This window comes from Bartonella callosciuri (assembly GCF_014203215.1).
Taxonomy (GTDB): Bacteria; Pseudomonadota; Alphaproteobacteria; order Rhizobiales; family Rhizobiaceae; genus Bartonella; species Bartonella callosciuri.
Genome location: NZ_JACHIM010000002.1, coordinates 57,672 through 115,342 on the forward strand (window position 1 = coordinate 57,672; position 57,671 = coordinate 115,342).

45 protein-coding genes, 1 other RNA gene and 4 pseudogenes (1 of these 50 only partly in view) are annotated in these 57,671 nt (G+C 38.2%); 18 read left to right on the top strand and 32 right to left on the bottom strand.

What is annotated here, in order from left to right; all coding sequences use genetic code 11:
• On the top strand, positions 1–12 hold the 3' end of the coding sequence (gene mutT, locus HNQ69_RS02200) for an 8-oxo-dGTP diphosphatase MutT (RefSeq protein WP_183228464.1). The gene continues 402 nt to the left of window position 1, outside the view; only the last 12 of its 414 coding nucleotides appear in the window; its start codon lies beyond the left edge, outside the window; it ends in the stop codon at positions 10–12.
• 1,158 nt (positions 13–1,170) lie between these two features.
• Here mutT and HNQ69_RS02205 read toward each other — a convergent pair.
• The 4 genes from HNQ69_RS02205 to HNQ69_RS02220 all read right to left on the bottom strand — a co-directional run bounded on the left by HNQ69_RS02205 (position 1,171) and on the right by HNQ69_RS02220 (position 5,914).
• Positions 1,171–2,037: a C40 family peptidase gene (locus HNQ69_RS02205; protein WP_183228685.1), complete on the bottom strand. Its 867-nt coding sequence runs from the start codon at positions 2,035–2,037 to the stop codon at positions 1,171–1,173.
• Between the two features lie 378 nt (positions 2,038–2,415).
• Positions 2,416–3,792 carry a leucyl aminopeptidase family protein gene (locus HNQ69_RS02210; RefSeq protein ID WP_183228465.1) on the bottom strand — a complete coding sequence of 459 codons (1,377 nt, stop codon included), beginning with the start codon at positions 3,790–3,792 and terminating at the stop codon, positions 2,416–2,418.
• A 13-nt stretch (positions 3,793–3,805) separates the two neighbouring features.
• Positions 3,806–4,750, bottom strand: coding sequence for a type I pantothenate kinase (coaA, locus tag HNQ69_RS02215; RefSeq protein WP_343056827.1), 945 nt, complete (start codon positions 4,748–4,750; stop codon positions 3,806–3,808).
• Between the two features lie 174 nt (positions 4,751–4,924).
• Positions 4,925–5,914: an asparaginase gene (locus tag HNQ69_RS02220; protein ID WP_183228467.1), complete on the bottom strand. Its 990-nt coding sequence runs from the start codon at positions 5,912–5,914 to the stop codon at positions 4,925–4,927.
• A gap of 219 nt (positions 5,915–6,133) precedes the next feature.
• Between HNQ69_RS02220 and hslV the strand changes: the two genes are divergently transcribed.
• Positions 6,134–6,715 carry an ATP-dependent protease subunit HslV gene (gene hslV / locus HNQ69_RS02225; protein ID WP_183228468.1) on the top strand — a complete coding sequence of 194 codons (582 nt, stop codon included), beginning with the start codon at positions 6,134–6,136 and terminating at the stop codon, positions 6,713–6,715.
• On the top strand, positions 6,716–8,026 hold the full coding sequence (gene hslU / locus HNQ69_RS02230) for an ATP-dependent protease ATPase subunit HslU (protein ID WP_183228469.1): 1,311 nt from the start codon (positions 6,716–6,718) through the stop codon (positions 8,024–8,026).
• A 9-nt stretch (positions 8,027–8,035) separates the two neighbouring features.
• On the opposite strand, the gene HNQ69_RS02235 is transcribed toward hslU, so the two are convergent.
• From HNQ69_RS02235 to rpsO, 3 genes are all read right to left on the bottom strand, one after another.
• The gene (locus HNQ69_RS02235) at positions 8,036–9,034 is read right to left on the bottom strand and encodes a methyltransferase (protein WP_183228686.1); all 999 of its coding nucleotides are present in this window, start codon (positions 9,032–9,034) and stop codon (positions 8,036–8,038) included.
• Between the two features lie 70 nt (positions 9,035–9,104).
• Positions 9,105–11,306 carry a polyribonucleotide nucleotidyltransferase gene (pnp, locus tag HNQ69_RS02240; protein ID WP_183228470.1) on the bottom strand — a complete coding sequence of 734 codons (2,202 nt, stop codon included), beginning with the start codon at positions 11,304–11,306 and terminating at the stop codon, positions 9,105–9,107.
• Positions 11,307–11,553: 247 nt separating this feature from the next.
• Entirely contained in the window at positions 11,554–11,823 is a 270-nt protein-coding gene (gene rpsO, locus HNQ69_RS02245; RefSeq protein WP_183228471.1) for a 30S ribosomal protein S15, read from the bottom strand.
• A 316-nt stretch (positions 11,824–12,139) separates the two neighbouring features.
• Between rpsO and HNQ69_RS02250 the strand changes: the two genes are divergently transcribed.
• Positions 12,140–13,768, top strand: a complete 1,629-nt coding sequence (locus HNQ69_RS02250; protein WP_183228472.1) for an MFS transporter — start codon at positions 12,140–12,142, stop codon at positions 13,766–13,768.
• A 460-nt stretch (positions 13,769–14,228) separates the two neighbouring features.
• Here the strand turns inward: HNQ69_RS02250 and truB are convergent, their stop codons facing one another.
• From truB to HNQ69_RS02370, 24 genes and pseudogenes are all read right to left on the bottom strand, one after another.
• Positions 14,229–15,188 (bottom strand): tRNA pseudouridine(55) synthase TruB, encoded by a 960-nt coding sequence (truB, locus tag HNQ69_RS02255; RefSeq protein ID WP_183228473.1) that lies wholly within the window; start codon positions 15,186–15,188, stop codon positions 14,229–14,231.
• Positions 15,189–15,192: 4 nt separating this feature from the next.
• Positions 15,193–15,603 (bottom strand): annotated as a pseudogene (gene rbfA, locus HNQ69_RS02260) (30S ribosome-binding factor RbfA); the annotation flags it as partial.
• Positions 15,604–15,728: 125 nt separating this feature from the next.
• Positions 15,729–18,254 (bottom strand): translation initiation factor IF-2, encoded by a 2,526-nt coding sequence (infB, locus tag HNQ69_RS02265; RefSeq protein WP_183228475.1) that lies wholly within the window; start codon positions 18,252–18,254, stop codon positions 15,729–15,731.
• On the bottom strand, positions 18,251–18,886 hold the full coding sequence (locus HNQ69_RS02270; RefSeq protein WP_183228476.1) for an RNA-binding protein: 636 nt from the start codon (positions 18,884–18,886) through the stop codon (positions 18,251–18,253). Before HNQ69_RS02270 ends, infB begins: the two co-directional genes overlap by 4 nt.
• Complete coding sequence (gene nusA / locus HNQ69_RS02275; protein WP_183228477.1) at positions 18,887–20,518, bottom strand: transcription termination factor NusA; 1,632 nt, start codon at positions 20,516–20,518, stop codon at positions 18,887–18,889. It lies immediately after the preceding gene.
• A 48-nt stretch (positions 20,519–20,566) separates the two neighbouring features.
• Positions 20,567–21,193, bottom strand: coding sequence for a ribosome maturation factor RimP (rimP, locus tag HNQ69_RS02280; protein WP_183228478.1), 627 nt, complete (start codon positions 21,191–21,193; stop codon positions 20,567–20,569).
• Positions 21,194–21,344: 151 nt separating this feature from the next.
• Complete coding sequence (locus tag HNQ69_RS02285; RefSeq protein WP_183228479.1) at positions 21,345–22,046, bottom strand: tRNA (guanine(46)-N(7))-methyltransferase TrmB; 702 nt, start codon at positions 22,044–22,046, stop codon at positions 21,345–21,347.
• Positions 22,043–23,311 (bottom strand): methionine adenosyltransferase, encoded by a 1,269-nt coding sequence (gene metK, locus HNQ69_RS02290; protein WP_183228480.1) that lies wholly within the window; start codon positions 23,309–23,311, stop codon positions 22,043–22,045. Before metK ends, HNQ69_RS02285 begins: the two co-directional genes overlap by 4 nt.
• 127 nt (positions 23,312–23,438) lie before the next feature.
• Positions 23,439–23,852, bottom strand: a complete 414-nt coding sequence (locus HNQ69_RS02295) for a helix-turn-helix domain-containing protein (RefSeq protein ID WP_183228481.1) — start codon at positions 23,850–23,852, stop codon at positions 23,439–23,441.
• Positions 23,853–23,998: 146 nt separating this feature from the next.
• Positions 23,999–25,615, bottom strand: a complete 1,617-nt coding sequence (lnt, locus tag HNQ69_RS02300; RefSeq protein WP_183228687.1) for an apolipoprotein N-acyltransferase — start codon at positions 25,613–25,615, stop codon at positions 23,999–24,001.
• Positions 25,596–26,615, bottom strand: a complete 1,020-nt coding sequence (locus tag HNQ69_RS02305) for a hemolysin family protein (RefSeq protein WP_183228482.1) — start codon at positions 26,613–26,615, stop codon at positions 25,596–25,598. Before HNQ69_RS02305 ends, lnt begins: the two co-directional genes overlap by 20 nt.
• A gap of 96 nt (positions 26,616–26,711) precedes the next feature.
• Positions 26,712–27,188, bottom strand: coding sequence for an rRNA maturation RNase YbeY (gene ybeY / locus HNQ69_RS02310; RefSeq protein WP_183228483.1), 477 nt, complete (start codon positions 27,186–27,188; stop codon positions 26,712–26,714).
• A gap of 12 nt (positions 27,189–27,200) precedes the next feature.
• On the bottom strand, positions 27,201–28,307 hold the full coding sequence (locus HNQ69_RS02315) for a PhoH family protein (RefSeq protein ID WP_183228484.1): 1,107 nt from the start codon (positions 28,305–28,307) through the stop codon (positions 27,201–27,203).
• Positions 28,308–28,450: 143 nt separating this feature from the next.
• Complete coding sequence (miaB, locus tag HNQ69_RS02320) at positions 28,451–29,827, bottom strand: tRNA (N6-isopentenyl adenosine(37)-C2)-methylthiotransferase MiaB (protein WP_183228485.1); 1,377 nt, start codon at positions 29,825–29,827, stop codon at positions 28,451–28,453.
• A 31-nt stretch (positions 29,828–29,858) separates the two neighbouring features.
• Complete coding sequence (rimI, locus tag HNQ69_RS02325) at positions 29,859–30,350, bottom strand: ribosomal protein S18-alanine N-acetyltransferase (protein ID WP_183228486.1); 492 nt, start codon at positions 30,348–30,350, stop codon at positions 29,859–29,861.
• Entirely contained in the window at positions 30,343–31,035 is a 693-nt protein-coding gene (gene tsaB, locus HNQ69_RS02330; protein WP_183228487.1) for a tRNA (adenosine(37)-N6)-threonylcarbamoyltransferase complex dimerization subunit type 1 TsaB, read from the bottom strand. The genes rimI and tsaB overlap by 8 nt, the downstream gene beginning before the upstream one ends.
• A 547-nt stretch (positions 31,036–31,582) precedes the next feature.
• Positions 31,583–32,611, bottom strand: a complete 1,029-nt coding sequence (locus HNQ69_RS02335) for a YeiH family protein (RefSeq protein WP_183228488.1) — start codon at positions 32,609–32,611, stop codon at positions 31,583–31,585.
• 67 nt (positions 32,612–32,678) lie between these two features.
• Positions 32,679–33,284: a recombination mediator RecR gene (gene recR / locus HNQ69_RS02340; RefSeq protein WP_183228489.1), complete on the bottom strand. Its 606-nt coding sequence runs from the start codon at positions 33,282–33,284 to the stop codon at positions 32,679–32,681.
• A 36-nt stretch (positions 33,285–33,320) separates the two neighbouring features.
• Positions 33,321–33,644, bottom strand: a complete 324-nt coding sequence (locus HNQ69_RS02345; RefSeq protein ID WP_183228490.1) for a YbaB/EbfC family nucleoid-associated protein — start codon at positions 33,642–33,644, stop codon at positions 33,321–33,323.
• A gap of 14 nt (positions 33,645–33,658) precedes the next feature.
• Positions 33,659–35,599 carry a DNA polymerase III subunit gamma/tau gene (locus HNQ69_RS02350; protein WP_246348459.1) on the bottom strand — a complete coding sequence of 647 codons (1,941 nt, stop codon included), beginning with the start codon at positions 35,597–35,599 and terminating at the stop codon, positions 33,659–33,661.
• A gap of 232 nt (positions 35,600–35,831) precedes the next feature.
• An RNA gene (gene ffs, locus HNQ69_RS02355) (signal recognition particle sRNA small type) lies at positions 35,832–35,929 on the bottom strand.
• Between the two features lie 955 nt (positions 35,930–36,884).
• Positions 36,885–37,290 (bottom strand): annotated as a pseudogene (locus HNQ69_RS02360) (hypothetical protein).
• A 590-nt stretch (positions 37,291–37,880) separates the two neighbouring features.
• Positions 37,881–38,744 (bottom strand): annotated as a pseudogene (locus HNQ69_RS02365) (prephenate dehydratase).
• The gene (locus tag HNQ69_RS02370) at positions 38,741–39,472 is read right to left on the bottom strand and encodes a 3-deoxy-manno-octulosonate cytidylyltransferase (RefSeq protein ID WP_183228492.1); all 732 of its coding nucleotides are present in this window, start codon (positions 39,470–39,472) and stop codon (positions 38,741–38,743) included. The pseudogene HNQ69_RS02365 and the gene HNQ69_RS02370 overlap by 4 nt, the downstream one beginning before the upstream one ends.
• 104 nt (positions 39,473–39,576) lie before the next feature.
• Between HNQ69_RS02370 and HNQ69_RS02375 the strand changes: the two genes are divergently transcribed.
• The 3 genes and pseudogenes from HNQ69_RS02375 to HNQ69_RS07655 all read left to right on the top strand — a co-directional run bounded on the left by HNQ69_RS02375 (position 39,577) and on the right by HNQ69_RS07655 (position 43,360).
• Positions 39,577–40,164 (top strand): c-type cytochrome, encoded by a 588-nt coding sequence (locus tag HNQ69_RS02375; RefSeq protein ID WP_183228493.1) that lies wholly within the window; start codon positions 39,577–39,579, stop codon positions 40,162–40,164.
• Positions 40,165–41,574: 1,410 nt separating this feature from the next.
• Positions 41,575–41,736 carry a ThiF family adenylyltransferase gene (locus HNQ69_RS07775; protein ID WP_343056828.1) on the top strand — a complete coding sequence of 54 codons (162 nt, stop codon included), beginning with the start codon at positions 41,575–41,577 and terminating at the stop codon, positions 41,734–41,736.
• Between the two features lie 488 nt (positions 41,737–42,224).
• A pseudogene (locus HNQ69_RS07655) lies at positions 42,225–43,360 on the top strand (MFS transporter).
• Positions 43,361–44,050: 690 nt separating this feature from the next.
• Here the strand turns inward: HNQ69_RS07655 and HNQ69_RS02390 are convergent.
• Entirely contained in the window at positions 44,051–44,839 is a 789-nt protein-coding gene (locus HNQ69_RS02390) for a molybdopterin-synthase adenylyltransferase MoeB (RefSeq protein ID WP_183228495.1), read from the bottom strand.
• Positions 44,840–44,926: 87 nt separating this feature from the next.
• Between HNQ69_RS02390 and gshB the strand changes: the two genes are divergently transcribed.
• From gshB to HNQ69_RS02445, 11 genes are all read left to right on the top strand, one after another.
• Positions 44,927–45,859 carry a glutathione synthase gene (gene gshB / locus HNQ69_RS02395; RefSeq protein ID WP_183228496.1) on the top strand — a complete coding sequence of 311 codons (933 nt, stop codon included), beginning with the start codon at positions 44,927–44,929 and terminating at the stop codon, positions 45,857–45,859.
• Between the two features lie 156 nt (positions 45,860–46,015).
• Positions 46,016–47,062 carry a PstS family phosphate ABC transporter substrate-binding protein gene (locus HNQ69_RS02400; protein ID WP_183228497.1) on the top strand — a complete coding sequence of 349 codons (1,047 nt, stop codon included), beginning with the start codon at positions 46,016–46,018 and terminating at the stop codon, positions 47,060–47,062.
• Between the two features lie 54 nt (positions 47,063–47,116).
• Positions 47,117–48,577, top strand: a complete 1,461-nt coding sequence (gene pstC, locus HNQ69_RS02405; protein ID WP_183228498.1) for a phosphate ABC transporter permease subunit PstC — start codon at positions 47,117–47,119, stop codon at positions 48,575–48,577.
• Entirely contained in the window at positions 48,574–49,866 is a 1,293-nt protein-coding gene (pstA, locus tag HNQ69_RS02410) for a phosphate ABC transporter permease PstA (RefSeq protein WP_183228499.1), read from the top strand. Before pstC ends, pstA begins: the two co-directional genes overlap by 4 nt.
• A gap of 59 nt (positions 49,867–49,925) precedes the next feature.
• Positions 49,926–50,684, top strand: coding sequence for a phosphate ABC transporter ATP-binding protein PstB (gene pstB / locus HNQ69_RS02415; RefSeq protein ID WP_183228500.1), 759 nt, complete (start codon positions 49,926–49,928; stop codon positions 50,682–50,684).
• Positions 50,685–50,704: 20 nt separating this feature from the next.
• Positions 50,705–51,427 carry a phosphate signaling complex protein PhoU gene (gene phoU, locus HNQ69_RS02420; protein ID WP_183228501.1) on the top strand — a complete coding sequence of 241 codons (723 nt, stop codon included), beginning with the start codon at positions 50,705–50,707 and terminating at the stop codon, positions 51,425–51,427.
• Between the two features lie 554 nt (positions 51,428–51,981).
• The gene (locus tag HNQ69_RS02425; protein WP_183228502.1) at positions 51,982–52,827 is read left to right on the top strand and encodes a cell wall hydrolase; all 846 of its coding nucleotides are present in this window, start codon (positions 51,982–51,984) and stop codon (positions 52,825–52,827) included.
• Positions 52,828–52,855: 28 nt separating this feature from the next.
• Positions 52,856–54,103, top strand: a complete 1,248-nt coding sequence (locus HNQ69_RS02430) for an aminopeptidase (RefSeq protein ID WP_183228503.1) — start codon at positions 52,856–52,858, stop codon at positions 54,101–54,103.
• 58 nt (positions 54,104–54,161) lie between these two features.
• A complete protein-coding gene (gene mutM, locus HNQ69_RS02435; RefSeq protein WP_183228504.1) occupies positions 54,162–55,037 on the top strand; it encodes a bifunctional DNA-formamidopyrimidine glycosylase/DNA-(apurinic or apyrimidinic site) lyase in 876 nt (291 codons plus the stop codon).
• A gap of 74 nt (positions 55,038–55,111) precedes the next feature.
• Positions 55,112–56,506, top strand: a complete 1,395-nt coding sequence (locus HNQ69_RS02440; protein ID WP_183228505.1) for a M20/M25/M40 family metallo-hydrolase — start codon at positions 55,112–55,114, stop codon at positions 56,504–56,506.
• The gene (locus HNQ69_RS02445) at positions 56,499–57,119 is read left to right on the top strand and encodes a ribonuclease D (RefSeq protein ID WP_183228506.1); all 621 of its coding nucleotides are present in this window, start codon (positions 56,499–56,501) and stop codon (positions 57,117–57,119) included. Before HNQ69_RS02440 ends, HNQ69_RS02445 begins: the two co-directional genes overlap by 8 nt.
• Positions 57,120–57,671: the final 552 nt, after the last annotated feature.

Consider the following 57,671-nt stretch of genomic DNA (forward strand, 5'->3'; position numbering starts at 1 on the left):
CTTCTTCTTTAATGTGTTTGGGAGAAGAGAATATCGCTTCCAGATAAGGTGCATTTGTTTCATGAGATATTGATGATGAAGAAAATTTTTTCCAAGAAAAAGCTTTGTGGTTTCGTTAAAGATTTTCTTTTTACGTGATAAAACGATTTAATCATCATTATGATACATTAACTATAATAAATTGATTTATAAAAAAATTATCATTTCGATAGTTAATTCTTCTTCTTAAGGTTACACTTTTCCATTTTTTAAATACTCTTACTCTAAATCAAGAGAAAATTGTTCAATTACAAGCCTGTAAAGGAGAAAGTAATTTGAAAAACAGTTGTGGAATAGATGAAATATACGATGAATAGACTGTTTAAATTTAATATCATTCATAACAGTAAGTGGAGATTAAATATGATAAAGTTGGATTATGTCTCCACAAATGTAAATATGACGGTGTTCAGGAGATTTTGTTTTATGCATTCATAGGTAAGTGCTGAGAGATGAAGAGAAAGTAAAGCTATCCAATGAAGGACGCAAACGGGCAATACAGTGGTATGAGACTACTCATGAAGATCCTGAATTTTATTCCAAAATGCAAGAAACAAAAACATAAAACACCAAACAATCTTTATAATTTTAAATATGTTGCTTTGAATGTGTTTGAAAGCCATGAAGTTGAACAAAAAGGAGTAATAAAGCCGAGCAATAATTTTTACTGTTATAATTTTATCTACTTCCGAAACGAATATGCAAATCTTTTTTTCGGCTGTTACTGAACAGTTTTGGATACTCAGTAGAAATGTTTAAAGCAATGAAGCAGTATAATATCAAGAGACCTTTGGATATGCACAATGGTAATTATGATTTAAAATAAATCTCTTACTTGTAATAGATGGTATTTTAATGCAAGCTATTTAGTAAACTGGTTGACGAATTTTCATAATATCTAAAAAATGCATGAATATTGATAAAGGTTTTTTGGGTGAATGCTGAATATGCGCTTTAAGAAAAGACAAAGTGATTAACTCCATTCTACATAAATAAGCTTGTAAATATGTTTTTCGTTGATAGGAGATCAACAAGTTACTCCAATCCGCCTTATTTTTTAAGGATTTAAAATGGATCATCAAAAAACATAACAATGAAAATTTTTAGTTGTGCTTCTATTAAGAGCACATATTACGTTTCCAATATTGGACGGCGTTTTGCTACAGGATATTTTTGATGTTTTTTAGCGATCCGGGTAATTGCTTCTTTTAATGGCTCGATCATAACGTTCATGGAGAAGCCATTTGCATGAATGATATTTTCATGATCAATCATAATGGCGACGTGGCCTTTCCAAAAAATCAAATCACCTCGTTGAAGTTTATCACTGTCTGTGAGCTGTTTTCCTATAGTTTTCTGCTGCATGTCAGTATCGCGTAAAACCATTTGTCCAGTCATCATCATGGAGAGCTGGACTAGCCCTGAGCAATCAATTCCGAACCCACTAACACCACCCCAAAGGTAAGGTGTGTGGATAAAAGTTTCAGCAACTGTAACATAATCTTCATACACGTGCCCAATGGGACTGAGATGATGGCTAATGATTGCTTTACCATTTTCAAGTCTAGAATAGATTGTGTCACGGATTTCGATTTCATCGACAACACTGACTTTGCTTCCCATAGATAAGGAACAGTCCATTGGACCACGTAATTCAGCTTGTAAATATTGAAAAGTGCGTGGTACTGAAACAACATGTGTTTGTTTTACAGTTGATGTACAAAGAGCTGTTGTATCAATATAACCGACATAACCATCTTTGAGTGATTGCCCCCACGACATTGTTTCTCTTTGTTCAAAGATGAGAAGCTCTTCTCCTAATAAACACTCTGTTTGTCTTTCACTTTTTTTGTTATTTTCTTTAAACAACCCAGCAACAGCAGTATTAACGCGCTTTTTTTCACCTTGAACAAAACATTGAGCAGTAACCTCTGTTTCAAGACGCTTATCTGCTAGATCATCTCTGAATGCATATAACCTTGGATCTTTAGCTACCATCTGTTTACCTTTCATTTTTTATCTTTAAATAGGCGTATGAAAACAATATTTGTAGAATTTTGCACCCATTGTACAATATCATTTTTACGTTGATGAGGTAACAAACCAGTTTCCAATATTGCTACCACTCTTGCATTAAAATGTTTCATCATAAGAGATATCTTGCTCTTTTTTAAAACACTGTTTGATTCATCATAAAAAGACTTCAAATGAAAGAATCTCACTCTCTCTGGAGTTCTTACCTTAATACGCAAAACAATAAATTATCTTTATAAATAAAATAGTTATATTGAAAAATAAAGCACAGAATCGCATTCTAAAACGGTAAGAAGTCACTCTTCGAGTTTTAGAATTATACATTTTTGTGAAGATTTTGTGTCAAACTTGATTCTTAAAGAGATTATAAAGAGCACGAATAACTTGTGCGGAACCACCGACAGGGTATCCTGGTTTTTCTTTTGAAATCCATCCATAAAGATCAAAATGTGCGAAATGTTCCGCTTTTTCAACAAAAGAGTTAAGAAATAAAGCAGCGACTATAGAGCCAGCAAAATTATTTCCAGTTACATTGTTTAGATCAGCGATTGGTGATGATAACATTTCTTGGTAGGGTTTCCAAAGTGGCATTTGCCAAAGAGGATCTGAAACAGAAAGAGCAGATTGAGAAATTTGTTGCGCCCATGTTGAGTCATTACAATAAAATGCGGGAAGATCTGGTCCTAATGCTATATGTGCTGCTCCTGTTAAAGTAGCCATACAAACCAAGAATTGTGGACTTTCTTCATCACCATAAGTGAGCGCATCGGCAAGGACAAGTCGTCCCTCAGCATCTGTATTGCCAACTTCAATATTTAAACCTTTACGACTTTGGAGAATATCACTTGGTCGGTAGGCATTGGCAGAAATTGCATTTTCAACGGCTGGAATCAAAACACGAAGACGAAAGGGCAATTTCGCATCCATGATAAGTTTAGCTAACCCCAAAACATGCGCACCACCTCCCATGTCTTTTTTCATGCGTAACATGTTATTAGCTGATTTAATATCCAGCCCTCCAGTATCAAAAGTTACGCCTTTGCCAACTAACGTTATTTTAGGGTGGTTTTCTTGGCCCCAACGTAACTCAATCAGTCGTGGTGCCGTGCTGCCGGCTCGTCCAACGGCGTGAATCATTGGAAAATTATGTGTTAAAAGCGCATCTCCACGAATGCTTTCGACATAAGCATTGTAGGTTTTTCCTAGTTGACGTGCCTCTTCCTCAAGGGTATCAGGATTCATATCATTGGCTGGAGTATTGATGAGATCACGGATAAAAAAGACAGTTTTATAAAGGCGTTGAAGTTCATTCAAATTCACCGTGTCTTTAACATGAATAGAGAGTGTTTTGTGGGAGGAATTTTGACGATAGCGGTTGAATTGATAGCTTCCAAAAGCTAATCCAAGATAAGTATTCATTTCATGGGAGGCTGCTCCTTCTAAATGCCACTTACCAGCGGGAAGTTTTTTGGCAAGAAGTCCTGTGATAAAAGGTTCATCACCATTGCCTAGTCCAAATAAAACTTTTTTAAAAGATCCCGTTTCGTGAGGTATAAAGAGTATTTGTCCTGCTTTTCCAGTAAAATCATTCACTTTCATCCATGTTGTTGTGGTTGTATCAAACGATAAATCAGCAAGACTTTTAGGACTTACCAAGAAGATGGGACAACTATTATCGATACGTGTTGAAGTGAAAGTAATGTGGTGTAGATGCTTCATATTTAAGAACTCCTTATAATCGTCGAAGTGCAACATATTCGACCAAATGGTCTTTTCCCTTTCGTAGAATGAGGTTAGACCGTGGGCGTGTTGGCAGTATATTTTCTTGTAAATTTTTCAAATTAATTGTTTGCCAGATATTTTCAGCGATTTTTAAGGATTCTTCCTCATGCATTAGTGCATAACGATGAAAATAGGACTTAGGATTCTGAAAAGCTGTTTTACGCAAATGTTTAAAACGTTCCAAGTACCAATGTCGAATGACTTCTGTTTCAGCATCTACGTAGATTGAAAAATCAAAAAAGTCTGAAACAAAAGGAATGACTTTTCCATCTTTAGGAAGATCTCTGACTTGTAGGACATTAATACCTTCAATAATTAAAATATCGGGATGGTTTATGGTAATGGTCTGATTTTCCAGAACATCATAGGTCATATGCGAATAAAGGGGGGCTCTAATATTACCAATACCGGCCTTTATAGAAGAAAGGAAGTTTAGCAATTTTTCAATATCATAGGAATCAGGAAATCCTTTACGATTCATACGGTTTTTTTTCTGTAAAACAGCGTTAGGGTAGAGAAAACCATCGGTTGTGATCAAATCAACTTTAAGGCTGGATGTCCAACGTTTCAAAAGTTCTTGGAGGATACGAGCCGTTGTTGATTTCCCTACTGCAACAGAGCCAGCAATCCCAATGATGAAAGGAGTTTTCTTGGCTCCTTTTTGCTGTAAAAATTTTTGACGTTTGTAAAAGAGTTCTTGTACTGCTTCAACATGGCACGATAACAGACGCGATAAGGAAAGATAAATACGTTGTACTTCTTCAAGATCAATTGGATCATCAATTGAGCGTAAACGTTTAATTTCATCAAAGGTCAGAGTAAGGGGTGTATCCGCACGAAACCGAGACCATTCTTGTGCGGTAAAGACACGGTAGGGTGAATATCGATCAGAAATAGATTTAACCAGGTTATCTTTAGGATCAATTTTTGGCAGAGTCTTATTAATCATCTTATTGGTCGAGAATCTTTTTGCAGCAGGAATTAATTAAAAATAGATAGGCAGACTGTTTAGTGTTCAAATGAATTTTATTTTGCATGTTCTCTTCTTTAAAATAGGAGTAATCTTTTATTAGCTTATAGTCCAGTCATTCCAATGTGCACTAATTTGTTCCAATGTTAGTCCTTGTGCCAAACAAGCCCATAAGAGTAAACGTGCTTTTACTGCTGATAAATAACCAGACATGAGGGCGCCAGAAGCAATCATATCAACTTCTGAGCCTTTATAGCCATAAGTTGTACGTGTTGTAGAGCCAGTACAGGTACGGCTAGCGATAATGATTGGCATTTTTTGTGTATATTGTCGCACGAGATCTGCTTCTTCAAAACTACAATGTCCTGATCCGAAACCAGCAATGACAAGTCCAGCATAATGCCCACTTTCAAGGCAGAATTTCATTAATTGGGTGTCAGAGGACAAAGAAGAATATAGAAGTGCAACTTGGTGATCATAGTTTTTGGGAAGATCAAATGTTTTCGAGAAAAAATTTCTATCATTAAAATAAATCACTTTTCCTTCCAAAATAGTGCCTAAAACACCTGCCAAACCTGATTGAAATGTTTCAATTTTAACAGTATGGTTTTTCTGGACCCAATAAGGGGAGTGAATGGTATCATTAATTACAACGAGAACGCCTCTATTTCGACTTTGTGTATGAGTAGCAACACGGATTGCTGCTAAAACATTAGCTGGTCCATCAGCACCTGCTTCACAGGGTACACGCATAGCACCAGTTATAATGAGGGGTTCTGCTTTATTCCAATAAAGGGAAAGAAAGAAAGCTGTCTCTTCCAGAGTATCAGTCCCTTGGGTTAAAACAATACCTTCTGCTCCGGCCTTTATTTGTTGTGTTGCCCACTCTATAATTTTAAAAAGGATCTTAAACGATAAAGATCCACTTGGTAATTGTGTTAACGTTTGCGCATGAATATTAACGACTTTATTTAAACCAGGAATACTTTTAATGAGGATATCTGAGGTTAATGTCGGTTGCATTTGGCCAGAACTATCAGTGGCCATTGCAATGGTTCCTCCCAATGTTCCTATGGCTATTTTTTTCATAATTTTTCCCTTACAAAACGCAAACTATTTGTAAAAACTATGTAGCAACAATTTGCATTGATAACAATGATATCATTTTTTATTTTAATAAATTGAATTGTACTGAATTATTGTGTTTTGCAGTATATGTTCTTAAATAAAGGTAATAGTAATTGCATTTTACATTGAATGAAAAGAAATGAATATTAAGAATAGAAGTTAATATTAAGGAGTTTCCTTATGGCGGAACATAAGCCAGACATAATGTATGGTACAACTATTATTACTGTACGAAAGGATGGAAAAGTCGTGATGGCCGGTGATGGTCAGGTTTCACTTGGACAAACAATTATGAAAGGCAACGCGCGTAAAGTTCGTCGCCTTGGGAAGGGTGGTGCAGTTATTGCTGGTTTTGCAGGTGCTACAGCAGATGCTTTCACTTTACTCGAAAGATTGGAAACGAAGCTTGAACAATATCCTGATCAGCTCATGCGTGCATGTGTAGAACTTGCAAAAGACTGGAGAACAGACCGCTATTTGCGTCGTCTTGAAGCAATGATGCTCGTGGCTGATAAGAAAATAACTTTAGCTTTAACGGGGCTTGGTGATGTTTTAGAACCAGAAGATGGGGTTATGGCAATTGGCTCTGGAGGCAATTTTGCTCTTTCGGCTGCGCGGGCACTCATGGATATGGATTTGGATGCTGAAACTATTGCTCATAAAGCTATGGCTATTGCCGCTAAAATTTGTGTTTACACCAATGATCATTTTACGATTGAAACATTGGATGCAGAATTATCTTCTTTAGAGAAAGCTATTTGAATGTGTGTTATATTTTCCCCTCGTGAGACTGTTTCTGAACTTGATCGTTTTATTATTGGCCAAAATGATGCTAAACGTTCTGTTGCTATTGCACTGCGCAATCGGTGGCGTAGACAACAGCTTGATGGTCCAATGCGTGAAGAGGTTATGCCAAAAAATATTTTGATGATAGGGCCAACAGGTGTTGGTAAAACAGGTATAGCGCGTCGATTAGCAAAACTTGCTGGAGCACCTTTTGTTAAAGTAGAAGCGACTAAATTTACTGAAGTTGGTTATGTCGGACGTGATGTTGAGCAAATTATTCGTGACCTTGTTGAGATTTCTATTTCTCTTGTGCGTGAAAAAAAGCGAGATGAAGTTAAAGTAAAGGCGCATATGAATGCTGAAGAGCGTGTTTTGGACGCTCTTGTTGGTAAAACAGCAAGTCCCGCTACCCGTGATAGTTTTCGTAAAAAATTGCGTGAAGGTGAATTGGATGACAAAGAGATTGAAATTGAAGTAGCCGATAATAATAGCAATAGTGCTTCGACTTTTGATATTCCTGGAATGCCTGGTGCCCAAATGGGAATTATGAATTTGTCAGATATTTTTGGCAAAATAGGAAGCCGTACAAAGATCCGCAAAACGACCGTCAAAGATGCTTTTAAGCCACTCATTGATGATGAATCTGAAAAACTGCTTGATCAAGACCAAATTATTCAAGAAGCGCTTCGTGTTGCTGAAAATGACGGAATTGTTTTCATCGATGAGATTGATAAAATTGCGACCAGAGATGGTGGGGCAAGTGCTGCGGTTTCGCGTGAGGGTGTTCAACGAGATCTTTTGCCTTTGGTCGAAGGAACAACAATTGCTACAAAATATGGGCAAATTAAAACAGATCACATCCTTTTTATTGCTTCAGGTGCTTTTCATGTCTCCAAGCCATCTGATTTATTGCCGGAGCTTCAAGGACGTTTGCCCATCCGCGTGGAGCTAAATGCTTTAACAAGAGAAGATTTACGGCGTATTCTAACCGAACCTGAAGCCAGTCTGATTAAGCAATATATTGCTTTAATGGCAACAGAAAAAGTTCATTTAGAAATTACCGATGATGCGATTGATGCATTAGCGGATATTGCTGTGGATCTAAACGCAAGGATTGAAAATATAGGGGCACGACGTTTGCAAACGGTGATGGAACGCGTTTTGGATGAGATTTCTTTTACGGCCCCTGATAAAGCCGGAACCTCATTTAAAATTGATGCTGCTTATGTGAGACAATCGATAGGTGAGCTTGCTGCTGATGTCGACCTTTCACGTTTCATTCTTTAGAGTTATCCTTTAACGGTGGGCTTCAATAACTTTGAAGCTATGGTTTTTTTCATGTATCAATACTGTGCGAAAAATATTCTTTAACACTGTTTCATAAGGCAGGTGGCGGTTAGCAACAAGAAGCAGCTTGCCGCCTGGTCTTAGATATTTTGCAGCATTTATAATAAAATGCTGTCCTAATGAAATATCTGTAGTTTGTTGCGTGTGAAATGGTGGGTTTGAAACGATTGTATCATACAGATTTGTGATCGGTTCGTACACAACATCATGCCAATAAAAGTGAATTGGGCAAGGAGCTGCTATGTGTTTGAGATTCTGTTTAGCTGCTCTCAAAGCGTTGTAATCGGCTTCATAGAGATCGAGAGTTGTTAATTTCTCACTTTTTTCAAGTGCAGCGTAAGAAAGAAAACCCCAGCCAGCACCGAAATCAGCAGTTTTTCCAGAAATAACTTTACGCATATGCAGAGCAAGCACGGCAGATCCTGGATCAATACGACCATGCGAAAACATGCCAGAAGTGGTTTGAAATTTATTTTCAAAAGTGAGCGGTAGTGAGCGCAACTGCGCAATACTCTGTTTCTCTATTTGTTGTGGAACTTGAAGCCAGAAGACCAGTCCATGGTTTTTAGACAATTTATCAGTGATGGGAACAAGAGTTTTCACCCATTTCATCATTGAAGCAGCACCGACAGTTTTATTCCCACCGATAACAATCCATCCACCAGGTTTAACACATTCTAATAAATCAAGAAAACAATTCTGGTTGAAACCACGATACTTGCTTAAGTGCAAAAATGCACCATCATAGGTAAAAGTTTTATCTACTTGAGGAAAGCAGTGAAATTGAGCATTGGAAAATTTTAAAAAATCTTGTCGCCATGGTGTTATAACTTTTAAGTTTTTTGTCCATTCTTGAGCGGGGATTTCCGTTAAACCAAAACTTAACCAAGATTGGCTTGAATCGGGAAGAGGAAGTGCATGCTTTTCAAAAGGTAAAAACAGGAACACATGTGTCTCTTTCAAAGAAAAATGCCATTCTGTTATGAGGATGGCATTTTGTTTTGTGACAAAAGGAAGATTATTCTTCTGTTTTTTTACGACGGCGCTTGTTTTCGGATTTGTTTTTTTCATCCATGCATTTTTCTTGTTCTTCTTTTCCCGGCTTTTCACTTATAATTTCTTCACCGGTCTTTTGGTCGACGCTTTTCATTGATAATCGAACTTTACCACGCTCGTCAAAGCCCATTAATTTGACCCAAACTTTATCGCCTTCTTTGACAACATTTGTTGTTTTTGTAACGCGTTCTGATGTGAGTTGAGAAATATGAACAAGCCCATCACGTGGGCCAAAGAAATTTACAAATGCGCCAAATTCTGCTGTTTTGACAACAGTTCCTTGGTAGATAGCACCAACTTCAGGTTCGTCAACAATGGAATGGATCCAGCGCTTTGCCGCATCAATAGTTTTAGCATCGGCAGAAGCAATTTTAATTGTTCCGTCATCTTCAATATTGATTTTAGCTCCAGTTTGTTCAACGATTTCTCGGATAACTTTACCGCCTGAACCGATAACCTCACGAATTTTATCAACAGCAATGTTCATAACTTCGATGCGTGGAGAAAATTCGCTAAGTTCGGCACGTGCACTCGTTAAGGCTTTGGCCATTTCATTAAGAATATGGATTCGACCACCTTTGGCTTGTTCAAGTGCGATTTTCATAATTTCTTCGGTAATACCATCAATTTTTATATCCATTTGTAAGGCGGTAATACCATTTTCTGTTCCAGCTACTTTAAAATCCATGTCACCGAGATGATCTTCATCTCCTAAAATATCGGACAATACAGCAAAGCGTTCACCTTCTTTAATCAAGCCCATGGCTATACCTGCTACTGGGCGCGCCAACGGAACACCAGCATCCATGAGAGCAAGTGAAGTTCCACAAACAGTCGCCATGGAAGATGATCCGTTCGATTCAGTAATTTCTGAAACAGCACGAATAGTATAAGGGAAGGCTTCCTTCGTTGGCAACATGGGATGAAGTGCACGCCATGCCAATTTTCCGTGCCCAATTTCGCGGCGGCCAGGAGAACCAAGACGTCCTGTCTCCCCCACTGAAAATGGTGGGAAATTATAATGGAGGAGAAACGTTTCTTTGTACATACCTGTTAAGGAGTCAACATATTGTTCATCTTCACCGGTTCCCAGTGTTGCAACGACCATTGCTTGTGTTTCTCCACGGGTAAAGAGTGCGGATCCATGTGTTCGGGGTAAAAGACCAACTTCTGATTGGATAGGACGTACTGTTGAAAGGTCACGTCCGTCAATACGTTTTTCCGTATCAAGAATGTTCCAACGAACAATTTTTGCTTGCAACTGTTTGAAAACGGTTGCAATTTGATCTACACTAAATTTACAGTCTTCTTCTGTTTTCGGCATAAATTTATTGATGACTTCTGTTTTAAGTGCATCAATTGCAGCATACCTCTCCTGTTTATCAGTAATTGTATAAGCCTTTCTTATATCCTGTTCGGCCATTTCCAGCATAGCTTTTTCGAGATCAGAGAGATCTTCGGGAACGAAATCACGTGGATCTTTTGCGGCAACTTCGGCAAGTTTGATGATGGCATCAATAACAGGTTGCAAGCCTTTGTGCCCAAACATAACGGCACCCAACATGATATCTTCCGATAATTCTTGTGCTTCTGATTCAACCATCAACACAGCACTTTCCGTTCCGGCAACAACAAGATCAAGTTTTGATTCAGGCATTTCATCAATATGAGGATTGAGAACATATTGTCCGTTACAATAACCGACACGGGCACCTGCAATAGGACCTATGAAAGGAACACCTGACAGAGTTAGTGCAGCGGAAGATGCAATCATCGCAAGGATATCGGGGTTATTTTCAAGATCATGCTGTATAACGGAAACAATCACTTGTGTATCATTTTTATAGCCCTCGGCGAAGAGAGGACGAATTGGACGGTCAATCAAACGTGAAATCAATGTTTCATTTTCAGTTGGTCGGCTTTCACGTTTTAAATAACCACCTGGTATTCGACCAACAGCATAGGATTTTTCTTGATAGTTAACGGTGAGTGGAAAAAAATCTTGGTCTGGTTTCGGGTTTTTTGTCGATACAACGGTTGCTAAGACAATAGTTTCTCCGTAGGTAGCAATTACCGCACCATCGGCTTGCCGGGCTATTTTTCCTGTTTCGATGATAAGTGGTCGACCGGCCCACTCAATTTCTATCTTGTGCGTTTTGAACATTTTTTATCCTTCATGACCAAGTGTTTGCATCTTTAAATGCTTACATTCTGGTTTTGCGTAGCATATTTTAAAGCTATGGGCAGGACAACAAGACACTTCTGTATTTCCGCGAAGAGAGAGAAGTAAATCGCCATTCGAACACGAAGTAACTAGCAATCCTGCCCTATAATGATTAGTCATCAGTTTTTAACTAAAAGCAACAAGCTGGAAAAATGGGTGGGCTTTTTTAGAAATGCCACCCATTTTTTTAGCGACGCAAACCTAACTTTCTGATAAGTGTCTGATAACGATTTGGATCAACTCCTTTAAGGTAATCAAGAAGGCGACGGCGTTGAGATACCATTTTCAAAAGACCACGACGAGAATGGTTATCTTTTTTGTGAGACTTAAAATGGTTAGTCAAATTAGAAATACGTTCAGATAGCACAGCAACCTGTACCTCTGGTGATCCTGTATCACCGGCTTTATTTGCGTATTCCGCGACAAGAGCTTGTTTACGTTCAGCTGTAATCGACATCGTATTATCCTTTCAAAAAACGAAAAAAAGTCACCCACAGCCGAGATGTCGTTCAGCAAGGGTCTGTGATGAAACAAGAAGAGCTAAAGACTCTCACTTGTTTTGGCATTTATATAGGAAAGGAGGTTAAAATGCTAGTCCTTAAAAGTATCTCAAAAACCTTCTTTAAATAAAGGATTTTGTTTTGAAATATTAATTTTAATATGGTTTTATGAGAAATTTTTAAAGAATTATGCATCCTTTTGATACAAAGATTACTGCTTTGCAGAGTGTGTGCATGATAAAAAAGCAATAAATACTGATTTGGAGGCAAAAGATGCAGAATATCTCGACATTAGAACTTTTTCGCAATTCGGTATTTCGGAATTTGTGGTCATCCACTCTTATTTCTAATCTAGGAGCGCTTGTCCAGTCGGTAGGAGCAGGGTGGCTAATGGCGTTGATCAGTTCTTCGCATTCCATGGTTGGTTTTGTTCAAAGTGCTACAACATTGCCACTTGTTATGTTTTCACTGATGGCAGGGGCTTTGGCTGACAATTTTAATCGGCGTCAGATTATGTTGTGTGCGCAGATCATGATGATGGTTATATCAATAAGCTTGGCTGTTTTATCCTATATGGGGGTTCTAACACCTTGGTTTCTATTATGTTTTACGTTTTTGATTGGGTGTGGAACGGCCTTTTATAATCCTTCTTGGCAAGCAACAATCGGAGACATTGTGAGCAGGGAAAATATTCCTGCTGCTGTTAGTTTGAACAGTGTCGGTTTTAATTTGATGCGTAGTGTAGGCCCTGCTATTGGTGGTGCCATCATTGCTATTCTTGGTGCTGCTGCCGCTTTTTTGTTCAATGCGATAAGTTACATTCCTTTAATTAGTGCTTTGTTTTTTTGGAAACCAAGCACTAAAAACAACCCATTGCCACGGGAAAGATTTTTAGGAGCTGTCTCAGATGGTTTGCGTTATGTTATGATGTCGCCTAATCTTCTGAGTATTATGGTCAGGGCATTCCTTTTTGGTATTGGAGCGATTTCGATTTTAGCACTTTTGCCAATTGTTGTGCATAAAATTCTTGGGGGGAGTGCACTCCTTTATGGTACATTGCTCGGTTGTTTTGGTTTAGGAGCCATGACAGCTGGTATTACTAATTCATTTATACGGAATTATTTTCGTTCAGAAACGGTTATTGCAAGTGCATTTATTGGTTTTGCCTTTTCCTGCTTTTTTTTAGCAATGAGCCGTTCGTTGATTATAAGCCACCTTGCGTTATTTCCTGCAGGTTTATGCTGGGTTTTGGCATTATCGCTGTTTAATACATCTGTACAGCTTTCCACACCACGCTGGGTTGTTGCACGGGCTTTAGCACTTTATCAGACGGCATCTTATGGGGGGATGGCTGTGGGAAGTGTAATTTGGGGCGTTTTGGCTGATGCTTATTCTCCAACAGTTGCTTTGAGTATTTGCTCTCTATTCTTGGTTTTGGGAGCTCTTGCAGGAGTAAAGTTTAGGATTCAAGAAATCCCTCAGATAGATCTTGATCCGCTTGATCATTTCAGAGAACCTGAGCTTTTACTCGACTTAAAAGCACGAAGCGGTCCGATCATGATTATGATCGATTATCAAATTCATGAAAATGATCTTGAAGAATTTCTTAACGTGATGACACGTCGCCGCCATATTCGTTTACGTGATGGCGCTCGTCAATGGGTTCTTTTACGTGATCTTGAAAGGCCTGAATATTGGACGGAAGCGTATCATATGCCAACATGGGTAGATTATCTGCGTCATAATCACCGTCGTACAAAATCAGATGCAGAAGTAAATAAGCTCTTGCGTCACTTAAATCGTATGCCAGATGGTATAAAAGTACATCGTATGATTGAGCGACAGACAATACCGCATGCCAGTGAGATGCATTTAAAGCCCTCTACTGAACAGTTACCTTGAGGGGAAGAAGGTTAGAATAGTTTTTTTGTGAATTATTCGATATGTGCAATACTATTTTTACGGATAAATTTATTGATACAAACAGGATAGGGTTCTTCAATGAGTTTTTTATATTTGATAAGTTGAGGATAGATGTTCTACTGAACAAACAGTTTGAGGTTATGAGCAGTAAGGTTTGTTTAGGCTAAAGCCTTAATTTTCTATTTAAAAAAATTTTTCTTAACACGGTAGTATATGCACATGTATGTCGTAATAATCAAAGAAACGATTTAAAACGATAAAGATAGTTTCTTGTACTTTATTGTGCGAACTAAGGTTGGACGTATGAATGCATCACTGATGTAAGTTATGATATGAAATATCTTTAAAAGACGAAGATAGCGCAATGAAAAGAGTTCACTTCTTTTCATTAATTTGAGAAGATATCTTTTTGGAAGAGATTGTTGTGAGAAAAAACGAATTACGTTGTGAAAATCCGCTTTGGCTTGAATAAGCTCTTGTCAAGGGTGCCTATAGCAAGAAGTTGGCCTTTGTAGACGACACAAACCTCATCTTCATCAATAGGTCCATTGTGATTACAAAGAAGCACGGGATTACCCATCATGACTCGCTGTGCTTGGGATCCGCTAAGGGTATAATGAGAGAGGCAATTCAGTGCAGCACCTGTTTCGGTTAAAAGTGCATCAAGTGTTGAGAAATTTCTTTGGAAAGACGTATCATTTTCATCTGTTACACTTTTATCGAATGCTACCGCTTTTAATTCATCCCATGTGATAAAATCATCTTCACAAAAAGGCGCTACTGCAATACGTCTTAAATCAGCAATATACCCATAACAACCAAGATCACGTCCCATATCGCGTGCTAAGGAGCGCACATAGGTTCCTTTTCCACAGGTTATCTCAAAGATAGAACGCTCTTTAGTCGCAGTTTCTATTAATTTGAAAGTTTCTATTTCTACTTGGCGTGGTGGAATTTCAACAATCTCACCTTCACGTGCGAGATCATAGGCTCGATTACCAGCAATTTTAATTGCCGAAAACTGTGGAGGCGTTTGCAAAATAACGCCTGTATATTGAGGGAGAAGGGCGAGTATTTCTTCTTGTGTTGGACGTTTAAGAGATTTCTTCGTTATTTCACCCTCTAAATCGTCTGTTGAGCGCTCTTCCCCCCAAACGATGTGAAAACGATAAGTTTTTGTGCCTTGCATAACGTAGGGAACGGTTTTGGTTGCTTCCCCCAGGGCAATTGGTAGGAGACCAGAAGCAAGAGGATCAAGCGTACCAGCATGTCCTGCTTTTTGCGCATGAAAAAGCCATTTAATTTGTGCAACAGCTTCTGTTGATCTCATTCCTTTTGGTTTATCAAATATTATCCAGCCAGAAACAGGACGACCTCTTTTTTTGCGTTGCCGTGCCATATTTTTAACTCTCAAATTCATCATTCTGGTGGAGATCGCGTGCTACTTCAGGTGAACGAAGCAGAGCATCAATTTTTGAAAAATTATCAAAACTTTTATCAAGTCGAAAGCGAAGTTCAGGCATATATCTCATTTGTCGCAACGCATGGTTGATTTCCCTACGGATGAAACGACTATGTTTATTGAGGACGGCAACGACATCAACATGAGGCGTATTTTTAAGAGTGCTGAGAGGAGAAACAAAGCAGGTAGCAATTTTTAAATCTGGTGACATGCGTACTTCAGAGATAGAAATCACCATATTTTTCAAGGCATCATCGACTAAAATACCACGCTGTAGTATATGCGCTACTGCGTAGCGCACCTGTTCTCCCACTCTTAGTTGCCGTTGTGATGGTCCTGCATTTTTCATCGAAGTTTTATCCCTATTACCATTACTCCCTCTTCTAACTCTCTTAAAAGATTAAGAAAGAAGGGAAGCATAGCGTATAAATCCAATAGCTTTTCTTATTTCACTATAGAATAAAGCTATTGGATTATTTATAATGTGCGATTAATATGTTCGATGTGAAAGGTTTCAATGATGTCTCCTGCGCGTATGTCTTCATAGTTTTCGAATGCTATTCCACATTCTTGACCACTTTGTACTTCACTGACTTCATCCTTGAAGCGTTTGAGTGTTTTAAGCTTTCCTTCATGTATGACAATATTATCACGGATAAGGCGAACACCCGCTCCTCGTTCTATTTTACCTTCTGTAACACGACACCCAGCAACTTTTCCGATTTTTGTAATGTTAAAGACTTCTAAAATTTCAGCGTTACCAAGGAAAGTCTCACGCTGCTCTGGTGAAAGTAATCCTGACATGGCAGCTTTGATATCGTCAACAAGATCGTAGATGATGTTATAATAACGAATTTCAATTCCTTGTGTTTTTGCAAAATCACGCGCTTGTTTATTAGCGCGCACATTAAAGCCAATTACTGCTGAGTTAGAAGCTTCAGCAAGAGAAATATCACTTTCAGTGATACCTCCAGCCCCAGCATGTACAATGCGTGCACGAACTTCTTCATTCCCTAATTTTTCCAAAGCCGAAACGATTGCTTCAATTGATCCTTGCACATCTCCCTTAATAATAAGAGGAAATTCTTTAACGCCAGTAGTTTGTAATTTGGTCATCATCTGTTCAAGAGAGCCACGTGAACCAGTTTGCCGCGCTACAGCTTTATCATGCGCTAATCGTTGGCGATATTCGGCAATTTCCCGAGCTTTTGCTTCATGTGTGACAACAGCAAAACGGTCACCAGCTTGCGGTGTTCCTTGCATACCTAAAATTTCAATGGGTGTAGAGGGAATTGCTTCTTTGACATGACGACCATGGTCATCAATTAAAGCGCGCACTCGTCCCCATTCATTGCCCGCAACAATAATATCAGAAGGATGTAATGTACCTTTTTGAACAAGAACTGTCGCAACAGACCCACGTCCTCGATCCAGTTTTGCTTCAATAACAACGCCTTCTGCTGTTCGTTCAGGATCTGCTTTCAGATCAAGAATTTCAGCTTGAAGGAGAATAGCTTCGAGAAGTTTATCAAGGTTTTGTCCAGTTTTAGCAGAAACTTCGACTTCCAAAGTTTCTCCACCCATAGTTTCAACAAATACTTCATGTTGTAAAAGCTCTGTACGCACTTTTTGTGCATCAGCAGCCGGTTTATCAATTTTATTGATAGCAACAATAATGGGCACGCCAGCATCTTTGGCATGATTAATTGATTCAATCGTTTGTGGCATGACACTATCATCAGCGGCTACGACAAGAACGGCAATATCCGTAACACGAGCTCCCCGAGCACGCATAGCTGTGAAGGCAGCATGTCCAGGTGTATCAATAAAGGTAATCTTTTGACCGTTTTGCTCGACTTGATAAGCACCAATATGCTGTGTAATACCTCCAGCTTCACCAGAAACAACATTTGCTTTTCGAATAGCATCGAGAAGAGAAGTTTTTCCATGGTCGACATGGCCCATAATTGTTACAACGGGTGGACGCTGCTGCATTTTTTGAGGGTTATCAGCTATATTAAAGATGCCTTCTTCGATGTCAGATTCTAAGACGCGTTTAACAGTATGACCAAATTCAAAGGCAATGAGTTCAGCAACATCTGCATCAATAATATCGCCGGGTTTCATCATTTGTCCCTGTTTCATCAGAAATTTAATCACATCAACAGAGCGTTCAGTCATCCGTTGTGCGAGTTCTTGAATAGTAATAGTTTCAGGAAGCACAACTTCGCGAGAAATTTTTTCCCTTGGCTCTTGGTTTTGTGCACGTTTAAATTTTTCTTGCCTGCGGCGCATTGCAGCCATTGAGCGCCCACGTGCACTCCCTTCTTCGTCTAGAGCGCTGCTGAGGGTTAATTTTCCACGGCGCCGTTCGTCAGCACCTTTTACAACTTTTGGTGCACGCACTTCTGATTTAGCAGGGTTAGCGCGTCGGCTAGGCCGATCGTCTTCTTCTTTATTTTCGTCTACTTTGCGTTTTTCAATTACAATTGTATTTTTAGGCGTGATAGGGATATCTATCGGTTCTATTGGGGAGTGGGCAGGGGGAAGTGGTGGAGTCTGTACTGGTTGCTTTTCTTCTTCTTGGTGTTTTTCTGTTTCTTGAATTGACTGCCGCAAGCTTTCTTCAAGTTCTTTTGCGCGTCTTGCTTTTTCTTCGGTTTGTTCACGCGTTATTTTTTCTTGGATATGTGCTTCTTCTAACGCACGGATTCTCGCTTCCATTTCAGCGGAAGAAAGGTTGCTTTTAGCGATAGGTTTGCTTGGCTTTGTTTCTTCGAATTGTGGTTTAGAGCGCTGGGAAGCCACATGTGGTCTCGTAATTGACTGTTGTATTTCAGCTTTTTCATCGGGTCGCGTAATTTTTCGCCGTTTAGTTTCGACAACCACAGCCTTTGTACGGCCATGGCTAAAGTTTTGTTTGACCGTGCTTGTTTCCAGGACTGACCGCTTTAAGGTTAGTGTCCTCTTGACTGTTGTTTTGTCGTTATTATTTTCACTCATTGTACTTCCTTCACGGCTTGAGCCGTCATCTCATCAGGCTTGCTCTGTTTGTCACCACGATAGACGACTAGTTTGTATATCGTTTTGAAAAATCCTTCAGCAGCTTTGATGTCCAATAAGGCCGCATGCATTACAGGATTAGCGCCAAAAGCCACCTGCATTTCATTACTTGTAAATAAAGACAGGATTTTTATATCTCTATTTGTTTGCTGTTGTATTGTGTGGATAGCTTGTGCAATTTTCCGTTTCCCATCTTCTGTAGCTTCTTTGGCATGAAGTACAAGAATGACTTGATCAGAGCGTATAGCTGCATCAACTTTTGTTGCCCCCATAACAATGGCACCTGCTTTTCGTGCCATAGAAAGGCTTGAAAGCGCAGCTTTTAGCAACAATTTATCAACAATGTGTGCAAGATTTGGCGCCACTTCAACATCTGTTTTAAAACTTTTGTTAAAAGCTTTCTGTTTGATTGCTGTTTCAATGGCAGAGCAACGAGCAGAGATCCAAACACCACGTCCAGGTAAATTAGATTTAAGATCAGGAACAATTTGATTATTGGGACCAATAACAAAACGGATCAGCGTTTCTGCTGAAGCATTTTTTCTTGTCACAATGCATGTCCGTTCATTCATTTAAAGTGTATCCACATTCACATTATCTGTTTTTTCATCTTCTACAGAATTTTCACTTTCTACAGGATTTTCTGTAACAAGATCAGCTTGGTCTATCCAGCCTGCTTGCACACGTGCGGCTAAAACCATAGCTTCTGCATCAGCACGTGTAATATCAAATGGGGTCAGGATACCAGAAAAGTTTTGTATTTGATCTTCTTTACGTTCTCTCCAGCCAGCCAAATCGTCGACTGCATAGCCCGCAAAGTCTTCCATTGTTTTTACACCATCTTCACCAATAGCAACCAACATAGCACTTGTCATTCCAGGAAGTGTTCGCAGTTCGTCGCAAACACCAAGTTTTTTGCGCTTTTCATCAAGTTCTTTTTCTTTATGTTCGAGATATTCACGCGCACGGTTTTGGATCTCGGCAGCAGTCTCATGATCAAAACCATCAATAGAAGCGATTTCTTCGAGATCAATATAGGCGATTTCCTCAATAGAAGAAAATCCTTCTGATGCCATAACCTGTCCGATCATTTCATCAACATCTAAGGATTCCATAAACAATTTAGTGCGTTCAGCAAATTCTTTCTGACGGTTTTCAGATTCTTCCTGTTCTGTTAAGATATCAATATTCCATCCTGTTAATTGTGAGGCTAAACGAACATTTTGTCCACGCCGACCAATGGCAAGACTGAGTTGGTCATCAGGCACAATGACTTCAATGCGTTCTGCATCTTCATCGAGAACAACTTTGGAAACTTCGGCGGGTTGCAGTGCATTGACGATAAATGTTGCAGCATCAGGGGACCAAGGAATAATATCAATTTTTTCGCCTTGTAGTTCTGCAACGACAGCTTGAACACGGCTTCCCCGCATCCCAACACATGCTCCAACAGGATCAATGGAACCATCACGTGAGACAACAGCAATTTTAGCACGTGAACCTGGATCACGGGCAACAGATTTAATTTCTATAATACCATCATAGATTTCTGGAACTTCCATGGTAAAAAGTTTTACCATAAATTGAGGATGTGTGCGTGAAAGGAAAATTTGTGGACCGCGCGTTTCACGATGCACATTATTAACAAAAGCACGAATACGATCTCCATAGCGGAAGGATTCACGTGGAATTAATTCATCACGACGCACGATAGCTTCGCCACGTCCTAGATCAACGATAACATTGCCATATTCCACCCGTTTTACTGTACCAGAAATAATTTCACCAATTTTATTTTTAAATTCTTCATATTGCTGGTCACGTTCTGCATCGCGGACCTTTTGTACAATGACCTGTTTAGCAGATTGTGCCGCGATACGTCCAAAGTCCATAGGAGGTAAAAGATCAGCAAAAAAATCACCAATTTTTGCATCTGCTTGGCGTTTAAGTGCATCGGATAAAGTGATCTCACTTGTATAATCTTCAACAACATCAACAATTTTAAGCAGGCGTTGTAATTTAATTTCACCCGTTTTAGAATTAATTTCAGCACGGATATTGGTTTCCTGACCATAACGAGAACGCGCCGCTTTTTGAATAGCATCGGCCATAGCAGAAATGACAATTTCACGATCAATTGATTTTTCACGTGCAACAGCATCTGCAATTTGCAGAATTTCAAGCCTGTTAGCGCTTGTAGCCATCAATTTTCTCCTTCTTTGTGCCACACGATAGGCATTTTCCCAGTAATATTAATTCTTGTAATCTGACGTCTGTTTTGAAACGTTAGGATTATCTTCTGGAATGAATTGTTGACTTAATTTTTTATTTTTTTTCAATGCGTCACAAATAAGTTCATCGGTAAGTACCAAATGCGCATTTGTGATATCACAAAAGGGGATAGAGGTATACATAGCTTCTCCATAAGCGGCTTTATCAGTGTTTAAAGTAAATCCATCCTGTGTGATATCTTTAAGTATTCCACGAAATTTTTTGCGTCCATCAATTGTTGTTTTAGTTTCAATTTTTGCAATATGCCCTTGCCAGTGAAAAAAGTCAGACTTTCTTACCAGTGGGCGATCAATTCCAGGAGATGAAATTTCTAAATGATATTTGCGTTCAATAACATTTTGCACATCAAGAAGGGGGGAAACAGTCCGACTAACAGTTTCACAATCTTCTACGGTCATAGAGCCATCAGCGCGTTCAGCCATAATCTGCAGTGTTAAACCATTTAAACCAAGAAGTTTTACGCGAACCAAACGAAACCCTAAAGGTCTAAGCAATGGTATGACAAGAGCAGCAACACGTGCTTCGATGCCATCTTCTTCAAACAGACGCGGTTCGTTAAGATCATTTATTTTTCCAGCTTCATTCATACACTTTACCTAAATCATTTTCATCAGCTTTATGACATTAAAAAAGAGCGGGTCCAGAAGCCCACTCTCCATCATAAGACCAAGAATTACGTTATTGATACTCTTAAATTCAAAATTTTTCAAGTTGTTTATCAGAAGAACATTTCATCATTTATCTCTTGATAAAGGTAAGATAAGCCGGTGTTCGTCCTTCACGTAGAGCTTTTGCTTCATAGCGGGTTCCTATCCATATCGGATAAGGTTTTTTCCAGTCCTCAGGATTTTCGGCTTCCCACTCAAAGCTACCATGCTGTGCACAATGATAAAGAGTCCAGTTTACGTAACTACCTATATCGCTAGCAAAGCGGAGCTTTTTCCCTGTTTTAAGAATGCGAGCAAAACGGTTAAGATTTTCTATGTTGATGAAGCGCCTTTTCCAATGTTTCTTTTTGGGCCATGGATCAGGATAGAAAATGTCTATTCCATCAAGTGATGCACTGGGAAGCCAATCAAGGAGGTGTGTGGCATCATCATCATAAAGGCGAAGATGATTTTGATACTGTTTATGTTGTTCTAGAGAAAGTAAAATTTTTGCCATACCATTGATAAAAGGCTCTATGCCAATAAAACCAGTTTGCGGAAAATGTTTCATTTCATGAAGCAAATGTTCACCTCCCCCAAAGCCAATTTCAATCCGGACTTCTCTTACTTTACTGGGAAATAAAGTTGTTAAATCTAAGGGTGGAAGGGTATTTAAATCAATGTTAAGAGTTGGAAGAAGTGTTTTTATACGTGAAAGCTGATTGCTGCGTAGCCGCTTTCCTTGTCGGCGACTAAAAAAGGCTCTACGCGTACGTGTATTATGGTCAATCATGGCAAATTAATTATTGTTTGAAGTGTTTTAATGAGATCAATTTTTTCCCATGAAAAAGAACCATCATCTTTGGGTTTGCGTCCAAAATGACCATAAGCAGCTGTTTTTGCATAAATCGGTTTGTTGAGATCTAAATGTTTTCGGATGCCAGTCGGTGAAAGGTCCATTATTTTGCGAATGGCTGTTTCAAGATTTTTTTCATCGACTTTTCCTGTTCCATGGAGATTAAGATAAATGGATAAGGGTTGTGCAATACCAATTGCATAGGAAAGTTGAATGGTACATCGTTCCGCTAAACCAGCAGCAACAATATTCTTAGCTAGATAGCGTGCAGCATAAGCTGCAGAACGATCAACTTTTGTTGTATCTTTGCCTGAAAAAGCGCCTCCACCATGGGGTGCTGCGCCTCCATAAGTGTCAACGATAATTTTGCGCCCTGTTAATCCCGCATCGCTTTGAGGACCACCGATGACAAATTTCCCTGTTGGATTAATATACCAACTGCATTGATCAGAAATGGGAATATCATGTAAAGCCTGACGAATATAAGGCTCAACTACTGTACGTACTTTATTCGAATCCCAGTTTTCATCTAAATGTTGTGTTGAAAGAACGATAGACGTTACCTCTATAGGTTTTCCATTTTTATACCGTATCGTTATTTGGCTTTTAGCATCTGGTCCTAATTTTCCAGCTTCTCCTTCCTTTTTATGGCGGGCTGCAGCAAGAAGTTTGAGAACTTTATGCGCATAATAAATTGGTGCAGGCATGAAGTCGGATGTTTCGTTGCAAGCATATCCAAACATAATGCCTTGATCCCCTGCTCCTTCTTCACCATGCCGATCCTTAGCGTTATCAACTCCACGTGCAATATCTATTGATTGAGGGCGTAAAAGAACATCAATTTTAACAGTCTTCCAATGAAAGCCTGCTTGTTCATAACCAATTGCACGAATAGCACGACGTGCTACTGCACGAAAACGAGTAGGATTAATAATTGGAATGCCAGTTTCATCACAGATAAATTCTTTATTTTTATTTCTTTTTAACAGTGTATCAGGAACACGCAACTCACCGGCTATAACGACACGGTTTACACTGACTAAAGTTTCACAAGCAATTCGTACTAACCATGGATCCGTACCAGTTTTTTGAGCTTCTTTGTAAATCATATCAACAATTTCATCGGAAATACGATCACAAATTTTGTCGGGATGACCTTCCGATACCGATTCACTTGTAAAAAAATAATCTTGATGCGGCATAGGAACTCCTGCAAAAAAGAAAACCAATAGTTTATTAACTGTCTATTAAAGTCACTCCTCTTTGCCAATCCCATAGCAAATCGTCAGTGCTAATTTATAAAGTGAATGAGAGAAAGTGTAGTTTTATTTATAGCTTGTTTGTCATATCTTCTTCAGAGAGTGCTTTTGCCAAGTCAATGATTTTTCGACGCACTCTAGCATCAGATATATTAGTAAAAGCACGCATGAGCTGGATTCCCTCACTGCTAGAGCAAAAATCCATAAAATCATTGTCGCTTTCAGCAAAGCCTTCTACATGGTTTGTATTAATGCCTTTGTCAAAAAAATAAGAAACGGGAACATCCATAATTTCTGCAATTGCTTGAAGACGACTCGCACCAATACGGTTTGTACCTTTTTCATATTTTTGAACTTGTTGGAAAGTGATACCCAATTTTTCCCCCAATTTTTCTTGGGTCAGTCCTAAAATATTACGACGTAAACGGATACGGGCTCCGACATAGATATCTATAGGGTCGGGTTTTTTTCTAGTCTCGGTCATAATGTAACTCTTTATTTCCAGCACTTTACTGCCAAACCAACATAAAATTTATATAAGGTTTGTTTATCATATAATTAAGAGAATATTTAATACTTTTTCCCAATATTACTGGCCTGCATAATGTAACACCGTACATGGGCATTTGATCATTTAAGCTGTTTTGTAGAACCAAAACTGATGCGGCACAATAGCATAAGAATAAATAAGATGAAAGTAGAGAAAGTTCTGTATTCATTGCTTCCTATAGAAGTAGCAGGTAACGGAATCGGCGCATCAATAATGCCAACAGCATTTTGCTGGAGAGCTACAACGATTCGTCCATAAGAATCAATAACAGCAGATATTCCATTATTGGCTGCTCGTATGAGGGGGATTCCCAGTTCAACAGCACGAAGCTGTGCTTGTTGAAGATGTTGGTAGGGGCCTGGCGTTACGCCAAACCATGCATCATTAGTAACATTAAGGATGGCTTGAGGAGGAGGACCTTTAAAAGCCATTTCATTGGGAAATATTGCTTCATAACAAATCAGAGGGAGATAAGAAAATCCATTTGGCATCGTGACAATTTTGCGCACACTTGCAGCGCTATATCCACCAATATTATTAGTAAGGATATGCAATCCAATTTTTTCCAATAAACTTCGATAAGGAAGATATTCACCAAAAGGGACCAGATGAAGTTTATCAGAGGTATTTAAAATATTACCTTTATTGTTAATGACTGCAATCGTATTAAAATAGTGCATTTGTGTATCAAGGGGATCGTTACTCGCACGTATAGCACCAATAATAGCCCATTGTTTAGGTTGTAGAAGAGAAGCAATGCGCATTGTGGTAATAGAGTTATCATCGAGAAGGTAAGGAATGGATGCTTCCGGCCATACGATAAAGTCAGGTTCTGGATTGTGAGCCGCTTTTGGTGTTGCACTCAAGCGCATATGCGCTGCAAATATAGCTTCTTGTGTCGCATGACTCCATTTTATGTTTTGCTGGATAGAAGGTTGAACAATACGTACCCAATAATTGCTTTTTTTCTGATCTGCTGTATTGGGTATGGTACTAAGGCGGTAAAATCCAAAGCCGCTATGGAGCAATATAAGTGATAAACAAAGAGAAAGCGCTGTTTTCTTTTTCTCATTTGTTAATAAAACAGCTGGTAAACTGTAGACTAGGACAGTAAGAATATTCATTCCCTGAAGGCCTATGATTGCATCGGACTGCATGAGCATTGGCGTTGGCATCGCTGTATAGCCAAGAGCATTCCATGGAAAACCTGTAAATAAAAGTGCGCGCAACCACTCTGCCAATCCTAGCGCAAAGGCCAGAACAAAGAAGCGTGCAATCCCTTTTATCCACAATAAACCAACAATAAAACCAGCAAAAAACCAATAAAGAGAAAGGTAAAGGGGAGGGCCAAGAATGGCAAATGGCACTGCCCAACCAAAAGCAACTGGATCTGTGAACAAAGCATTACACAACCACCAAAGGCCACAAATAAAATAACTGAAGCCAAAGGTTCCACAGCTTAGAGCGTAGGTTAGATAGCGCTTTCTACTGTTTTGGATAGTACGGATTGAGTCAAGTAAAACAACAAAGATAGGAAAAGTTAAGAAGCAAAGGGGGGTTAAATAAAAGGGTGGAAGCGCAAGAGATGTAAAAGCACCACATAGAAACACACACATTTGTCGTTTCCAGCCAGTAGCAGAAAACAAGAAAAGTGTGAAATTTTTTAAAAATGTTTGTCTATTCTTTGGGGATGGCATTATTTTCAAAATTTTTATTTTCTGGAATACGAAAAATGCGCAACCGCTTAATCCGACGTTTATCAGCTTCTAAAATACGAAACTGATAACCAGGTACAGCTTCAACCACTTCACCTTTTGCTGGAATGCGGTCAAGAATAGAGACAATCAAACCACCAATGGTATCGACGTCATCACCATATTCACCTACAACAAAATCAGGACCAAGAGCTTTTTCAACATCCTCTAGTTCGGTTTTGGCGTCAACAAGCCATTTATTATTGGGTTCACGTACAATAGCATTGTCAACATTATCATGTTCATCTTCAATATCACCAACGATCAGTTCGACAATATCTTCCATTGAAACTAAACCATCTGTACCGCCATGTTCATCAATAACTAAAGCCATTTGTGTTCGTGTGGTTTGCATACGTGTTAATAGTTTGCTTGCCAGCATGGAACTAGGAACGAACAGGACTGTTCGAATCAGATCTAATTCACCGATTGGAGTGTGTAAATGCGTATGGTTTAACTGGAGCGAATCAGATTTCTGCTCGGTTTGGGCTGAGTTGATAATAAAGCGCGTTATATAATTAAGGATATCACGGATATGGATCATTCCACGTGGATCATCTAAGATTTCAGCATAAACAGGTACGCGAGAATGTCCAATTTTTGCAAAGCATTTAAGAGCATCACCAAGAGGGGTGTTTATCTCTAATGCTTTTATTTCAGAACGTGGAATCATAACATCATCAACGCGTGCTTCATGCAAGTGTAGAAGATTATGCAGCATAGTACGTTCTTCAGGTGAAAAGAAGGCTGTGTCTTTTTCATGATCCGTAGTAAGTGCAACAGTACGATCATCACGCCGTGATGTAGAATTACGTCTACGTAAAAATGAAAGCAAGTGGTTCATCAGCGAGTATTTTTCTGTATGATTCGCCTGTTGAGAGGGATGGTCTTCAATATCAGAAGATGTTTGACTATTATTTTGTATATTTGTTTTATTTGCCATGATTTTGAAATCTTCTAAACTCTTTTTATAATAGAGGCATAAGATATTTTAAACTGTATGATGGGATATTGATTTAAAAAGTTAATTTTTATCATTTTAAGATAATTCAGCATAGGGATCTTTTATGAAAAGCTTTTGAAGAATTTCTCTTTCGAGCTTTTCCATATGATGCGCTTCCTCATCTGTTTCATGGTTGTATCCAAGGAGATGGAGGGTACCATGGACAATCATATGCGTTAAGTGATCTTGAAATATTTTTCCTTCTTTCTTTGCTTCAAGTACAACAGTTTCTCGTGCAATAATGATATCACCAAGCATGGGTCCAGGAGGATCTCCAGCGTTAATTGGAAAAGCAGGAAAGGATAATACATTAGTGGGTTTGTTTTTACCACGCCATTGTGCATTAATCTGTGCCATATGTTTATCATCCGTAAAAAGTAGGCTGATTTCACTTACAATATTTTCTAATGAAATATGATGCATTGTCGTTGTTAATGCTTTTTCTGTAATATTATAAAGCATTTTTTCATCATTCCATCCAGCGTTCTCAACAATTATATCAATAATAATCATAACGAAACAAATTCATTTCTTTGATGCACTGCATGAGAGTAGCATTTCTTTGTTCTGTGCTTTAGAAGCACTGTCATAAGCACGGACGATAGCGGCAACAAGGGGATGGCGTACAACATCTTTTTCATCAAAACGAACAATTGCAATATTTTCTACATTTGAAAGAATATCTATTGCTTCGATTAAACCCGATTTTTGCCCTGCAGGCAAATCAATTTGGCCTATGTCACCTGTGACAATCATGCGTGTTCCTTCCCCAAGGCGTGTGAGAAACATTTTCATTTGCATGGGCGTGGTGTTTTGCGCCTCATCAAGAATAACAGCTGCATGGGCAAGTGTTCGTCCGCGCATGAAAGCAAGAGGAGCAATTTCTATAACACCAGAGGCTAAAATGCGCTCTACTTTTTCGATTGGCATCATATCATAAAGGGCATCATAAAGTGGACGTAAATATGGATCGACTTTTTCTTTGAGATCACCGGGAAGAAAGCCAAGATGTTCTCCAGCTTCAACGGCTGGACGTGAGAGGATAATTCGTTCAATGATACCACGTTCGAGAAGCATTACAGCATGAGCAACAGCAAGATATGTTTTGCCTGTTCCTGCTGGCCCTACACCAAAAACAAGTTCGCTATGTTCCATTGCACGTATATAAGTATTTTGTGTTAGGGTTCGGGCATGGATTATTTTTTTATGCGTACTCAACCGTGCTGGTTGTTTTGTTTCAGCCTGGGTTTTTGTTGGCAGTTCTTGCTGTTCTTGTGGGAAATCTGCCATGGCAATCGCTCCTTCTATATCCGATAAAGTGAGCTCTTGATGTATTTTTGCGTGTTCATAAAGCTGTTGTAATACGTATTGTGCGTGCCTTGTGGCAAGACTTTTTCCACGAATTAGAACTTCATTACCGCGTGGATGAATACTAATCCCGAATTTTCGTTCAATATAAGCAAGGTTTTCGTCGAACTTACCAAATACTGTTTTCGCATACATGTTGTTTTCAAAAATTAAAACAACATAATTAACATCTGATGCGTTTACTTTTTTCAAGATACGAGTATTCTCAGAACAAGTACTTATTTTCCCTTTACTGCGTTTTACTTTTCTGGTTGAACCTTTCAACCCATTCTCCCAAGTATTGCATACTTTTTTGAATAAACTTTATAAAAAACAATCACTCTTTCATAGAGTATAAACTTTAGATGTAATCATTTTCTTTGAAAATAAAAGATCTTTCTAAAATCTCTGTTATGAACAAGACATGTTTATACATTTGCCATTTGACCGACAAAACTGTTTGAACTTGCATTTTTAAGATGAATTGCCACAACGGTACCCGTAGAGGCTTCTGTATCTACCACAACAGGTAAAAGCCATGGCGAACGACCTACCATTTGTCCCGAGTGACGTCCAGCTTTTTCGATGAGAACATCCGTTGTTTGACCAATTTTAGAGCGCAAAAATGCATTTTGCTGTTCAAGGAGAAGGATTTGTAAATGTTGAAGTCGGGCATCTTTTACAGTTTCATCAACGTGATTCTTCATTGTTGCACCAACTGTTCCGGGGCGGGGTGAATACTTGAAAGAATAGGCTGAACTGTATTGCACTTGTTTAATAAGTTTAATGGTTTCTTCAAAGTCTTCATCTGTTTCTCCTGGAAATCCTACAATAAAATCGCCTGAAAAAGCAATATCGGGTCGTGCGGTACGAATTTTTTCGATAAGACGGAGATAATGAACGCTTTTGTGTTGGCGGTTCATCGCTTTTAAAATACGATCCGAACCCGATTGGACAGGAAGATGAAGGTAAGGCATCAATATGTCAAGATCTCGGTGTGCGGCAATAAGACTATCATCCATATCACGCGGGTGGCTAGTTGTGTAACGTAGACGCTTTAAACCATCCAGTTTAGCGAGATGATAGAGAAGATCACCAAGACGCCAAGTTTTACCATTAGCACTTTGTCCGTGCCAACCATTTACATTTTGTCCAAGGAGCGTGATTTCTTTGACACCAGCTTCAATGAGTTGGCGGGCTTCTTCGGTAATTTGTTCGATGGATCGCGATATTTCGGCACCCCGTGTGTAAGGAACAACACAAAAAGTGCAAAATTTATCACAGCCTTCCTGTACTGTTAAAAATGCACTAACACCACGTTTTCTTACAGCACGTTTATTATGAGGTGGTAAATGAGCAAATTTATCTTCAACAGCATAGTCCGTTTCGATAACTTTTTTTCCCTGTTTAGCTTTTTCTAACAAATCTGGTAAGCGGTGATACATTTGTGGACCAATGACAAGATCCACTGTTGGAGCACGGCGTAAAATTTCACTTCCCTCAGCTTGTGCAACACAACCAGTCACCCCGATCATCAGGGGCTTATCAGGTGCTCGTTCTTGACGCATTACGCGCAAACGACCAAGGTCAGAGTAAAGTTTTTCTGCTGCTTTTTCACGAATATGACAAGTATTAACAAGAATAAGATCGGCGTCATTTGGTGTTTGTGTCGTAACATAACCTTGTGAACTAAGACTATCAGTCATTCGTTGACTATCATAAACATTCATTTGACATCCATAGGTTTTGATAAAAACCTTTTTAGGAGGAACAGGAGGCATGTTTTTAGGATTTACTTTATTCATAGCGCATGTCTAAATGTTTTTTATGAAAATCTCAATCTGTTTGCTTAAAAGTTTTTTGCATAATGATTGCATCTCCCCGATTGTTTTTTTCTTGGTAATAGGCAAGGCGTTTAGAAATTTTTTGAAATTCAAAACGTTGATAAAGGTTCAAAGCAGAAATATTTGTTTCTTCTACCTCTAGAAAAAGTTTTATAGCGCGTTCACGGTGAAGATGTCGAAATGTACTATCGATAAGTAAGGTGCCAATTCCTTTTCGACGGAAATGAGGGTGAACAGCAATTGTGATAATTTCTGCTTCATCAAAAATGAGGCGGCATAGACAAAAGCCTAAAATTTGATCAGGTCGACCAATAAGAGAGGCTTTGTATCCGAATATAGAGTGATCTGTTAAGAAATTATCAAAAGCTTGTTTTCCCCAAGCAGGAACAAAACAAAGTTGATGAATTTTATGAAGAGAAAAACTATCATCAGCTTGTAGCGGGGCAATCCAAAAATGCTTTTTTATCAATGAAAATTTAGACATTATTTTTTCGTGGTAAAGCAAAACCGGTTTGTTGTTTTGCATCAGCATTGCGTAAATAGAGTGGGCGGGGTGAATCTTGTGTTTTTTTGTTTGCAGCAAGATGAGCATAGCTTACAATATCAGCTGCCTTGCAAAGAATTTGGTTTCGGATGATTTTTTTGTTTATCTTATTGTTTTTAATGTGCAGTGCAATGATATCAGCTGCTGGACCAGTTAGCCTGGTTTGTTGCGGTAAATCTTCGATAATATTTTCAATTTTTTTTAATCCCGGTACTCCCAGAGGTGTGAGGTCTTCTTTGAAGTTTTGGTGGTAAAACATGTCTCTTCCAGCTTCAATGACAACGGCGATGGTTGATACAGCGTTTTTATTGGTTGTTGTTTGTGCTGCTAATGCTTCAAGTGTACTTACTCCAACAGCCGGTATTTCGAGTGCTAGTGCTAAAGCGCGTGCTGTTGAAACCCCTACACGCACACCAGTGAATGATCCTGGTCCAATATTGACAGCAATACGATCAACTTGGTCCAGAGTGATATTGGCTTGGCTCGTTATTTGTGCAATGTATCCAATAAGTTTCTCAGCATGCCCTTTGTGCATGGGTTCGCTGATACGCGCAACGACAGATTTATGACGAATGAGTGCAACGGCACAATGAATTGAAGCAGTGTCTATGGCAAGAATAAGCATAAAAATATTTTAATTGAATAATATGATAAACAAAAGGTCTTCTGTATTTTTTAGTTTTTTACTTTGTTGAGATATTTTGCAACATTTTAAGAAGATTTCTAGTACCAATACATAACAATACCTTTTTATTGAATACAGTAAGTTTGTTTGATTTTCATTGTATTCTTTTGCCATACATATCGTGAGTAAAAGCAATTTGAAAGGAAGGAATCTTGAAGTCACATTTATTTTTCCCAATAAGAGCATATTCTGTAAAGCTTTTATAAAAAATTGATTTTGATTAGAACAGATAAAATAAGAAAACGGGATAGTTTTTTCTGTTACTATGCTGCTCAGTTGCAAATAATTGTGTTCTGAAAAAACAATTGAACAATCAGTTTAACAGTTTTCTACTAATATCAAACTATATCCGATCTTTTATATAAAATGATAGGAAAATTTTTGGAGTTCTAATCTGGTTTGATAAAAGAGTTTCTCCAATATTAGCAAGCTCTTAGGGCGATTATACGCTACGTTAAAAAAGCAAAAATATTTGAGAACGCATATTTCAAAATGTTATATGATTTAAATCATTTAATTGTATCATAATAAGGCTACAAATACCAAGAATGATTATCGAGAAAGTTGAAGCCAAAATGACGCGCCATCCTGCTTTTTTTAATGAGCGGATATCGACACCTAAACCTAATGCTGCCATTGAAATAACAGTGAACAACTGAGTCATAAATTTAATGGGGTTGAGAGCTGCTTCAGGGATAAGATTGCTTGAGCGGATAAGCATCACAAGAATAAAACCAGGGATAAACCATGGGATGAGGGTGTGTAAACGAAAGCGTGTTTGTGCTGATCGATGATAGATGATTGAGAGAATAAAAATCACAGGACCTAACATTAAAACCCGCACCAATTTGACAATGGTTGCAATTTGAACACTTGCAAAAGAAACAGATGCTGTTGCTGCAAAAACCTGTGGTACAGCATAAACAACCATGCCGGCGAGCACACCATACTGGCTAAATGATAAATTCAAAAGTGGATGGAAAAAGGGGAGGAACAGGATAATTAAAACCCCTAAAAGAGCGGTAAAAGCAATTGATGCTGCAACTTCTTCATGCTTGGCATTGATACTAGGCGCTGTTGCGACGATCGCTGAATTTCCACAAATGGCATTACCACAAGCGACCAACATTGCTAAACGTGTAGAAAGCCCAAGAAGCCGTCCGATAGAAAAACTGATAAGAATAGTTATGAATATAACGAATACGATGCTCGCAAGCAAATTCCAACCAGCTGAAAGAACTGAATGGATGCTAATGCTTGCTCCTAAAAGAACAATAGCCACTTCAAGAAGTGTTTTTGCACAGAAGGTTATACCTTTTTGAAAGTATTTTGGTAGATTAAAACAACTACGAATCATAGATCCTAAGAGGATTGCCAAAACAAGACTTTCAAGCCACGCTTCTGCAAAAAGCTGTTTTTCTATGATTTCTAAACCATAGGCTAAGACAGATATAAGAAGACAGGCCAAGATCCCAGGACCAAAATCATTTAAGAGAAAGAGCTTTTTCTTGTGCATTTTGTATATTCCCCACATAAAAAACGATATTAGAGAACAAAGAAATAACAGGGAATAAAAGATAATTTTAAAGATTGGTTCTTGCTTGTAAGGCGGCTGCTAAGGTTCCATCATCAAGATAATCCAATTCTCCTCCTACTGGTACTCCATGGGCAAGCCGGGTAATTTTAACTGAAAAATGAGAGAGTTGGTCAGTGATATAGTGAGCTGTTGTCTGCCCTTCAACTGTAGCATTAACAGCTAAAATAATTTCTGTAATTGGATTTTGTACAACCCGCTGTATTAAGGGAGCTATGTTAAGTTCATCAGGACCTATCCCATCTAAGGGAGAGAGTCGTCCACCCAATATATGATAACGTGCTGCTAAAGTTTTTACGCGTTCAAGAGCCCACAGATCAGCAATATCCTCAACAACAATAATTATTGTATCATCGCGACGGGGATCTGTACAAATTGAACAAGGATTAGTTGTATCTACATTTCCACAAACAGAACAAATACAGACTTTGTTTACAGCTGCTTGTATTGCTGCTCCTAAAGGTTCCAACAATGTCTCTTTTTTTTTGATAAGTTGAAGTGCAGCACGACGAGCCGAACGTGGACCAAGACCAGGTATCCGCGCTAAAAGCTGAATGAGACGCTCAATTTCAGGTCCTGCAATACATTTAGACATATCTTATCCCCACGGGATTCAATAAAACTGAGCTCATTAAAATGGAAGTTTAAAACCTGATGGAAGTGGTAAGCCTTTTGCCACACTTTTAGTTTTTTCTTCTATAGCGACTTCAATTTTTGTTCTGGCTTCATTATAGGCTGCCATAATAAGATCCTCAAGAATTTCAATTTCCTCAGGTTTGAGTAATGAAGGATCAATTTGAATCGCCGTTATGATATTTTTGCCATTTAAGGTGACATTGACAAGACCACCACCTGCAGTGCCAACAGCTTGCAGACTAGATATTTCCTCTTGAATTTGCTGCATTTTTTCTTGCATTTCTTTAGCTTTTTTCATCATGTTCATCATGTTACGCATAGAAATAGGTGTCCTTATTCATCATTGATATCATTTTCATTTTTAAAAGCATCAGCATTTTTAAAGCTATTAGGGAGTAAATCAAGATCGTTTTCTTGTTTATTCAGGCGAATATCGACAATTTTTGCTTCTGGGAAATGGTTAAGTATTTTTGCGATATCAGGATCTGCTTGTGCATTGGAAAAAAGAGTTTTTTGAACAGCTACACTTTCCTCTTGTAGGGTTGGTCCTCCTCCTTCATTGACAAAAGTTATAGTCCAGCGTTTTTCAGTCCATTGGAAAAGCATTTTTTCTATATCACGAGCGAGTGAACGTGGCGCATCTTCAGAGAGTCTCAAGGTGATATGTCCTGGTTTAAAAGAAACAGGATGAACAAATTCTTTAACAAGGAGTTTGAAAGGAATCTCATTATGTTGTTCGGCTAATTTAACAATATCGTGCAAGGAATTGATAATGATAGTTTGTGATCTGACAATTTCCGCTGCTGCTTTCGTGGAGGAGTGTGATAAATTTGTAATATTCTCAGAAAGTTTAATAGATTGAGAAATTTCAAAAGCTTCTGTTATTTCAGTGGCTTTATGGCTTTCAAGAGTTTGAAATTTAGCTGAATCTTTTTGTTGTAAGGAATGGGCTAATTGGCTTTCCAAGGGTGTTTTTAAATCTGACTGATTGTTGAATGGCTCTGAAGCATCTGACAAAGAATGGGCATATGCAGTGGTTTCTTTTGTTTTTTTATTTGTATTTATGGATTCTTGATGAGAAGAATCTGGGATGATAGTAAGAGGTGTTTTTTCTTTGATAAGCTTTTTCAAAGCTTCATCAAGCGTTGGCAGATCAGCAGTGTGTGCAAGGCGAATGAGTAACATTTCGGCAGCTTGAAGTGGATGCGCGGTTTGACTCACTTCCTGTAAGCCTTTGAGTAACATTTGCCAGGTTCGGGATAAAACAGGTATGGAAAGTTTTTGTGAAAAATCTAAGCTTCTCAAACGTTCATCTTCAGTAAATGAGAGATCTTCGGCTATCTCTGGAGTAAAACGTAGACGTGTAACCAGATGATTGAAATCAGCTAATTCTGTCAATATAGCGAGAGGATCAGCACCTGCATCATATTGGCTGCGTAGTTCACTCAATGCATTTACAACGTTGCCTTTCATGATAAATTCAAAGAGATCAATAATACGTGCTTGATCAGCTAATCCTAACATTGCGCGCATGGTAACGGCGCTGACCTTGCCATCACTATGAGCAATCGCTTGATCAAAAATGGACAATGCATCACGTACAGAGCCTTCTGCAGCACGGGAAATCATGGAAAGCGCTTGATCTTCCACTTCTATATTTTCATGTTTAGCAATTTTGCGTAAATGAGCGATCAAAATTGTTGATTCAATACGCCGTAAATCAAAACGTTGGCAACGTGAAAGGATCGTAATAGGAACTTTGCGAATTTCTGTCGTTGCAAAAATAAACTTTACATGTGGTGGTGGTTCTTCAAGTGTTTTTAATAAGCCATTAAATGCTTGCGTTGAGAGCATATGTACTTCATCAATAATATAAACTTTATAGCGTGCTGAAACAGGACGATAACGTATTTGTTCAATAATTTCACGAATATCATCAATACCCGTATGCGAAGCCGCGTCCATTTCTATAACATCGATATGGCGTCCTTCAATGATTTGTGTGCAATGCTCACCAAGTGTTTTCAAGATGGTTGTTGGTTGGTCAATATCTTTTGTTTTGTAATTGAGTGCACGTGCCAAAATACGCGCTGTTGTGGTTTTACCGACTCCACGAATTCCTGTTAGCATCCATGCTTGTGCAATGCGCCCTTTTTCGAAAGCATTCGTGAGGGTACGCACCATTATCTCTTGACCAATAAGGTCAGAGAAATTTTGAGGTCGATATTTGCGAGCAAGAACACGATAGGTCGTTTCTTCTGGCATATTTTCCATCAATGATTCCAAATTTGAGGCTTCTTTATGCGTATATTTTGATAACATAAAAGGACAAGTTAATATCCCAGTCTAATATAAAAGGATTTTTTCTCAATCAATTTATTTTTTAAAGAATAGAACAGTTTGCTTAAAGATAGCACAATCTCTTTGCTTGCTACATGAATAATATTGCTCTAAAAACTAAAAATATTTCACTGAAAAACGGCAAAAATACGATCTATTCAGCAAAATAGGAGGCTGGTACGATGACCCGTACCAGAACTCGTTGGGGCTGCTTCCTTCCAGACCTGACCCGGTTGGCGAGTAGTTCGTCCACCACCAACCTCCCAAATTCATATTGTCGATTTAAAATGAAAAATCAAGCTAAGAAACAAAAAATATGACAAGATCTATAGCGAATTTTTCCTTTAAGCTTAATTCTTGTATTATGGATAACAAAGAGAATAGGGATTTCTCAATTTTCATTAGAATAGCTTTTTGTGTTCGTTGAGTATGAATAAAGTGTTTATTTTGTTTGATATCATGGTGAAATGCCCGAAGGTGCTAATTGATTAAGATTGGTTTAGAAATTTTGGGGTGGGAACATTTATTTACTGTTGTGTAGTCAATTGGTGAGAAGTTACAACCAGAAAAACAGGTATGAAATCTGTGGGTCACTCAATTAGCTGAAATTGGAAAATTGGAGAAAAATATTGTTGCTAAATAAAATATTGTTGCTAAATAATGTGCGTAATCTGTATTTTCTGCTTTAAATATTTCATGTTTGATGCGCTCTTTAAAAGTGAGAGAAAAAGTAAGGTTAATCTCTCTTTGACTAAGTTTAAATGAATGTAACCTGAAACACAATGTAATTACGAGTCTTAGAATAGTCAAAACAAAAGAAGGTTAGAATTAGTTTTTATATGTTGCGGCATTCATTCTACTGTTAACAGGATATATCTATCATTGTGCATTATTATTTTGTAACAGGATATGAAATATACTTAACAGCCTAAAGTGGGGTATTTATTGCTTCTCTATTTATATGGATAATTTGTCTCTAATTTAGTTTGTAGCAATTTTGGAGATGATTGGGCTCCACGGCTGGATGTTATGGCCCTGTGAAAAAACTGCTCTGATAATGAAAATACAAAACAACTTCATTGGATGAAAAGTCATTCAATATTCAATTTTGCCGAACAATTTGATTTTGCCGGTAAATATAAAAACTCAACCCTTCTCAAAATCAAGCTTATTTGAGTTATTAGATAAGTTTACTCAAGTTAGGTGCTTCGAAATATGATCAATTATAACCCCCTGTATCACAATTTTTTCCAATAACCGTTTTTTTCGTAATATTTTTAAAAATATAATTTTCCGATGACGGGAAACTTATATCGAGAGATTTTACATTTTTAAGAGTAAAGACCTTATTTTCTTTATCATGCATTATTTTATTTTCATTGTCAGCGACAATCTTTAATTTGTTTAGGTCAGATGGGAAGAGTATGCTAAAGTAAAGGATGCTTTCTTGGGATTAAATGTCTTGCAAGAATATTCAACGCCTTGGTGTATTGTAGTGGAGGCACCAATCGTAACGCTTTCACTTGGCGTAAAATTCCATTTTTCTCACCAAATCCAGCCAATGCAACACTGGAAAAGACAAGAATATTAGCGGTTAATAGCCCTTGAGTGAAAATTTTCTTCAATTATTTTTCTCCTTGATCCTAAAATACGATTAATCATAAATCACCTTTTATAAATATAAAAGATTGCACTAAACTCCGAAATGTAAGGCTAAACGGCGTTTTTAGCTTTATAAAAACCATTTTGAAAATTGCTTGCAATCGAGCGAGTTGAATGCCAGAAAGATTTAAATATATTGTAGCTTCGATTTACTCTGATGGTAATCTAAATTATTTTCTCCTCTTATTTGGAAGTTTTACAGCGATCCCTTTTTGGATAAGCTACCATGAAGAAATTGTTCGTATTCTCAAGATATTTTTCTCGTATGGGGGAGTGGGATGGTCAAAGAAATATGTATTTTGGGTCCTTGCGTTATTTCTTTGTGTTGTTTTTGTGCTGGCTCTATTGATGTTTATTCTAATATAAATTTGTAAAAAAATGTTATCGGAATGATTTGAGTATTTTTAGTGGGTACTATCGCTTATTTTTGTGTTTCACTATCCTTGATGAAAAGGAGTTCAGCAGAAAAAAACGAGCTCTTTTAAGGCTGGTTGCATCATGGCGTTTTCAGGATGCTCTTCGATGTCAAAAAAGTTGTACAATTTATTATCTTTCATACCTGCAGCGTTCGATCGTTTTTGGCAGGATCAATACCGATAATGCGAAATTCAGTAGAAAAGAAAGCGAGTTCTTCTAAGGCAAGTTGCATCATAGGATCTTCAGGATGTCCCTCGATGTCAACAAAAAATTGTTTTGCATTGAAATTTCCACCAATTTGATAGCTTTCTAATTTTGTCATATTGATACCGTTTGTGGCAAATCCTCCCATGGCTTTATAAAGGGCAGCTGGCACATTGCTGTACGCGGAAAAGAAGGCTCGTGATGATTTTTCACCATTTTGGAGTTTTGGCAGATGTTGTTGAGCACGTGAAAGGCTGACAAAGCGGGTAATATTATGGGGATTATCTTCAACATTTTTTTCAAGAATATCAAGCCCATAGAATTCTGCTGCGATCAGAGGAGCTAAGGCTGCTTGTGAACGTTTTGCTTTTTTAAAATAAATTTTGCAGTTCCTGCTGTATCGGCAGAAGTAATAAGTATCCAGCCATTTTTACGTATGATTTTACGGCATTGTGCAAGAGCATGTATATAGCTGTGTGCAGTTTTAATTTCGTCATGCGTAACGCCAGGTAGAACCATGAGTTGAAAATGGATAAGCAAAAAAATATTCACCAATAATATAGAGAGATGATTGTGGTAAAAGGTAGTGAATATCCGCAACACGGCCAGCAAAAGTATTTTCAATAGGGATCATAGCAAGATCAGCTTGCCCATTTTCACTAAGTTGAGTGCGTCTTCAAAAGTAGCAAAGGGCACAGCCTCCATATTGGGAAACATAATTAGAACAAGCGATATAGGAATTTGCACCATATTCTCCTTGGAAGGAGATTTTATTGGTTTTTTTAAGTATTGTCATGCTAAAATCTTACGGACTCTTTCAAGATCATGTTGCGTATCGACGCTTAAGGGGATTGTGTCGATTATTTCTACATCAATGCGCATATTATGTTCTAATGCGCGTAACTGTTCAAGCTTTTCACGTTGCTCGAGGGGAGAAGGTTTAAGCGCCACAAATTTTTCAAGCGCCTCGCGTCGATAGGCATATATTCCAATATGATGATAAAGAGGACCATCTCCATAAGGTGCTGTTGCGCGGGTAAAATAAAGAGCACGAAGGCGATTTTGAGAAAGCGGTGTACCAATAATTTTGACAATATTCGGGTCTCTTTTCTCACCTTCTTCAATGATTTTAGCACCCAAGGTTGCAATATCAGTGAAGTTATTTTCCAAAACCTGTAAAGTACTGATGATTTCACAAGGCGTTATTGTTGGCAGATCACCTTGTACATTCAAAATAGCGTTATAGCGTTGTTCAGGATCAATACGCGTTAAAGCTTCATAAATACGATCAGACCCAGATTTATGATCATCACGTGTTATGATACATTCATGCCCATAAGTTGTGACGGCTTTAGCGATGGCATTGTGATCTGTTGCAATGAGAGTACGTCCTATTGCAGCTTTTTTTGCTTGTTCAGCAACATGAACAATCATCGGCTTTCCGGCAATCTCAGCGAGAGCTTTTTGGGGTAGACGGGTTGAGCCCATACGGGCGGGAATAAGAATAATCGGTTCAAGTGCCATCCTAAAGCTCCAAATGCCATATGTAATGCATTTATAATGTTGTATTTTATAAGGAAAAAGCTTAATCTGGAAGTGGTAATAAAAAGATGAACGTTTAAATTTTTATGAATCGCTCGACAGTCGTCTATTTTGTTTTTGCTTGTCTCTTTGTGCTGATTATTTTGGTGGGAATTTCCACACTCAGCGATCTAATCTATGATAGTTCTCCATCGGTTCAATATTCTCATACAATTACAAAGAAGGATGCGTTTCAGGAGAAACAGAAGGTATCTGAGACTTCTTTATCATTCAATGATCGCCTTCAACAGGGCAATCTTGAAAATGGGCGTAAAATTTTTCATCAATGTGCTATATGCCATACCTCTGGACGCAATGAATCAGGGCGTGTTGGTCCAGTGCTTTGGGACATAGTGAACCGTCCTTTGGCTGCAGCACCAGGTTTTGCTTATTCACGGGCATTGCGTGCAAACTCTTATCAAAGGTGGGATTTTGTCACTTTAGATCGTTATTTGCAATCACCGCGTAAAGCGTTTCCAGGAACAATTATGTCTTTTCGTGGGATAAAAAATGATCAAGATCGTGCTGATCTTTTGCTTTATTTACGCAGTTTGTCGGATCATCCTGTTCCTTTACCAATGGATAATGAAGAAGGTGAGCCAGATCAAACCAAAGATAAACTACTCCAGAAGTAAATCATTTGAGAAAGAGATGCGATCGGTTTTTAGATTTTTATTGGGAGTTTGGGTTCCAATGTGTTTTTTAATTCACTCATCAATCTATCTTTTGTTTTATCATTAAATCCGCTACATAACACAAAAGTATGCAGGTATTTATACTTAACGCGTCAGTTTATCATTGGCACACGGTAGTTTTTTTAAGGGTATTCCATTAAAACTTTGATATTTATGCAGTTAATTATGCTAAGAAAAGCAATTTAATTTTCTCTGAATGCATTACTTCATAAGTAGATTTTCATGCTCAAGAGTGGAAACGTATTATCCAAAATTTATCTATTAAATAGCTAGGAGGATGCGTTGAGTTCGATGGTCACTTAAAATTGTATAATGATTACAAAGGTTCCATTTGCATTCCTTCTCTCTGTTGTTGGTAATGAAATAAAATATGCCTATGATTAGTTGAATCAAATTAATCCGCTTAATTTGGAGGATAAGCATAAATCAGGCAAAGCAATATCTAGCATTTTACTGAGAAACAAAACCGCTATCATCTCCCAAGTTAGAGCAATATTATTAACGCGAGTGAATGAATATTTTTATGGTACATCATTTGAATTTTTTTCGAGTTAACCAACTCAAATATCATGGGAAATAAAATCTGCTAAAAACAAGCTTTATTTATTCTTCAAACACAGCAAAATAATCCTTAACGTAAAATATTTTCCGTTTTCTAAATCACCTTGATTAGTATTTTTTGTAAAAATGTTCACTTTACACCATAAAAGTATATTATAATAATTGTGTTTTTACATAGGCTTTTTTCTCTGTTATATTCGTTGCGAATAATAAAGACATAAAAAATTAATGGGGGTGTCATGCATCATAGAGGCTTATAACTGATAAGAAAAATTTTTTTCTCTGGAATAAGTTTTCAGAGAAAGGCTGCTTTAATGCATAAGTGGGGGGTAATGGAAGAGCAGTGTATTTTAGGAACATACACCCGTGTTCTTGTCCGTAAGGAGGGATACAATTTTTGGTGCGAGTTCAAAAGCAGTTTGTTATCAACGAAAGAAAAGACTGGAAAAATTTTGTACTCCTCGCCGCACAATAGACCGATAAAAAGACGGTGGAGGAAGTTTACAATTCGCTATTGTCAATCATGTTAAGAGAAGATTTTAACCGCGCATGTGACTTTCTTTTTTCTAATCACTTTCTTATTTTAGCCGAAACATCGAGCAGTATCTTCAATAATCGATATTCCAGAAATCACCTTCATTATCAAGGTTACGGTATATGGATCCAGAGTCCGTTCAGCATACCCTTTTACAAAAAGTAGTGGTCATTTAGGATGTGGTGGAATTGATAATCATGTATCAGTGATACTTGAATCCTCTGGCGTGGAAAATTAATATTGTCGACAATGATGTGATCGAGATAACCAACCTTACTAGACAATTTTTTTTACTGAAACAAAATGTTGGACTTCCTAAGACGACTGTTCTTCGACGTGAATTGACACAGAGCAACAGTCAGAGTGAAGTTACTGAGCTACATCACTGTAAAAGAAGATATAAACAAATTGTCTAGAGCCGATTTTTGGATATTTCTGCTGATGAACATGACCATCTGGTGTCATGGATAAACGAATGGTGTGTAAAAAATCAACAAGCTTATATAAATTCTACGACTATGTCAATGACATCACTGTACTTTGACCTTTTTACATTCCTAGAAAAACAGGTTATTATGCATGCAGCTTATCCATAGCAAATCTCCCCGAAAAAAGCAATGATTTAATCTATGAGGTTTGCGCTGCTATTAATCATAATTTTAAAGTTGCAACGTTTCCTCTGGTGAATACTCTTTCAGCTGCCATTTGTGCTAACGATGCTCTTAAATTTTTGGGTGGTTGTGGCACTCTGCTTTCCACGGATCGCTATGTAGGGATCTGGAGTAGCAAACTTTTCATAGAAGAGCGTTTTCTCTAAAGAAGAACCCTCATTGCAAAGTTTGTGGAACAGAATAATAATGAACAAACCTCGAATACTCGCTATGGATCTTACCACGCAGTACGGATGCTGATTGGTGTTTACCATACCTTTTTAATGTCTATGGGTGTTAGCCTTTCCCAATTGGCTCTGCTTCAAGTCACCTTTTCGGTAACCGTTTTGCTTCTTGATGTTCCCTGTGCTGTTTTAGCTGACAGATATCAGCGTAAATACTCTGTTCTGTTACGGCTGAAGTGTTTATGACGTGATTGTTTTATCCGCTATCCCTTCAAGCCCCCAATGTGATAGTCCTTACTATTGCGCAAATCCTTTATGCTGCAGGAGTTTACCTCATTGTCAGTACCATTGATGGCTGGATTTACCATTCTCTAGGCAACAAACAGGATCGCTTTTCGCATTATGCTCATCTCTCTCATCAGATAAACTCTTTCGGTAGCATTATCAGCGGTATCGTAGGAATTGCAACGAGCTACTACTCTGGACAATATTTCATAGGATATATCATTTCATACCTGATGATGTGAATGATTTTCTTTATATTCCTTGTTATTTCTGAAGAAAAAACGTCGGAGAGCGAAGGGATAAAAACAAAAACGATTGTGCAACATGCTAAGGAAACCCTCTGGATTTTTCAAAACACCGTGGGAGGAGGAGTGTGGTTTATTTTTCTGATGTGCCTTTTCAGTGTCGGTATTCAAGTTATCTATCACTTCTGGTAACCGATAATACTCTCCAGTGGAAAGATTGATCACCTCAATGGCTCGCAGATACTGGTACTGATGTTCTGCCATATTGGGGCCTTCTCAGCGCAATATTTTTCCAATTTACTGCTGTCTAAATATCATGTTATTGATAAAAAATATAAAAGTTCTGTAAAATATTTTTCGTTCTTCTCTGCTCTCATGTGTGTTGCACTTTATTTTTTCGTCTATAGCCAGCAAATTGCTGCGTCGGTTATCGCCTTCTCGTTTTATTTATTTGTACTGTACGGATCGGCGCAAAAAGCTTGTTTTTCTCTGAACTTAAGAAAGAATAAACCCAACATATTTCTGACATTGTTGGTGCTATATCTTTTAGCAGAAGAATATTTTCCGTAGCTATATTAAACGTCCTCTCTTTTATTCCTGCAAAAATTTTACCCTCTTATTACCTTGTACTACCATTTTAACTTTTTTATGTGCGGATTGGTCGTCATGAGATGAATGAAATCCTCTCCAAAAGCTATATTGGAAGAAAACCATATTACAAATACAGCTGAAAAATGATTGCTTCTGAAGTTTATAGACCGAGAAAACAATCAGGATTTGTTTTACTAATAAAACAGGATAATCTGCTGCCAGAAATTTTTCTATATCGTAATTTACTAAATAAAGCGCACTGAAATCATACAGAATTCTGTCCTGTTAAATTTGGTTTATTTCACTGAACATAGTTTCTAAGATTTCTTTTAAAAACTGCAATTTTGCTTTTATTCAAAAGTGTAGAGAAAAAAACTTCTCAGAAGCCTTGAGAATATGGAAAAAGAGAAGATCATTGATATATTGAGGCTTTACATGAGGCTGGTCTTGTTTCTTTTCACGCATGTTATCCACATGAGTTTTTAGTGGAAAGAGATAGCGGATTGCTCCTCTCATGCGCACTCAATCTTCACGCCATGTTTTATTATGCTTAAGGAGTTGAAGTTTTCTCCTAGTGTTTAAATGTGTGCAGACATAGACCATTGATCTTTTGCGTCATTTACAACCTAAATATCCATTTAGATTATCTGTTTATGAGGCATGATTTAAAAATTGTCAAAACGCTTGCCCATGAAGGAGAAGTTAATTGGTGTGCGCAATGGGGAAATGATTAAAGGCAGTTCTGCTGATCGTATTTTTATTATCCTCAAATTCTTATACACAAACCTTGATGGCTGTTGCATTCGCATTGGAATCTGATCGTTTATAGGTAATGACATTAAATTGTGCAGATAATCCATTATAGAGGAGAATTTTTCCCACTAACGGTTCGCCAATATTTGTAATAAGCTTAATGGCTTCCATTGCTTGTAGTGTCCCGATCACCCCGGGTAAAACACCGATGATTCCACTTTCAGAACATGTCGGGATAGTACCGGGAGCTGGCGGATTGGGAAAAAGGTCACGATAGTGAGGATTGTTGTCTTTATAAGGCATGAGCACCGTCAGAGAACCGTCAAAACGCCCTACAGCGCCGCTTATTAAAGGTTTTTTGCATTGGGCAGCGTGATCAGCAAGCAGATAGCGTGTGGCAAAATTATCACTTCCATCAACAATGATGTGGTAGATATTGAGGAGTTTATCCACATTACTTTTGTCCAAGCGCATATTATATTTTTCAACTATAATATGGGGGTTTATTGCTTTTATAGAGGCTTTTGCACTATCAATTTTAAATTGATTAATTGTGCTGTTTTTGTGGATAACTTGGCGTTGTAAATTAGAAAGTGCAACGGTATCGTCATCAACAATTCCAAGGGTACCAACACCTACAGCAGCCAAATAGGTGAGAACAGGAGAACCAAGACCACCCGCGCCAACAACAAGAACGCGTGCAGCTTTAAGCTTTTGTTGTCCTGCACCACCAATTTCAGGCAAAATGATATGGCGCGCGTAGCGTTCGATTTCTTCGTTACTTAATTTTGTACCCGCTTCTTGTGTCATGGGCTTTCTCTTGTCATAGTCCTTTTATTGTTTACCAAGTTTCTAGCGCATAAACTAGTCTGCTTTTAGTATAGGGAGGTTTTATTTATGAAAGTTGCCATTCAGATGGACCATATTTCAACAGTCCGGATTCAAGGAGATACAACATTTGCACTTGCTTTAGCGGCACAAGAACGTGGACATTCTCTTTTTCATTATACACCAGATTATTTATCAATGTGCGATGGTTGTGTCATTGTACATCTAGAACCATTGAAAGTGCATGATGAAGAGGGAAAGCATTATGAATTAGGGAAATCTTTTCGCACACAATTGAGTGATATGGATGTGGTTCTTTTACGCCAAGATCCGCCTTTTGATCTCAATTATATTACCACAACGCATTTTTTAGAACGTATTCATCCTAAGACGCTCGTTGTGAATGACCCAGCATGGGTGCGCAACAGTCCAGAAAAAATTTTTGTAACTGAATTTCCTGATTTGGTGCCAGAGACGTTAATTACGAAAAACATTGAAGAAATAATGGCTTTTAGAGCTGAGTTTGGGGACATTATTATAAAACCACTCTATGGCAGTGGGGGATCCGGTGTTTTCTATTTGAAAGAAGATGATCACAATTTAATGTCGCTCTTGGAAATGTTTGCACAAAATTATCGCGAACCTTTTATTGTCCAGCGCTATTTAGATGCAGTGCGACAAGGGGATAAACGGATTATTTTGCTTGACGGTACTCCTGTTGGTGCAATTAATCGGATTGCTGCAGAAACAGATGTTCGCTCTAATATGCATGTTGGTGGTCGTGCGGAAAATGTTGATTTAACAAAACGTGATTATGAGATTTGTGAGCGTATTGGTCCAGCCTTAAAGGAACGTGGTCTTCTTCTTGTGGGCATTGATGTAATTGGAGATTATATAACAGAAATCAATGTGACATCTCCTACTGGAATTCGTGAAATTAAACGTTTCGGTGGGGCAGACGTTGCGCATCTTTTCTGGGATATCATTGAATTCAAACGTTAAAATTAATTTTTTAAGACAAGGAGCCAAAACATAATTTTGTGAAAAAATGATCAACGACACGTTTTTTTATGTCTCATACTACAAATGTGCATTACAATTCAGATTATTGTATGATACGAGTAAAATGTCTTGGCTCAAAATCTGAGGAGTTTATGGATGAGCAGAGTATTATCAGTTGGAGTAGGACTGGTGTTCGCAGTATTTTTGTCCGTTGATGTTGGGAATGCGCGCGATCAAATACAAATTACGGGTTCATCTACAGTTTTACCTTATCAAAAGATCGTTGCTGAGATATTTGGAGAAATTTATCCTCATTTTAAGGTTCCAGTTATCGAATCGGGTGGAACAGGAGCTGGTATTAAGGAGTTTTGTCGTGGTATTGGGGAAAATGCAATTGATATCGTTAATGCTTCACGGGCAATGAAGTTTGGTGAATTGCAGTCTTGCTTTGATGCCGGTATAAAAGATATTGAGGAAATACGTATCGGGTATGATGGCATTATTTTTGCAACAGATATAAATGGCCCTGATTGGAATTTACAACCAGTAGATATTTATAGAGCACTTGCTGCTCATATTATGGTAGACGGAAAATTGCAGCCCAATAACGTTTCGAAATGGAAGGCAGTTAATAGGGCTTTTCCTGATTGGACGATTGCAGTTTATATTCCTGGAGAGAAGCATGGAACGCGTGAAGTTTTTGAAGAGGAATTGCTAGCTGCAGGCTGTAAAGCTAGTGGAGCAGTTGAGGCAATGAAGGTTTTAGGAATGGATGATAAGGCGATACATGCTGCTTGTGTTACCGTACGTAAAGATGGTAAGGCTATTGATATTGATGGTGACTATTCTGAAACATTTGCACGTCTGACTTCTAATAAAACAGGGATTGGTGTTTTTGGTTTGTCTTTTTATCAAAATAATGCTGATAAGCTAAAAGTTGCAAAGATTAATGGTTTTGCGCCAACCGTTGAAACAATTTCCCGTGGGGAATATCCGATTTCCCGTCCACTTTTTTTCTATGTTAAGAAGGCACATTTAAGTTTTGTTCCTGGTTTGCGGGAATATGTTGACTTTTTTCTTTCTGATCAGATGATTGGTCCAGATAGCCCCTTAGCTGAATATGGTTTGGTTGTTGTTTCTGAAAAGGAGCGCCAAGCGCAGCGTTCTGCTTTTTCTTCTGGTAAAGTGATGACTTTGAAATAATTTTCTGAATTGAAGCATTTCCTCTGCTGCTTTTTATAAAACTTGAAAGACAATATGCGCATTTCCTTCATTATTTTTCTATTATTGGTTCTTAGTTTTTTGGGTTTTTTTATTTCTTATATGCGGGCTCGTACTCTTGAATATGCACAATACAAGATGCATTCTCGCGCGTATTATTACGGTTGGTGGACATTTTTGATGACTGTTATTCCAGCCGTTATTTTTTTATTTTTTTGGGATGTTGGGAGTATAATTTATTTAGAATATATTGCTTCTCGAGAAGTTTATGCGTCTAGTGCGGGCGTAATAGAGGTTTCTAATCATGATCTTCTTTTGAGTTCTATCCGCAGTCTAATCAAAAATATTCATCGTTTTGAGGGAGATTTTGCTACCGCTTCATATGAAGAAGTGCGAGCACAATTACTCACAAAAGGGATTTTTTTGTCTTCTGAGGTATCAGATGATGTGTTAAGGATAGCACAGTCATGGGTTCATTGTTCTAAAAAATTACAGTTTATTGGTCATAGCCTCCTTTTTGCTATTGCATTTGGTGGTTTCATTTGTGGAGTTGTACAAACTTCTCCGCGTCAACGTGCACGCAATAAGGTTGAGTATTTAATTGTTAGCGGATTGGTGTGTGCGTCTATCGTTGCAGTCTTGACAACAGCAGCCATTGCACTCTCCATGTTTTTTCAGACGGTCAGTTTTTTTCAGTCTGTACCCTTTTCAAACTTCTTTTTTGGAACGGTTTGGGACCCACGTTTTTCAGCGAGCGGTTTGGGGGATGAAGTGGGGCAATTTGGTTTAATACCGCTTCTGGCAGGCACAGTGTATATTGCATTTGTAGCAATGTTTTTTGCTGTTCCTATTGGATTATTTTCAGCTCTTTATATGGCTGAATATGCCTCTCCTCGATTACGATCAATTGTGAAGCCGTTGTTGGAAGTGCTTGCTGGTATTCCAACTATTGTTTATGGCTTTTTTGCTTTGAAGGTTGTCGGACCATTTTTACGGGATCTCTCTGTTTCTCTCTCTGATGGTGTTGGTTTTATTATGGCCCAAAGTGTTTTAACCGCTGGAGTTGTGATGGGAATTATGTTGATTCCTTTTGTTTCCTCTTTGTCGGATGATGTTATAACAGCTGTTCCGCGTTTTTTACGCGAAGGATCTTATGGTTTAGGAGCAACGCAATCTGAAACAATTAAGAAAGTGGTTATACCGGCTGCGCTTCCAGGGATTATGGGGGCAATTTTATTGACAGCATCACGTGCAATTGGAGAGACGATGATTGTGGTTTTGGCGGCAGGTGTTGCAGCGAACTTAACACTTAATCCATTCGAAGCAATGACCACGATGACTGTTAAGATTGTTAACCAATTGACAGGTGATTTTGAGTTTAATTCTCCCCAAACTCTTGTGGCTTTCGCTTTAGGAATGACACTTTTTGTGATGACTCTTTTGATGAATATTCTTGCTCTTTACATTGTGCGTAAATATCGGGAACAATATGAATGAATGAAGACCTTTTTTTTCCTCGTCGCAATGTTGGTCTTAAACGTCGATATTGGGCTGAACGTCGTTTCCGAGCGTATGGTTTGATTGCTATTTTTATTGGTTTATTTTTTTTATTTGCGCTTTTATGGTCTATCATAAGTCAGGGTTATACAGCTTTTTTTCAAAGTGAAATGATATTACCGATTTATTTGGATGAGAAGGTTATTGATCCAAGTGGTCAGCGTGCAACAAGTCCACAGGTGCTCATAACTGCTAATTATCCGCTTCTTGTACGAAATGCTTTGGTAAAAAAGCTTGATATAGACCAAAATGATAGGGCATCGTTGCGGGATGTTAACCATATGTTTTCAAGTAGAGTCCGCGTTCAACTTCGTGAAATGGTAACAAAGAATCCAAAGTTAATTGGAACGACACAAAAAATCAAAGTCTTGGCGGCAGCAGATATTGATTCTGCTTATAAAGGGCAGATTGATTTGCATGTAGCAGAAAAAAATCGCAAAGTTTCTGATCGCCAAATAGCATGGATGAAACGCTTAGCCTATGATGGTATCCTTTATAAAACATTTAATTTGGGTTTTTTTACATTTGGTGCTTCCAGCCGCCCTGAGACTGCAGGATTGAGTGTTGCAATAATTGGCTCTCTTTACATGATAGCTATAGTTTTAGTGATTTCACTTCCAATAGGGATAGCAACGGCTCTTTATTTAGAAGAATATGCACGCAAAAATAAATTTATAGATTTTCTTGAGGTTAATATCAATAATCTTGCCGCTGTTCCTTCGATCATTTTTGGTCTTTTAGGACTTGCTGTTTTTGTTAATTTTTTGGGGCTACCACGTTCAGCTTCTTTCGTTGGTGGTCTTGTGTTGGCTCTTATGACGCTCCCAACAATTATTATAGCGACACGTTCTGCTTTGCGTGCTGTCCCTTTCTCTATTCGTGCAGCAGCTTTAGGGTTGGGGGCATCAAAAACACAAATGGTTTTTCACCATGTTCTTCCTTTAGCGGCACCTGGTATTTTGACGGGCACAATTATTGGTGTGGCGCAGGCTCTTGGGGAAACAGCTCCTTTACTTTTGATTGGGATGGCTGCTTTTGTTGTCAATATTCCTACTACACCCATGGATTCAGCAACGGCTTTGCCGGTTCAAATTTTTATGTGGGCAGGTGAAGCAGAGCGCGCTTTTGTTGAGAAGACATCAGGTGCTATTATTGTATTAATGATTTTCCTTGCGGTTATGAATATTTCTGCTGTTTTTTTACGTCGACGATTTGAACGACGCCAGTAACTTCGATAAAGCATTAATTTCAATAAGGTTTGTGTTTTAAAGTAAGGTGAGTTTTTGTAATGAAAGTTAAAATGCGCGGTCAAGATGTGAAGGTTTTTTATGGGGAAAAAGAAGCACTTCATGGTATTACTCTTGATATCCCTGAACATAAAGTCACGGCTTTGATAGGTCCTTCAGGTTGCGGAAAATCAACTTTTCTGCGTTGTTTTAATCGTATGAATGATACAATTGAAGGTGCTAAAGTAACGGGTCTGATTACCTTAGACGGAGAGAATATTTATGACTCGCGAGTTGATGTTGTAGAATTGCGTGCCCGTGTTGGTATGGTTTTTCAAAAGCCCAGTCCTTTTCCAAAATCTATTTTTGAGAATGTTGCCTATGGGCCACGCATTCATGGTTTAGTTAAGTCGCGTGCTGAATTGCATGAAGTGGTGGAAAAGAGTTTGAGACAGGCAGGGTTATTTGAAGAAGTAAAAGACCGTCTTCATGAGGCAGGAACAAGTTTATCAGGAGGACAACAACAGCGCTTGTGTATTGCGCGTGCCATTGCTGTTAGTCCTGAAGTTATTTTGATGGATGAGCCTTGCTCAGCTCTTGATCCAATTGCGACGGCACGTATTGAAGAGCTTATAGATGCATTACGACAAAATTATACAATTGTTATTGTGACACACTCCATGCAACAGGCGGCACGCGTTTCTCAATATACAGCCATGTTTCATTTGGGGCATTTGGTAGAAGTTGGTGCGACTGAAATGATCTTCACTTCACCAAAAGAACAACGTACGCAAGATTATATTACGGGGCGTTTTGGATAGGTGAATTGAGGAGTATAAAAATGGCTATGAACCACACTGTTCGTTCTTATGATGCAGAACTAAAATATTTAAAAGCAAGAATCACAGAAATGGGTGGTCATGCAGAAAAAATGATTGAGCGTTCTGTTGCATCGATTGTGTGTAGTGATCTTGAACTTGCGACGAGAGTTATTACCGATGATTTGTTTTTAGATGAAGCAGAGCGTGACATTGATGAAAAAGCAATTACCATTATTTGTAAACGTCAGCCTATGGCTGTTGACTTGCGAGAAATTATCGGTGCTATTCGTATTTCTTCTGATCTTGAGCGGATTGGAGATATGGCCAAAAACATTGCAAAGCGGACGGTAGCAGTTTCAGAAATACGTCAATCTGCTACTTTTTATCATGGGCTTGAAACGATTACAGCTTTAGCACTTAATCAGTTAAAAGAAGTATTAAGTGCTTATACGAGTCGTTTTTTAGAGCGTGTTGACGCAGTACGTGAGCGTGATGGTAAAATTGATGCTCTGTATACTTCTCTTTTTCGTGAGCTTTTGACTTATATGACAGACGATAAGCGTAATATTACGGTTTGTACGCATTTACTTTTTTGTTTAAAAAATATTGAACGAATTGGTGATCATGTCACTAATATTGCTGAAATGTTACATTATATTATAACGGGGTACAATATGTCTTCGGATCGTCCTCGTGATGATCTTACCTATAAAGTTGGGGTAGGTAAAAAGAAAATAGATTAAAGTTTTTCTCTTAAGATATCTAAAATGAGTTTGTTGTTAAAGATAAAAAAGGTGTTTTGTTGCAGCATGGCTGTAGGAGGAATATAATATAGAGCTCATAGGCAAGAGCAACGAAATAATCTAGAATATTTTCAAGCCAATACTACAAATTTTAAAATCTTAATTTAATAGATTGGGTGCATGGATAATATCACCAATTTATATTTTGGTGGGAGGGAAAATTGCTTTCTGATCAATTTTTTCAATATTGACGCAGATAGTTTTATTACAATAATTTGTTGTGTATAAAACTGTTTGAGAGTTTTGGAGGATAATAGTTTATCGCGGTTGAAGCTTGAGTATTAATTTTGTCTGGCTAGATTCGTTCATAACAATGGTAATATTGAACCATAAATTAGAAGCTTTCATTTTTATTTCACATAGACAGAGTTTAATTACTACTTGTATTAAAATTTTATTAAGTAGTAACAATTAATCGTATACTTGCTTTGGAGATACATTTAAAAATTGTTTAAATTTTGAACATTCAAAGATATAGGAATGTGTTGTATAAAATGAAAAAAAATTATTGGACTTTTTTTATTATCTGTTTTTTGGTCCCGTTTAATATCGTAGGATGTGCAAATCATTTGGGTCTTGGTAAAGTCAAGGATAATAAGAAGACGAAAACAGCAATCCATCCATTGACTGAGCGTCAATGCCTTATGCGTGCAATGTATTTTGAATCAAATCGTACAAGCTTTGAAGGAATGGTTGCTGTTGGAACGGTTGTTATGAATCGTGTTAATTCAACCGCCTATCCAAAAACAATTTGTGGTGTCGTTGGTCAGTACAAGCAGTTTGCTCCCGGTGTTTTAACACGTCCTATGACGGAGCCTGCATCTGTTGCCCGTGCTAGAGAGGCTGCTGATGCTGTTTTACGCGGCAAACGAGATAAGAAACTTAAAAATGCTAAGTTTTTTCATACCGCAGGTTTATATTTTCCTTATAAAAACATGCACTATGTTCGTGTTGTGGGAGGAAATGCCTTTTATGAAAAGCGCTCACGTGATGGATCGCTCCAAGTTCCTACGAATGATCGTCCTTATGATGTTGCTTATGCTTTTGCCCAAGAACGTTCTGGCAATGTACTGAGTTTCATGGATGCAAACTTAAAAGGTAAAGAAATAAAAACAGAAGAAACACAAAATATATCTCCTTCAATAGAATTAGTGCAGGCGAAAAAGATGCATCCCGCGTCTTTTTTTGTCGTACAACTTAATAAGGTTCCCATTCCCACATATGCACCACGTCGTGTCGAAAAGGAAGAGGAAAGTAAAGCAATTATGGCCTATTCTATACCTTCATCAGAGCAGTTAAATGCAGTTGTTGCAATGTTAGAAAAACGGTACAGTCGGTAATTTTGCAAAATTAAAGAAGATATTGGTAATGTACTTTGATATTCACGAAGCAATTTCTCCTGAAATGCTTAATCGTCTTGCAGAAATTACGGTAAAAGTTGGGCTGAATTTACAAGAAGGGCAAGATCTTGTTTTGACTGCTCCAGCTTCAGCGTTACCTTTTGTTCGTCGTATTGCATACCATGCTTATAAAGCTGGCGTTGGTGTGATTACACCACTTTTTAGTGATGATATGTTATCGCTTACACGGTTTAAAAATGCGCATAATGCTAGTTTTGATTGTGCACCTTCTTGGTTGTATGAGGGAATGGCGAAGGCTTTTGAAAATGGGGCTGCGCGTTTAGCTATTGTTGGTGATAATCCTTTGCTGCTTTCCAATCAAGATTTTGATAAAGTTGCACGTTTAAATAAGGCTACTTCAATAGCTTATCAGCCTGCTCTCAAAAAAATATCGAATTTTTCTATGAACTGGTCAATTGCTGCTTATCCAACAGCTGGGTGGGCTGAGGTGATGTTCCCTTCTTTACCACTTCATGAGGCTATTAAGAAGTTAGCTGATGCAATTTTTTCTGCTTCACGTGTTACAGAAGAGGATGCGATGCTTGCGTGGGCTGTGCATAATGCGACTTTGAAGCAACGATCATCTTGGCTTAATGAGCAGCGTTTTTCTGCTTTGCATTTTACAGGGCCAGGAACTGATTTAATAGTTGGTTTGGCAGATGATCATGAATGGCATGGTGGTGCATCAGTTGCTCAAAATGGTGTTGTCTGCAATCCTAATATTCCAACAGAAGAAGTATTTACTACTCCTCATGCTCATAAAGTTGAAGGTTTTGTTCGTTCAACGAAGCCACTTTCCTACCAAGGAGCACTGATTGATAATATTGAAGTACGGTTTGAAGCAGGGCGTATTGTTGATGCTTGTGCTTCGACGGGGCAGGAAGTTTTGCAACAGGTTTTGCAAAGTGATGAGGGTGCAAGTCGATTGGGTGAAGTCGCTCTTGTCCCCCATTCTTCACCGATTTCTAAAAGTGGTCTTCTTTTTTATAATACATTATTTGATGAAAATGCTGCATGTCATATTGCTTTAGGGCAGTGTTATTCCAAATGCTTTTTAGATGGAGCATCGTTGACGACAGAGGAGATTGCCGCGCGTGGCGGTAATAAAAGTGTGATTCATATTGACTGGATGATTGGGTCAGGTGAAATCGACATAGATGGTATTACGCAAGACGGCACAAAGGTTCCTGTATTTCGTAAGGGTGAATGGGTTTAAATATTCTTGTTTTTTTATAGTATTTTGTTGGAAAGCGCGTAATTATTAAGGAAGATGGATGCCTGAACTTCCTGAAGTAGAAACGGTTCGTTGTGGGCTAGAGCCAGTAGTAACTGATGCAAAGATTATATCTATTACGCTTAATCGTAGAGATTTGCGATTTCCTTTTCCAGAGAAGTTTTCTGAGCGGCTTATGGGGCGGATGATCGTGGGACTTGGTCGGCGTGCAAAATATTTGTTGTTTCATCTTTCTCAGAATGAAACGATTTTAAGCCATTTAGGAATGTCAGGATCATGGCGCATAGAGGATAATTTTTTAAGAAAAACACTTTTTCCTACAGAGAAATTTGTTAGGCATGATCACTTTATTATGGATATTCAGGCTAAGGATGGCAAAATTTATCGCCTTATTTATAATGATACTCGTCGTTTTGGATTTATGCTTTTAGTAGATACAAGAAAGCTTTATGATCATCCGCTTTTAAAAAAGCTAGGGATTGAGCCTATGAGTAATGCGTTTTCTGGTCGTTATTTACAAGAAGCCTTTGTTAATAAAAAAATATCCCTTAAGAGCGTTTTGCTTGATCAGTCTATTGTTGCGGGACTTGGGAATATTTATGCTTGCGAAGCGCTTTGGCGTAGTCGTTTATCTCCACAACGTGGTGCGTTTACATTAGCCCTGAAAACTAAACATGCACGCGAATTGGCAGATTCTTTAGCAAATAATATACGCAATGTGATTACTGAAGCAATTTTGTCTGGTGGATCTTCTTTACGTGATTATATGCATGTTGATGGATCACTTGGTTATTTTCAACATACTTTTTCGGTTTATGGACGAGAGGACAAGGAATGCTTACAATGTGGAACGCCTATTATACGTATTTTGCAGTCGGGACGGTCCAGTTTTTACTGTTCACAGTGTCAAAAGTGAATAAGGTATCTTGCAAAATCCTACAAGAGGCTTAAAGTCGTCTCTATAATTACATGAAGGCTGAGAATTTTTTTATGCTGAATAAAGTACTAACACATCTGGATGAGAATATAGAAAAGAGCCTTGAACGCCTTTTTTCTCTTTTACGTTTTCAATCGATTTCTACAGATACAGCTTATAAGGATGAATGTCGTAAAGCAGCTGATTGGCTCGTAGAGGATTTAAAAAGCATTGGTTTTGAAGCTTCACGCCGCGATACACCCGGGCATCCAATGGTTGTTGGGCATCACCCAGGACCTTCAGATGATTGTCTGCATGTACTATTTTATGGACATTATGACGTTCAACCTGTTGATCCGCTGAGTTTATGGGAAGACGACCCTTTTACACCTTCTGTAAAAGAACGAGATGGAAAGAGAGTTATTTGTGCCCGTGGAGCTTCAGATGACAAAGGACAGCTCATGACTTTTATTGAAGCATGTCGTGCATTTAAGAAAGAGACAGGGCAGCTTCCTGTTAAAGTTACTGTTTTATGTGAAGGTGAAGAAGAAAGTGCTTCTCCTTCTCTTATTCCTTTTTTGAAAGCAAATAGGGATGAACTTAAGGCTGATTGTGCATTGGTTTGTGACACGTCGATGTGGGATGCCGATACACCGTCTGTTGCTGTTGCTCTTCGGGGGATTTTAGCAGAAGAGGTTATTATCACAGCAGCTAATCGTGATTTACACTCTGGTTATTTTGGGGGAGCAGCAGCTAACCCCATTCGTATTTTAGCTAAGATTTTAGCAGGACTTCACGATGAAAATGGGCGGGTCACACTTCCTAGTTTTTATGATGGAGTAGAAGAAACACCTCCACATATTTTGCAAGCATGGAATGAGCTTAATTGCACTGCTGAAAATTTTCTTGGTCCTATAGGGCTTTCCATTCCTGCTGGTGAAAAAGGGCGAAGCATTTTAGAACTGGTCTGGGCGCGTCCTACAGCAGAAATTAATGGTATTAGTGGTGGCTATGAAGGAGAAGGGATTAAAACAGTTATTGCTTCTCAAGCGAGTGCAAAAGTGTCTTTTCGTTTAGTACATAAGCAGGATCCACAGAAAATACGCCAAGCTTTTCGAGGTTATGTGTGCAGCCTTCTTCCTGCTGACTGTACAGTCGCATTTAAAGAACATGGTGCTGCTCCAGCGATTCAGCTTCCCTATAATTTGCCTTTTATCGAGGCAGCGAAGGATGCTTTATCACAAGAATGGGGTAATCCAGCTTTATTAACAGTTATGGGTGGTTCGATTCCGGTTGTTGGAGATTTTCAATCAATTCTTGGCATGGCAACTGTTTTGGTTGGATTTGCGCTAGAGGATGACCGTATTCATTCGCCTAATGAAAAGTATAATCTGAAATCGTTCCATAAGGGGCAGCGGTCGTGGGCAAGAATTCTTGTAGCTTTAGCAAATAGGGGGGTAAATGGCTGAGATTCGCGTTCATCAAGGGGATTTACCAGACTTAGACAATTATCAAGTTGATGCCGTTGCGATTGATACCGAGACTTTAGGGTTACAACCGTATCGTGATCGTTTATGTGTTGTTCAGCTTTCTTGTGGAGATGGCACTGCTGACGTTATACAGATTGCTAAAGGACAAAAGAGTGCACCTAATTTGGTTAAATTGCTTGAAGATAAGACAATTACTAAAATATTTCATTTTGGGCGTTTTGATCTTTCTATTTTAGCGCATACATTTGGTGTTATGCCAGATGTGGTTTTTTGTACAAAAATTGCTTCAAAACTCACCCGTACCTACACGGACCGTCATGGATTAAAGGAAATTTGTGGTGAGTTGCTAAATGTGAATATTTCGAAGCAGCAGCAATCTTCGGATTGGGCTTCTGAAACTTTATCACGTGCGCAAATTGAATATGCTGCATCGGATGTTTTATATTTGCATCGTTTAAAGGACATCTTTGAAGAACGTTTAAGACGTGAAGAGCGCGAAAGTGTTGCAAAGGCATGTTTTGAATTTTTGCCGATGAGGGCAAAACTTGATCTTTTAGGATGGTCGGAGGTTGATATTTTTGCGCATAGCTGAGTTTAAGGATTTTTTTCTTAAACGGAGTAGGAAGAGTTAACCGCAGTGCCGTAAAACATTGTGCTTTAGGACAATCGTATAAGGCATATTCATACATATAAAATACAAGAGCGTTTCTGTCTAATTTCCATTTTCTTTTGCACCAACTAAGTGTAGAAGTATAAATTTGAATGGAAGGTTTAGGATAGGACTTCTCTATAGAGTTTATGAAGCGAGAATTACATAAGTAATCAGCAGGTAGAGTCCATCAGGAAAAACCAATCTTATTACAGATTTATGCGGATAAGAATCCTTGTCCTTTAAAGGTGAGGAGAAGATTAATGAAAAAACAGAATAAAATGCTCATATATATTAATATGGGCATTTATATTTTCTATGCTCTTAATCTATTTTGATGATGGTGTTTTGTGCCATAATTCTTAATAGAGTAAGTGCTATTAAATTTGAAGATTGCAGAAATAAAAACACACATATATATCAATATATATTTTATGTTTATGATTGTCTCTATTTTGGCTCTCTAAAAAAGGGAAAGATAGTTTTGTGGAGGAT

Excerpts from the sequence above, each read along its gene's own strand:
- pstB (WP_183228500.1), top strand. The coding sequence starts at position 49,926 with ATGAAAGTTAAAATGCGCGGTCAAGATGTGAAGGTTTTTTATGGGGAA.
- miaB (WP_183228485.1), bottom strand. The coding sequence starts at position 29,827 with ATGAATAAAGTAAATCCTAAAAACATGCCTCCTGTTCCTCCTAAAAAG.
- rimI (WP_183228486.1), bottom strand. The coding sequence starts at position 30,350 with ATGTCTAAATTTTCATTGATAAAAAAGCATTTTTGGATTGCCCCGCTA.
- HNQ69_RS02445 (WP_183228506.1), top strand. The coding sequence starts at position 56,499 with ATGGCTGAGATTCGCGTTCATCAAGGGGATTTACCAGACTTAGACAAT.
- HNQ69_RS02400 (WP_183228497.1), top strand. The coding sequence starts at position 46,016 with ATGAGCAGAGTATTATCAGTTGGAGTAGGACTGGTGTTCGCAGTATTT.
- rpsO (WP_183228471.1), bottom strand. The coding sequence starts at position 11,823 with ATGTCGATTACAGCTGAACGTAAACAAGCTCTTGTCGCGGAATACGCA.
- HNQ69_RS02295 (WP_183228481.1), bottom strand. The coding sequence starts at position 23,852 with ATGACCGAGACTAGAAAAAAACCCGACCCTATAGATATCTATGTCGGA.
- HNQ69_RS02375 (WP_183228493.1), top strand. The coding sequence starts at position 39,577 with ATGAATCGCTCGACAGTCGTCTATTTTGTTTTTGCTTGTCTCTTTGTG.
- phoU (WP_183228501.1), top strand. The coding sequence starts at position 50,705 with ATGGCTATGAACCACACTGTTCGTTCTTATGATGCAGAACTAAAATAT.
- HNQ69_RS02440 (WP_183228505.1), top strand. The coding sequence starts at position 55,112 with ATGCTGAATAAAGTACTAACACATCTGGATGAGAATATAGAAAAGAGC.
- HNQ69_RS02335 (WP_183228488.1), bottom strand. The coding sequence starts at position 32,611 with ATGCACAAGAAAAAGCTCTTTCTCTTAAATGATTTTGGTCCTGGGATC.
- mutM (WP_183228504.1), top strand. The coding sequence starts at position 54,162 with ATGCCTGAACTTCCTGAAGTAGAAACGGTTCGTTGTGGGCTAGAGCCA.
- pstC (WP_183228498.1), top strand. The coding sequence starts at position 47,117 with ATGCGCATTTCCTTCATTATTTTTCTATTATTGGTTCTTAGTTTTTTG.
- HNQ69_RS02205 (WP_183228685.1), bottom strand. The coding sequence starts at position 2,037 with ATGGTAGCTAAAGATCCAAGGTTATATGCATTCAGAGATGATCTAGCA.
- HNQ69_RS02430 (WP_183228503.1), top strand. The coding sequence starts at position 52,856 with ATGTACTTTGATATTCACGAAGCAATTTCTCCTGAAATGCTTAATCGT.
- HNQ69_RS02285 (WP_183228479.1), bottom strand. The coding sequence starts at position 22,046 with ATGATTGACCATAATACACGTACGCGTAGAGCCTTTTTTAGTCGCCGA.
- HNQ69_RS02270 (WP_183228476.1), bottom strand. The coding sequence starts at position 18,886 with ATGAATGAACGGACATGCATTGTGACAAGAAAAAATGCTTCAGCAGAA.
- HNQ69_RS02370 (WP_183228492.1), bottom strand. The coding sequence starts at position 39,472 with ATGGCACTTGAACCGATTATTCTTATTCCCGCCCGTATGGGCTCAACC.
- HNQ69_RS02210 (WP_183228465.1), bottom strand. The coding sequence starts at position 3,792 with ATGAAGCATCTACACCACATTACTTTCACTTCAACACGTATCGATAAT.
- HNQ69_RS02305 (WP_183228482.1), bottom strand. The coding sequence starts at position 26,615 with ATGGCAAATAAAACAAATATACAAAATAATAGTCAAACATCTTCTGAT.
- hslU (WP_183228469.1), top strand. The coding sequence starts at position 6,716 with ATGTGTGTTATATTTTCCCCTCGTGAGACTGTTTCTGAACTTGATCGT.
- HNQ69_RS02390 (WP_183228495.1), bottom strand. The coding sequence starts at position 44,839 with ATGACACAAGAAGCGGGTACAAAATTAAGTAACGAAGAAATCGAACGC.
- HNQ69_RS02250 (WP_183228472.1), top strand. The coding sequence starts at position 12,140 with ATGCAGAATATCTCGACATTAGAACTTTTTCGCAATTCGGTATTTCGG.
- nusA (WP_183228477.1), bottom strand. The coding sequence starts at position 20,518 with ATGGCTACAAGCGCTAACAGGCTTGAAATTCTGCAAATTGCAGATGCT.
- metK (WP_183228480.1), bottom strand. The coding sequence starts at position 23,311 with ATGCCGCATCAAGATTATTTTTTTACAAGTGAATCGGTATCGGAAGGT.
- truB (WP_183228473.1), bottom strand. The coding sequence starts at position 15,188 with ATGGCACGGCAACGCAAAAAAAGAGGTCGTCCTGTTTCTGGCTGGATA.
- rimP (WP_183228478.1), bottom strand. The coding sequence starts at position 21,193 with ATGAATGAAGCTGGAAAAATAAATGATCTTAACGAACCGCGTCTGTTT.
- gshB (WP_183228496.1), top strand. The coding sequence starts at position 44,927 with ATGAAAGTTGCCATTCAGATGGACCATATTTCAACAGTCCGGATTCAA.
- ybeY (WP_183228483.1), bottom strand. The coding sequence starts at position 27,188 with ATGATTATTATTGATATAATTGTTGAGAACGCTGGATGGAATGATGAA.
- recR (WP_183228489.1), bottom strand. The coding sequence starts at position 33,284 with ATGTCTAAATGTATTGCAGGACCTGAAATTGAGCGTCTCATTCAGCTT.
- HNQ69_RS02345 (WP_183228490.1), bottom strand. The coding sequence starts at position 33,644 with ATGCGTAACATGATGAACATGATGAAAAAAGCTAAAGAAATGCAAGAA.
- infB (WP_183228475.1), bottom strand. The coding sequence starts at position 18,254 with ATGAGTGAAAATAATAACGACAAAACAACAGTCAAGAGGACACTAACC.
- HNQ69_RS02425 (WP_183228502.1), top strand. The coding sequence starts at position 51,982 with ATGAAAAAAAATTATTGGACTTTTTTTATTATCTGTTTTTTGGTCCCG.
- HNQ69_RS02220 (WP_183228467.1), bottom strand. The coding sequence starts at position 5,914 with ATGAAAAAAATAGCCATAGGAACATTGGGAGGAACCATTGCAATGGCC.
- pstA (WP_183228499.1), top strand. The coding sequence starts at position 48,574 with ATGAATGAAGACCTTTTTTTTCCTCGTCGCAATGTTGGTCTTAAACGT.
- pnp (WP_183228470.1), bottom strand. The coding sequence starts at position 11,306 with ATGTTCAAAACGCACAAGATAGAAATTGAGTGGGCCGGTCGACCACTT.
- lnt (WP_183228687.1), bottom strand. The coding sequence starts at position 25,615 with ATGCCATCCCCAAAGAATAGACAAACATTTTTAAAAAATTTCACACTT.
- hslV (WP_183228468.1), top strand. The coding sequence starts at position 6,134 with ATGGCGGAACATAAGCCAGACATAATGTATGGTACAACTATTATTACT.
- HNQ69_RS02350 (WP_246348459.1), bottom strand. The coding sequence starts at position 35,599 with ATGGAAAATATGCCAGAAGAAACGACCTATCGTGTTCTTGCTCGCAAA.
- tsaB (WP_183228487.1), bottom strand. The coding sequence starts at position 31,035 with ATGCTTATTCTTGCCATAGACACTGCTTCAATTCATTGTGCCGTTGCA.